Source organism: Bradyrhizobium sp. Leo170 (assembly GCF_004296405.1).
Taxonomy (GTDB): Bacteria; Pseudomonadota; Alphaproteobacteria; order Rhizobiales; family Xanthobacteraceae; genus Bradyrhizobium.
This window is the reverse complement of sequence record NZ_PSRR01000032.1, coordinates 1-42100: the sequence shown is the minus strand read 5'-3', so window position 1 is coordinate 42100 and position 42100 is coordinate 1. Positions and strand designations below refer to the sequence as shown.

The following is a 42100-nucleotide window of genomic DNA, read 5'->3' as shown; positions in this document are numbered from 1 at the left end:
CCGCGGAGAGCTGTTTGAAATTTGAATCTGAAATCCACCCCACGTCGTCCCGAGCTTGACCCGGGACCCATAATCACAGGCCTCTCTAGTGCGCTCCGCTGCAACCACTTGCCCCGCCACAACACCTGCCTGTGGTTATGGGTCCCGTCTTTCGACGGGACGACAGTAGGATGGGTAGAGGGCAGCGAAACCCATCATTCGCGCGGCTTGCTCGATCGCGATGGGTTTCGTTGCCCTCTACCCATCCTACAGGGCATCAGAAGCGAGCGGACGGCACTACTCCTACCCCGCCAGCCGCTCCGCATATTCGATCGCTTCGATCAGGCTGACACCCGGGCGAAGCGCGTCGTCGTAGCGCCCCGACCGCGCCTCGATGCCCTGCCCGCGAAGCTGGTCGAGGATGCTCTCGCCGACCGGCTGAAAGCTCCCGTCCGGCCCCTTCGCGAACTGGCGGCCGGCGCGGGTGCAGCGTCCCTGGTGAGGAAACGCCGGCGCCACGATGCAGGCGTCCCAGAAGCCGGAGCGCAGGCAAGCATTGAGCTCCGCCGCCCAGGGACCGCGCATCAGGCTGTCGATCTTCTTGTAGGCCATGCCGGCGCCCCGAAGCAGCGGCGCCAGTTCCCGCGCGATGGCAAACGCCTGCTCGGCCCCGAGCTCCCGCGTGCCGCTGTCGATGGCGAAACTGCCGTGCCGGTCCGTGATCGAGTCCGCGCGCCAGGCCACGTCCAGCGGGTCCAGCGCGCCCACAAATTCAGCAGACGTCTCGAGCGAGCCGGTGAGATCGTCGGCCAGAAGCCTTAATTGCTGCATGATGCTGTGCCGGAAATGGTGTGCACGTTCTAGGCATCTGCCTCGCTGGATGCAATCCAACAATGGCGGTACGCCTTGGCTTTACGCTAGAATGTACCTTGCTCCAATGCGGGAGGTGTGGCGATGCCGAGAAAGGGAATCACCGGCCACGACGAATGGGTCATCACCGAGGCGCTGGCGACGGCGCTCGTCGCCCTCGAGCAGCTTCCGCCCAAACACCAGCCGCGACCGCACATGGAAGACATCCGAAAGCTGCTTGCCGCTGGCTGCGATCGCGGAACCGTCACCCTGCATCTGGCGCAAGCAAAGTGCCGGCTGTTTCCCGACGCCGATCCGCTGGCGATCTACGAGGAATACGGGCTCAGCGACGGGCAAGGCTGAGACGTTAAAGCATGATCCGGAAAAGTGGGCACCGGTTTTCCGAAAAAGATCATGCTCAAACAAAGCGCTAAAGCGGGATGACGATTCGAAGAAAAGTCATCACGCTTTAACGGCTGATCCGCCAGATCGTGCCGTTGGCGTCCTCGGTTATGAGCAGCGCGCCGTCGCGTGCCACGGCGACGCCGACCGGGCGTCCCCAGACTTCGGAATCGTTGATGACGAAGCCGGTCGCGAAGTCCTCGTATTCGCCCGTCGGCACGCCGTCCCGCAACCGGATGCGGATCACCTTGTAGCCCGTGCGCTTCGATCGGTTCCACGAGCCGTGCAGGGCCGCGAAGATGTCGCCGCGATACTCGGCGGGAAAATTCTGGCCATCATAGAACGTGAGGCCAAGCGAAGCCGAATGCGCCTGCAGCAGCACGTCGGGGACCGTGACCTTGTCCTTCAGCTCAGGCCGCGCGCCGGCGTGCCGCGGATCCTGATTGGCACCGATGTAGAACCACGGCCAGCCATAGAACGCGTTCTCGCGGACGCGGGTCACATAGTCGGGCACGAGGTTGTCGCCGAGACCATCGCGCTCATTGGTCGAGCACCAGGGCACGCCCGTTTGCGGCTGGATCGCAAGCCCGACGCAGTTCCGGATACCGGTGGCAAAGGTGCGCTGGTTCTTGCCGTCAGGATCGAAGGCAAGCACCGCCGCGCGGTCGGTCTCGTTGCCCCAGGCGGCGCCGAGCGGGCGCTCGCGCTTCCAGGCTTCCAAGCCACCCGGTGGGGTACCCATGCCCTCCCCCGAATTGCCTGCCGAGCCGACCGAGACCAGCATCCGCTTATTGTCGGGCGTAAAGACAATGTCGCGAGTCGAATGGCCCCAGCCGTGCGGCAGCTTGGCGACGACTGTCTCCGGCTTTCCGGAAGCCTTGAGGTCGCCATTGCGATAGGCAAAGCGGACCACGCTTCCGGTGTTGGCGACATAGAGCCATTGCGGGTTGTCGCCACTCGGAAAGAAGGCGATGCCGAACGGACGATCGAGGCCGGTGGCGTAGACTTCGTTGATCGTGGGTTTGGTCGCTCCATCGGCGGCACGCAACAGACGGATGCGCCCGGCGCGCGTCTCGGCGACGAAGATGTCGCCGTTCGGCGCGGTCTTGATGATGCGCGGCCCGTTCAAGCCGTCGGCGAACAGGTCGGCCTTGAACCCCGGCGGCACTTGGGGAATTGCCGAGGCCGTTCGCGGCGCGACCCGCGACATGTTCGCGCTCGATGGCGTCGCGCCAGGTTTGGGCAGATCCTGCGGCGTGATCAGACGCAAGGTGCCGGGCTTGTCGCGCCGCCAATCGCCAAAGGCTTCCTGTCCCTTCAGTACAGCCGGCTGTGCGCTTGCAGCAGCCGGCATCATCGATACAAGCAAGCCCGCAATCGTGACGCTTGCTGCAACTGGCTTCCAGGGCATTTCACATCCTCACGCGAGACGACGATCTCGCGAACACGCATCCATAGCGTGGAACCTTTGCAGGCTCATTTCACAATCGCGTCTGTGGTTGCGACGATTTGGCCATCAATGCCCTCTTGCCGGCGCGTTGAGCTCGATCGAGCGCATGCTCAGCGCGAGCGGGATCATCAGGGCGCCGATGACCGCGAGCGTCCAGAACACATCGATATAGGCGAGGAAGTCGATCTGGCGCTGCAACGTCTGGCCGACCCAGGCGATCGCCTGCGAGGCCGCGTCGGTGGCATTGGAGCCCTGCGCCTGGAAATAGCGCGTCATCGCATCGATGGTCTGCTGGTAACCGATGTCGGACGGCGCGGCGTGTTCGACCAGCCGGCTCTGATGGAATTGCTGGCGCTGCGCCAGCACCGTCTGCGCCAGCGCTACTCCCATGGAACCGCCGATGTTGCGTGCGACGTTGATCAGCGCCGAGGCTTGATTGGTCTTCTCCGGCGGCACGCCATCGTAGGATGCGGTCGTCACGGGCAGGAACAGGAACGGCAGGCCCATGCCGAGAAAGATGCGCGACCAGGCCGCGTAGCCATAGGTCATGTCCTCGGTGAGCCCCGTAAGATGCCACATCGAGAGCATCACGATCGTCGCGCCAACCATGATCAGGTATTTCGGCTGCACGATGCTCACGAGCCTGCCGACGATCGGCATCATCAGCAGGGTGAAGATGCCACCCGGGGAGAGCACGAGGCCGGCGAGCATCGCGGTATAGTCCAGCTCGGCCTGCAGCAGTTGCGGCAGGATCTGGGTGGTCGAAATCAAGACCGCGCCGGTGCCGAGCATCACCAGGAAGCAGGCGGCGAACTGCCGGCGGCCAAGCAGGCGAAGATCGACGATCGGGTCCTTGCGCGTCAGCTCCCAGGGGATCAGCGCCAGCAGGCAGAAGGCCGAAATCAGTGCGAAGCCAAGGATCATGTTCGATCCGAACCAGTCGTTGCGCTGGCCTTCGTCGAGCACGAATTCGAGCGAGCCGAGTCCGACCGCGACCAGCGCGAAGCCGACATAATCGACGCGGATGCCATTGCGGAGCAGTTCGCGCCGCTCTTCCTCAGCGCCCGACGGTTCGCTGACCAGCGATCCCACCAGGAACAGCGAGAGCAATCCCATCGGCACGTTGATCAGAAACACCCAGTGCCAGGAATAGGTATCGGTGATCCAGCCGCCGAGGGTCGGCCCGATCACCGGCGCCACCACTACGGCGACGCCGTAGATCGCAAAGGCCTGCCCGCGCTTGGCCGGCGGAAAGGAGTCGGCGAGGATCGCCTGCTCGGAGGTCGCCATGCCTCCTCCACCGAGTCCTTGCAGGATACGGAACAGCACCAGGGATTCCAGGCTCCAGGCAAATCCACACAGCAGCGAGGCCACGCTGAAGGTGGCCACGCAGATCATATAGAAGCGCTTGCGCCCGATCACGGTGGCGAGCCAGCCCGAAATCGACAGCACGATCGCGTTGGCGACAAGATAGCTGGTGATGACGTAGGTGCTCTCGTCGATCCCGACGGCCAGCCCGCCCGCGATGTGGCGCAGCGCGACGTTGGCGATCGTCGTGTCCAGCACCTCCATGAAGGTCGCGATCGAGACGACGAAGGCGATCAGGTAAGGATTGTTCCCGCCGGCCGCCGAGCGCTCCGGCGACCAGCCGCCGGTCTGGGTCGTGTCCGTCATTGTACTTTCGTCCAGGGCACGACCGACATGCCGGGGCCGACGGGGACGTCGGCGGGCCAATGATCAACCACGATCTTCACCGGCACGCGCTGCACGACCTTGACGTAGTTGCCGGTGGCGTTCTCTGCCGGCAGCAGGCTGAACGCCGTGCCCGAGCCCGGCTGCACCGAGTCGACGTGTCCGGTCAGCTTGCGATCCGGATAGGCGTCGATCCTGAACTCGACGGGTTGGCCCGGACGCATATAGCGAAGCTGGGTCTCCTTGTAGTTCGCCACGATCCAGACCTCGTCGGGCACGAACATCATGATGCTCTGCCCAGCCGTCGCATACGTCCCCTTGGCGCCGCTCAGCTTGACGACGCGTCCGGACTGGGCAGCTGTGACATTGGTGTATTGGAGATTGAGCCTGGCCTGATCGCGCTGCGCCTCCGCCTGCTGCAGCGAGGCCTTGGCGCTCTCGCGTTGGGCCTGCAGCGGCTTGATCCCAAGCTCTGCGACGGTTACCGCCGTCCTCGCACGGGTAGTATTGGCCTGCTGCGCTTCGAGATCGGACTTGGTCTGTTGCTCGCGTTGCAACGTGCCGGCGCCTTTCTGCAGGAGATCCTCGGCGCGTGCGGCTTCCTGCTGCGCGAATTGCAGTTGCGCTTCGGCCTGCGAGAGCTGCGCTCTCGCCTGATCGATCTGGGCCTGCTGGCTGGCGGTCTGGGCCTCGATGTTGGTAATATTGGCCCGCGCTGCGGCAACCTGCCCCTCGGCCTGGTCGAGCGCGATCCTGTAGTCGCGATCGTCGATACGGGCGAGCAGATCGCCCGCATTGACGTGTTGGTTATCCGTGACGGGCACGTCGACAAGGTAGCCGCCGACCTTCGGAGCAACCGAGAAGCTGCGGGCGGCGACAAAAGCATCGTCGGTCGATTCGTAATCACGGACCTCGAGCCAATAGACGCCGCCGCCAATCAGCGCAGCCAGGAGAACGCAGGCGCCCGCGATCGCCAACAGCCAGTGCTCGCGGAACCGATCGAGCATCGATGGCTTGTCGGGCGCCGTTGGCGGACTGTCCCGCGTTTCGCTGACGTCCCTGAGTTCAGGCTTCTGCTCGGGGGAGCGTTCCGGAGGCCGTGTTTCTTCCGCGGACGGCCTACGCTCTCGGGTCGTGGCATCCACGGCAGCACCTCAAGCGAAGATGATTGGCAATCGATCTGGCTAACCGCGCGGTCAGAGCATGGTTCCCAGCAAGCCGTTCATCGGGCACCGTTGCCTGTTGGAACCCTCTCGCGGACCAACTGTTTTCAGTGGTTCGTTGCGCTCCCCTGGAGAGCGTCTTGCCGGGAAAGAAGTGACGGTTCGCTGGGACACAATGGCGCGCATTCTGATCGGGACATCCGGCTGGCATTACGAATCTTGGCGCGGGCCGTTCTTCCCGAAGGGCCTGCCGCTCAAGAATCAGCTTCGCTACTACGCAAGCCAATTTCCGACCACAGAATTGAACGGCGTGTTCTATCGCACGCCGACGCCGGAGGCGGTGAAGGGCTGGCGCGAGCAGACGGATCAGGATTTTGTCTTCGCCTGGAAGGCGTCCAAGTTCATCACGCATTGGAAGCGTCTGTCGGAGAATTCCGTGAACAGCCTCGAGTTGCTCGAAGATCGCCTGTCGCTACTGGGCAACAAGGTCGGTCCCATCCTGTTTCAACTGCCGCCGCAGTTTGAGGCCAAGCCGGATCGCCTCGCCTCCTTCCTCAAGCTGCTGTCGAGGAAGCGCCGCTACAGCTTCGAATTCCGGCACCCGAGCTGGTACGCCCCGAATGTCATGCGGCTGCTGGCCGATGCGAACATCTCGCTCTGCATTTCGGACCATCATGACGCGCCAGCGCCGTGGAAGCGCACCGCCGATTTCGTCTACGTCAGAGGCCACGGCCCTGGCGGCCGATACAAGGGTCATTATCGCAGCGCGACCTTGGCCGAGTGGGCCAAGCGCATCCGCTCCTGGAAGAAGCAGGGCTGCGACGTCTACGTCTATTTCGACAACGACCAGAAGAGCGCCGCGCCCGCCGACGCAGCTACGCTGCGACAATTGATCGAAGGGAGAAAGTAGGAACCACGCCAACCGCGTAGAGCCCCGGCTGAGAAAAAATGCCGGCTCATGGCCGGCATTTTCTTCATCGCATCGATCTAATATTGGCCGCCCGATTGCTTGCCCTTGTTGCCGCTGGTGCCGGGACCTTGGCTGGAAGGATGGGCCGCGCGGCTCGAGCCGCCGCCAGCGCCGGTCGTCATGCCTTTCTTGCTGGGGTGCGTACTCGTATGCGGCGTCGCGCCAGGCCCGACATTGCCCTGGCTGGACGCACCCGGCGCGGGCTGCGCCTGCTGCGCGAGTGCGCCGCCGGCAGACAATGCCAGAACGCATGCAGAGGCCAGAATGATCTTCTTCATCGGTATCTCCTTGGATTGACTTGTCGGCTCAACCCGGCGCCGCCCGAACCGGTTCCTACCGCCGTGGACGCAAGTTCGTGCGTTTCGCCATCCATGTTCAATAGATCGCGAGAAGACTTAGGAACCAAACACGCCAAACCGGGTTCCCCAGGAAGATTCGAGGAACCGACATGTCGGCATGGTTCAAGGACGAGTCCTTCCCCGTGCTGCTGGAGAGCGCGGTACAGATCGCGTGGGACTATCTCAGGCGGGCTGGCGAAATCGATGATCCGGTGGAAGCACACCACTTCCTGATCGAGAAAGTCGCCTTCATGATCAGCCAGGGCCAGCACAACAGGCTTGTGCTGTCGAATCGCGCCATTTCCGCCTTTCAGCAATACAAGCGCGCACGCACCATCGAGTTGTCGTTGATCTCGCGATGAGGTCGGTCATAGGCGCGGCGCGCCTTACCTAGTGGATGATGTCCAGCGGCAATCGGCAAATCTCGTCGCCGTCTTCGTTGGTGACGAGGATCGAGTAGTGCCGGTTCTTCAGGTTCGGGTGTTCGCCGAGCAGGCGCCGCGCGATGTTGTCGGCCGAATCCATCGCGGCGATATCGTCAGCGAGTTCCGCGCCGCCTTGATCGGCAACCGTCTTGGTGTTGACGAGATCGAAATGGTAGAGCGGCATTTTTCGCTCCCGCCTGGCATCGTCTCACCCGAGACTACGCACGACAACCCGACTTGGTTCCCGGTCGTAGCCGCCGTCCCGTCGCGCCTTGAAAATCCTGCGGCCCGAAGGAACGCCGGTCCGCAACATCGGTTAGGCGGTAAACGACGACAGCGAGGTCTGCCATGAGAGTTTGCGATGCGATGACCCCCGACGTTCAGCTCTGTACTCCCGAAGACAGCTTGAAGGATGCGGCAGAGGCAATGGGCGCGCTTGGCGTCGGACTGCTGCCGGTCACCGAGAATGACCGCCTCGTCGGCATGGTGTCCGACCGCGATATCGCTGTTCGCGGCGTCGGCATGGGCCGCGGACCGGAGGCGCGGATCCGGGACGTCATGACTGCCGAGGTGAAGTACTGCTTCGAAGATCAGGATCTCGACGAGGTCATGGCAACTATGGGCGAGATTCAGGTCCGTCGCATGCCCGTACTCAATCGCGAAAAGCGGTTGGTCGGCATTATTGCGCTCGGCGATATTGCGCAGGCCAAGGACGGTCACAGCGCGGGCGTGGCGCTGAGCGAGATTTCTCGTCCCAGCGCCCAACATGCACAGCTATAGCGATGCACGAGCATCAACACGACAAAGTCAGCCTCAACCTTGACCTGCTTTGCGCGACATTGGCGATCGTCAGCGCGGCGCTGCTCACGGGGATGCTGAGATATCTGTTGGGATGAAGAGCCCCAATCATGTGCGGCGGACCGCCGACCGCGTCCCTGTGCTTGCCGGGTTTCCTGAGCGCCGCTGGCGCCAGCACCTGTTCGCGAATGGCTTATATTGAATTCGCGATCCGGGAGACGGCTCCGTCTGCCGTGACCTGCTCGTCGTTCGTCTCGAAAGTCATCGAGAGGCCGCCCGTTGGACCGATGGCTCGCTCAAGCCATTTGATCGACTCTTCGATCCAGTGATCGCTATTCGCTGGATCGGCTTGCGCCCTCGCCCGGCAGGCATCGGCCTGCGCCAGACAGGCAGCCTTGCGATCCATCGTCATCTCAGCGCGGCGATTGCAGGCCGGGCGAGGTCAGCCACTCGTTCAGATGAGCGGCGGTTTCCGCTTGCCTTGCCTTCTTCAGCAGTGCGTCACGCGCTTCACCTTGCGGCAACTGCTCGGCTGCCGCGCGTGCCTCGTCTGCCGCTCTCTGGAGCCGCTCGTCGAACGGCACGCTGTTCTTTCTTCGATTGCGCTTTGCCGTCATGGAAGTCTCCCGCTTCGCAAGTGAGTATAGAATCGCGCTTCCAACAACCTATCGTCGCTAACTCAGGTTACTTCGCGCGAACAAAATAAGCGGCTAGGCAGGAACGAATCACTCGAAAAACAGCCCCAACGGCCTCTCTTGGCAACCCGTCGCTCCTCCGCAGCTAAGGCTTGGACTGCATGGCGGCTTCGCCCTGCTCCCGCGCCGGCACGCTCACATGCACTTCATGGCCCTGCCGAATCGCCAAAGATGCAGCAGCGACGGCCGATTCGAACGCGGATTCCTTGGTCGCATATTCACCGTTCACAACGCCGTCGTGCAGCACTCCCCATTGGTCGCGAATTGGCACGATGGCGTATTGCGCAAGTCCCATCTTCCTCTCCGCTGCAAACGTCTTCGTGATTACTTCTTGTCGGGATCGTTCGGGCGAACGGTCATGTTGCTCTCGGGCATTTTGTCCTTGCCCGCGTCGCCATTGTCGTCCCGCCCGCCTGAAGTCGATGTCCCGCTACCGCTCCGGCTCGGTCTCGTTGCACTGCCGATTGTCGCCGCAGAGCCTGGCGTGGCGGAGCTCGCGGCCGGGTCTCCCGTGGTCGATCCGCGCCCGCTCGGTGCGCCGTCCGTTTGCGCCAGTGCGAGCGCGGAGCACAGCGTGAATCCAAAAGCCAATGCAATGCGTGTCAGTTTCATCGCAAGCCATCCTTAAGATGTCGATGAAACTAATCGGCCAGTGACGAGAACGTTCCTAATCGCGGTTTCCGACGCCTGATCCGTCGTGGCTATGCGGTGCGCGAACTGAGCGCCGGCTCCGGTCCTGGCGCATTCATATCTCGATATGGAGCGGCCTCCGTGCGCGGCTTTCCCTGCAGCGGCACCGTTAGGCGACAGACCAGGCCTTCAGGGCGCCAATCGAAATCGGCATTGCCGCCAAGCTGGGTCTCGATGCTGGCGATCACGCTCCTCGTGCCGAATCCCTTGGAGGTCGGCTTTGTTACTCGCGGTCCGCCTGTTTCAACCCACGCCAGGATCAGCCTGTCGCTCTGCACTTCCCAGGTGATGGCGAGTCGGCCCGACAGCGAGGAGAGGCTGCCATACTTCGCGGAGTTGGTGACGAGCTCGTGCAGCGCCAGCGCCAGCGTTTGCGCCGTGGCAGGCTCGAGCTGGACCTCCGCACCCTCATACTGGATTTGTCCGGCTTCCGAATACGGCGCTACTTCTTCGGCCACCAGTCGCCGGATTTCCGCGCCCTGCCAGCTCGACAGCGACAGCACAGTGTGAACCCGCGCGAGCGCCGTGATCCGGCCCTCGACCGCCTGCACATAGGCGTTGACATTCTGCGCGCGCGTCAACCGTACGATCGACTGCGCCAGCGCGAGAGCGTTCTTGGCGCGATGATCGACTTCTCGCGTGAGCAGGCTCTGCCGTTCTTCGGCGCGCTTGCGGTCGGTGATGTCGACGGTGACGCCGCTGACCCGCACGACCCGGCCGTTCTTGTCGGTCGTCGCTGCCGCCGTGCCGACGCACCAGCGCACCTCCCCGTCGGGGCGGACGACGCGGAATTCAGCCTCGTATGATTTCACGCCCTTCGCGAATTCGGTCCAGGCCTCGCGCAAGCCGTTGAAATCCTCGGGATGAAACAGCGCTTGAATGTTGGCGGAAGTCAGCTCGAAGCTCTTGGCATCAACGCCGAAGATCTTGTACTGGCCATCGTCCCACATCCAGTCACCGTTGACCCAATCCCAGTCCCAGGAGCCCATCTTGCCGGCGGCAATCGCCATGCTGCGGCGCTGTTCGCTTTCGACCAGCCGCGCGGTTGATTGCTCGAGCTCCGCGGTGCGCGCGCGGACGCGGTCCTCAAGTTCGGAATTGAGCCGCTCCAACTGCCGGGTCTTGCGGTAGAGCTCGGCGAAGACGCGGATCTTCGCGCGCAGCACTTCCGGCACCACCGGCACCGGAACGTAGTCGACTGCGCCCATCTCGTAGCCGCGCAGCCGATCGATATCGCTGACCTGGATCGCCGAGATGAAAATCATTGCGGTCTTCTGGAAGCGCGGATGCTCGCGGATCATGGCCGCGAGCTCGAAACCATCGAGCTCGGGCATGCAGACGTCGACCAGGATGACCGCGACTTCGTTCTTGAGCAGAAACTCGAGCGCTTCCCGCCCCGACGCGGCCACCACCAGATTCTCGCCGAGCTCCTTCAGGATCACTTCATAGGCCAGCAGCTTCGCCGGCTGGTCATCCACCAGAAGAATGTTTACCTTTTCATGGTCCATCATCTTCATGCCGCTTCAGCGATGTAGCCACATGCGGATGGCGAGCAGCAATTGCTCGGTATTCACCGGCTTGGCCAGATAATCCGACGCGCCCGCTTCCAGGCATTTCTCGCGGTCGCCCTTCATCGCCTTCGCGGTCAGTGCGATGATGGGAAGACGGGCAAGCGCCGCATTCTGCCTGATCACACCGATGGTCTGATAGCCGTCCATCTGCGGCATCATGATGTCCATCAGGACGATGGCAATCTTGGGATTGGATTCGACCAGCGCGATCGCCTCGTGGCCCGTTGTAGCCGTCAGTACCCTCATACCGCGCCGTTCGAGCACGCTGGAAAGCGCGAAGATGTTCCGCGCGTCGTCGTCGACGAGAAGCGCCGTCTTGCCAATCAGATCCTCATCGGAACTGTTAAGTTTCTCTAGCATCCTTTGCTTTTCAATCGGCAATTCCGTGATGACACGGTGCAAGAACAGTGACGTTTCGTCGAGCAGACGCTCCGGTGATTCGACGCCTTTTACGACAATGCTGCGCGCCATCGTATGAAGTTCGGCATCCTCCTCGGCCGAGAGTTCCCGTCCGGTGAAGACCACGATCGGAACATTGGACAGGTTCTCGTCCTTGCGGATTTCGTCGAGCACCTCAAAGCCGCTCATATCAGGCAGCCGCAGATCGAGTACGACGCAGTCGCAAGGGATGCTTCGCAAGGTAGCGAGCGCCCCGGCTCCGGTACCGGTGGTGACGATCTCGACGTCCTTGTGATCCAACAGTTCTTTGATGCTGAGCCGTTCGGCCGGATTGTCTTCCACGATCAGGAGCCGCTTGCGTCGCGGCCTTGCATATTCCTTGATCTGGGCGAGCGCCGCGCTGACGCCCTCGGTCGTCGTGGGCTTGTTGACGAAGGAGAAGGCGCCGCGCGCCAGCGCATGCTGCCGGTCCTCGTCGAGCGTGATGACCTGCACCGGAATGTGCCGGGTCAGCGGATTGTGCTTGAGCTGGCTCAGCACGGTCCAGCCGAGCATGTCGGGCAGGAACACATCGAGCGAAACCGCGGTCGGCTGGAACTGCTTGGCGAGGTCCAATGCCTCGGCGCCGCGGTTAGCGACCAGGACCTTGAAACCCTTGTCCCGTGCGAGATCGACCAGGACCCGCGCGTAATGCGGGTCGTCTTCGACGATCAGGAGGATTCTGTCTCCAGGCTCGAGATTAAGCCGGTCATCCGGCACTTCCGCCACGCGCTCCTGCGCTGCGGGCGCTTGCAATGCCGGCGCACCGCCCTGCGATAAGGGCAGCGCGGGCGGCACGCGAAGCGCAACGCTCGGGCCGGAATATTTCAGCGGCAGATAGAGCGTGAAGGTACTGCCTCTGCCGGGCGCACTTCGCAGATGGATCTCGCCGCCGAGCAGGCTCGCAAGTTCGCGGCTGATCGCAAGGCCGAGGCCGGTGCCGCCATATTTGCGGCTGGTGCCTGCGTCCGCCTGCTGGAACGCTTCGAAGATCAGCTTCTGCTTGTCCAGGGGGATGCCGATGCCGGTATCGCTCACCTCGAAGGCGACGACTGCGGGTGCGGTGTTGAGAATTGGATGCTCGGCGCTCCAGCCGCCGACCGCGGCCGAGACGGTCAGCTTGACGCCGCCCTCAGCGGTGAACTTGAAGGCGTTGGACAACAGGTTCTTCAGCACCTGCTGCAGGCGCTTGGAGTCGGTGACCATGCTACGGGAAAGCGTCTCGTCGACCTCGATGCGAAACGACAGATGACGGTTTTCCGCCTCGTGGCGGAACGGCCGGCCGACGGTTTCGAGCAGGCTCGATGTCAGGATTTCCTCGGCGTCCACGGTCACGGTACCGGACTCGATCTTCGAGAGGTCGAGGATGTCGCTGATCAGGTTGAGCAGGTCGGTGCCGGCGCCGTGGATGGTGCGGGCGAATTCAACCTGTTTGGGCGCAAGATTGCCTTCGGGATTATCTGAGAGCTGCTGGCCGAGGATCAGGATGCTGTTCAACGGTGTGCGCAGCTCGTGCGACATGTTGGCCAGGAATTCCGACTTGTATTTCGAGGTCAGCGCAAGCTCGCTCGCCTTTTCTTCCAGCGCGCGGCGTGCCTGCTCGATTTCCTGGTTCTTGCGTTCGACCTCGACGTTGCGTTCGGCGAGCTGTTGCGCCTTCAGTTCGAGCTGCTCATTGGTCTGCTGCAATTCCCGCTGCTGGGCCTGAAGCTCGCCCGCGAGCTGTTGCGACTGCTTCAGCAGGCCTTCGGTCTGCATCGTTGCCTCGATGCTGTTGAGCAGGATGCCGACGCTGTCGGTCAATTGCTCCACAAAGGTGATCTGCGAGGCGGTGAACGACGCGAGCGAGGACAGCTCGATCACGGCCTTGACCTGGTTCTCGAACAGGACCGGGAATACCACCACGTTCTTCGGCAGCACGCGCATTAGCGCCGAATTGACCGGCACCAGGTCGGCCGGAATGTCCGAAAGCAGCCGCTGCCGCTTGTCCAGTGCGCATTGGCCAATTAGCCCCTCGCCCATGCGCACGAATGATGGATGCGGATTGGCGCCGTCGTCGGCATAGGCGGACAACAGGCGCAGTTGCGGAATCTCGGCGCTCTCGACCTGGTAGATCACGCCCATATGCGCGTTGATCACGGGCGCCAATTCGGCCAGCAGCAGCCGCCCCACGGTCGACAGATCGCGCTGGCCCTGCAGCATGTTGGTGAATCTGGCGAGATTGGTCTTCAGCCAGTCCTGCTCGGTGTTCCGATCCGTGGTCAGACGGAGGTTGCCTATCATGGTGTTGATGTTGTCCTTGAGTTCGGCCACCTCGCCGCGGACATCGACCTGAATGGTGCGGGTCAGGTCGCCTTTTGTCACCGCGGTCGCGACCTCCGCGATAGCGCGGACCTGCGAAGTCAGGTTGGCGGCCAGCAGGTTGACGTTGCCGGTCAGATCCTTCCACGTGCCGGCGGCGCCGGGCACATTGGCCTGGCCGCCGAGCCGGCCCTCGACGCCGACTTCGCGCGCCACGGTCGTGACCTGATCGGCGAATGTGGCCAGGGTCTCGGTCATGTTGTTGATGGTGTCGGCGAGCGCGGCCACCTCGCCTTTCGACTTCACGGTCAGGTTCTGCTTCAGATCGCCATTGGCCACCGCGGTCACGACCTTGACGATGCCGCGCACCTGCTCGGTCAGGTTGGCGGCCATCACGTTCACGGTATCGGTCAGATCCTTCCAGGTGCCGGCGACGCCGCGCACCTCGGCCTGGCCGCCGAGCTTCCCCTCGGTGCCGACCTCGCGCGCCACGCGCGTCACTTCGCCCGCAAACGCATTGAGCTGGTCCACCATGGTGTTGATGGTGTTCTTCAGCTCGAGGATTTCGCCCTTCACGTCGACGGTGATCTTGCGCGACAGGTCGCCGCGCGCCACCGCGGTCGTGACTTCCGCGATGTTGCGCACCTGCGTGGTGAGGTTGGCCGCCAGCAGGTTGACGTTATCGGTGAGGTCCTTCCAGGTGCCGGCCACGCCGGGCACCACGGCCTGGCCGCCCAGCCTGCCCTCGGTGCCGACCTCGCGCGCCACGCGCGTCACTTCCGCCGCGAAGGAGCGGAGCTGCTCGACCATCGTGTTCAGCGTTTCCTTGAGCAGCAGAATCTCGCCGCGGACGTCCACGGTGATCTTCTTCGACAAGTCGCCGCCGGCGATCGCGGTCGCGACTTCCGCGATGTTGCGTACCTGGGCCGTCAGGTTCGACGCCATGAAGTTGACGTTGTCGGTCAAGTCCTTCCAGGTGCCGGCGACCTCGGGCACTTCGGCCTGGCCGCCGAGCTTGCCTTCGGTGCCGACCTCACGCGCCACGCGCGTCACTTCGGAGGCGAAGGCGTTGAGCTGGTCCACCATCGTGTTGATGGTGTTCTTCAGCTCCAGGATTTCGCCCTTCACGTCGACCGTGATCTTGCGCGACAGGTCGCCGCGCGCCACGGCGGTCGTGACTTCCGCGATGTTGCGGACCTGGGCGGTCAAATTGCCGGCCATCGAGTTGACGCTGTCGGTGAGGTCCTTCCAGGTGCCGGCAACGCCGGGCACGTTTGCCTGGCCGCCGAGACGCCCTTCGGTGCCGACCTCGCGGGCCACGCGCGTCACCTCGCCCGCAAAGCGGTTGAGCTGATCGACCATCGTGTTCAGCGTTTCCTTGAGCTGCAGGATCTCGCCGCGCACGTCCACCGTGATCTTGCGCGACAGGTCACCGCCGGCGATCGCGGTCGCGACCTCGGCGATGTTGCGCACCTGGGCGGTCAGATTGCCCGCCATCGAGTTCACGGAGTCGGTCAGATCCTTCCAGGTGCCGGCGACGCCGGGCACTTCCGCCTGGCCGCCGAGCTTGCCGTCGGTGCCAACCTCCCGCGCAACGCGCGTCACTTCACCCGCGAAGGCGTTGAGCTGGTCCACCATGGTGTTCAGCGTCTCCTTCAATTGAAGGATTTCGCCTGACACGTTCACGGTGATCTTCTTCGACAGGTCGCCCTTCGCCACCGCGGTTGCGACTTCCGCGATGTTGCGAACCTGGCCCGTCAGGTTCGATGCCATCGAGTTGACGCTGTCGGTCAGATCCTTCCAGGTGCCGGCGACGCCGCGCACCAGCGCCTGGCCGCCGAGCTTGCCTTCGGTACCGACCTCGCGCGCCACGCGCGTGACTTCGCCGGCGAAGGCGTTGAGCTGGTCAACCATCGTGTTGATGGTGTCCTTCAGCTCCAGGATTTCGCCGCGCACGTCGACCGTGATCTTCTTCGAGAGGTCGCCATTGGCCACGGCCGTCGTCACTTCCGCGATGTTGCGGACCTGGGCGGTCAGGTTGGACGCCATGAAGTTCACGTTATCAGTCAGGTCCTTCCAGGTGCCGGCAACGCCGAGCACGTTAGCCTGGCCGCCGAGCTTGCCTTCGGTGCCCACTTCGCGCGCCACGCGCGTGACTTCGGACGCGAAGGCGTTGAGCTGGTCCACCATGGTGTTCAGCGTCTCCTTCAATTGAAGGATCTCGCCTGACACATTCACCGTGATCTTCTTGGAAAGGTCGCCGCCGGCGATCGCGGTGGCGACATCGGCGATGTTGCGGACCTGGGCCGTCAGGTTGGACGCCATGAAGTTGACGTTATCAGTCAGGTCCTTCCAGATGCCGCCGACGCCGGGCACCTGGGCCTGGCCGCCGAGCTTGCCTTCGGTGCCGACCTCGCGCGCAACGCGCGTCACTTCGCCCGCGAAGGCGTTGAGCTGGTCCACCATGGTGTTGATGGTGTCCTTCAGCTCCAGGATTTCGCCGCGCACGTCGACGGTGATTTTACGCGACAGGTCGCCGCGCGCGACCGCGGTCGTCACGTTGGCGATATTGCGCACCTGCGCGGTCAAATTGCCGCACATCGCGTTGACGGAATCGGTCAGGTCCTTCCAGGTACCGGCCACGCCGGGCACGATCGCCTGGCCGCCAAGCTTGCCGTCGGTACCCACCTCGCGCGCGACGCGCGTCACTTCGGACGCGAACGAGCGCAATTGGTCGACCATGGTGTTGATCGCTTCCTTCAACTGCAAGATCTCGCCGCGGACGTCGACCGTGATCTTTTTCGACAGGTCGCCATTGGCGACCGCGATCGTCACCTCCGCGATGTTGCGAACCTGACCGGTCAGGTTGTTGGCCATCGAGTTGACGCTCTCCGTCAGGTCTTTCCAGACACCGGTCACCTCCGGCACCTGGGCCTGCCCGCCAAGCCGGCCCTCGACGCCGACTTCACGCGCCACGCGTGTCACTTCCGATGTGAACACGCCGAGCTGCTTGATCATCGTGTTGACGATGTTCGCCGACTGCAGGAATTCGCCGCGCAGCGGCCGCCCCTCGACGTCAAGCTGCACGGTCTGCAGCAGGTCGCCCTGTGCGACCGCCGCAACCGCGCGCGTCACTTCCCGGGTCGGCCACAAGAGGTCGTCGATCAGCGTGTTGATCGAGCCTTCCATGTCCGCCCAAGAACCACTTGAAAGGCCGAGATTCACGCGTTGGCGGGTCTGTCCCTCCCGGCCAACGACCTGGCCGACGCGCTCGAGCTGCTGGGCCATGCGCTCGTTCGCTGCGGCGATCTCGTTGAAGGCGTCCGCGATCTTGCCGTCGATCCCGAGATAATCGCCGCGCATCCGCACGGTGAAGTCACCGGCCCGCATCGCCTGGAGCGACTGCAACAGGTCCTGGGCGGGATCGCTCTTGCCGTTTTGTTTATTACGGCGGGGTTCGCCACGACCACGAGGAGCGGGACCAAAATCGCTCATAAAATTCCCCCTGCACGCTGGCCGGCTTTAGATTTTCGAAGTTCCGGACCATCGGACGCATAAGACGGATAGGTTGCGATCTAATCAAGACAGAAAAAATGAGCGGTAACTATTGGGACCGGCCGAATGTTACCAATAAGGGATCTGATGGAAGGTTCCCGGCCGTCGGGAACTTTTTTGCGACCGATCAGCGAGCCTGTTAGACTTAAGCGTAAAGCGGGAACGAAAATCTCACCTTGGCGTTGGCGTCCGCGGGGCAGGATTTCAGATGGCCAAGAAGACCAAACAGCTCGAAAGGGACTACTTCGAGAGCGAGCGAAATTTCCGTCTTTTGGTCAAGGGCGTCACCGACTACGCGCTCTATATGCTGAGCCCACAGGGCATCGTCGCGAACTGGAATGCCGGCGGCGAGCGAATCAAGGGCTATGCGCCCGAGGAAATCATCGGCCAGCACTTCTCGCGCTTTTATACCCCCGAAGATCGGGCGGCGGGCAAGCCGGCGCGGGCCTTGAAGATCGCCGAGGAGACCAGTCACTACGAGGAAGAAGGCTGGCGCGTCCGCAAGGATGGCTCGTTCTTCTGGGCGAGCGTTGTGATCGACCCGATTCGCGATCCCTCCGGCCGCCTGATCGGCTTTGCCAAGATCACCCGCGACATCACGGAGCGACGCGAAGCGCAGCTCAAGCTGGAGCAGATACAGCGGCAGCTTGCGGAATCCCAGAAGATGGACGCGCTCGGCCAACTGACCGGCGGTGTCGCGCACGACTTCAACAATCTCTTGATGATCGTCTCGGGCAATCTGCACAAGATCAAGAAGGAGCTAACGAGCGCGAAGGCCCTGCGTGCGCTGAGTGCGATCGAGACCGCTACCCAACGTGCCGCGTCCCTCACCAGCCAGCTCCTCAGCTTCGCCCGACGACAGAGTGTCAATCCGCGGACCATCGACGTCGATCGCCAGATCACGTCCGTGCGTGAGGTGTTGGCGAGTGCGCTCGGCAGCATGGTGACGTTACAGATCGATATCCAGCCCGACGTCTGGCCGGTCTTCATCGATCCCACCGAGTTCGAAACCGCCCTCCTCAACCTTGTCATCAACGCCCGCGATGCGATGCCGGAAGGCGGCACCGTCACCGTGTCGGCGCACAATGACTTGGACAAGGATCAGGTTCTGATCTCAGTTGAGGATAGCGGCGCGGGCATTCCACAAGATGTGCTCAGCAAGGTGTTCGATCCCTTTTTCACCACCAAGCCCATCGGCAAGGGAACCGGCCTCGGCCTCTCCCAAGTGCATGGCTTCGTCCACCAGGCCGGCGGGACGATCGAGATCGAGAGCGCACTTGGCAAGGGCACCACGGTCCATCTCCGCCTGCCCCGCAGCAGCGCGGCCGAGCATTACGAACAGGAGAGCGTGAATAAGCAAGCCTCGGCAACCGTCCTGCTGGTCGAGGACAACCCCGCTGTGGCCGACGCGAGCGCCGGGCTGCTCGAGCAACTCGGCTACACCGTCCGCTGGGTGCCTAACGCCGAAACGGCGCTGCAAGAGATCGAGGCTGACGATGTCGACCTCGTGTTCAGCGACATCATCATGCCCGGCAAGATGGACGGACTGAAGCTGGCGCGCGCGATCAGGGAACGAAACCCGACGCTGCCGGTCCTGCTCACGACCGGTTATTCCGATTCCGCCAAGCACGCCAGGATGGATTTTCCAGTCCTCCGCAAGCCCTACCAGCTTCACGAGCTCAGCCGCGAGTTATCCAAGCTGACCGGGCACGACTGACCCCGCGGCGCGGGTCGCCATTTCTTGCCGCCCGCAGGAACCTGCCCGCCTCCAGATCTGTTGTTGCGACAGCCATGGGAAATGCCGCTGGAGCATCGATGGCCAATGACGACCCGCAGGAGACCGCCGAAACGCAGCAAGCTCGCGCACCCAAGCTCGCGCACCGGAGGGATTTGGCGGCATGTCGTCCGCTCGTGCTCGACGATTCCAGCTCCGATGAATTGCTGGACGATTGGATGGTCGCCTATCCGGGCACCGAGTTGGTCGCGTCGGCGGCCTGAGCCTGACGAGCTGAAGCCAATTAGCGACCTCGTCAACCAGTCTGGCTCGTGGACGGCCAGCTTCCCCGGACGAGCCGGACCCGTTCGATGCGCCCGCATTCCTCGCAGCGATATTGAATGACGTCCTTGCCATCCTCGCCCGGCGTGCTCCGCTCGAGCCGCATCGTCTTCCTGCAGATGACGCAGGAGATCAGTGTGAGCAGCGGGTTGCGATCGTCATTCATCGTTCCCGTCCGACACAAAACTCTCCGAAGTTAACCTATGTGACGGTTGCGGCGGCCGAAATGGGCCATCTTGTCACCATTCGATGTAGTTATTATTGATGGCCGCCGGGGGCTGAGCTTATGGAACGTAGGCGATCTCCATTGGAGCGACAGGCGGCCGACGCGCTGCGCCGCGCACGCAGGCTCCCCGTCGGCGCCGACCGCAACGATCTTCGCCAGCTTGCAGTCGGACTGCTATGGTTGCACCGCCGTGGCATGGACGCCCTGATCGAAGGTCGCCTCCAGGGTTTTTCCCGGCTGAACCGGCCTCTTTCCGAAACAATCGTCGATTGACGTTCCAAGAATTGACGTTCCAAGAGCGGGAGCATCGTGCGACGCGGCGCAAGACCCTTGCCGCGTTATTGCAAACTCCTCCGCCTACGGCCGATCGGTGCGAGCCATACGGCCGAAAAAAAGTCCGGCGGAAGCTGGCTCCGCCGGATAGTTCTAGGGAGGAGCCTCCACGTGACTCCGGTACACCCTCGCTCATGGCAGTGGTTGCATCCGTGTCAGCCGGCGCCGGTTGGCAACCGTGCATTCACGTCGCCGGCTCAAGCTCCCGCCCGACCCGAAAGCACGGGTCCGCTGGCGAGGCTGGTTGTTGCGCTCAATCCTTCTTCGGTCGCACAACCGGCTGCCGTTTCAGGTGCTCTCTGACGTCGGGCAGCCGTTCGCTGCCGCCGGCAGCTTTCCACTGACCGATCAGCTCAGTCATCTCCGAACGCATCGCAAGCAGCCGGCGCGCCGCTTCCGTGCAATCGTGATCGTGATTGATCTGATCACGGACCACGCCCTCGGCGACGATCATCTCGTCCCGTAACACACTGATCTTACGACGGATTTCATTAATTCTATTATCCATGCCTTGTTAGAACAAAAATAGAACATAAAGTCAAGTCACGGATTTGAGACCATGAGGCAGACCCATGAGGACACCGGTGGCGAAATATGGCGGGGTACGCGAGCGCGCCAGTGCTCAAATGACCCGCGCCCAGGCATTGCGATTGAAGGGCCTTGCGGAGGAGGCCTACCAGCCCAGGCAATACGCGGGGGATCTGAGCTTTGAAGAAGCCGAGCGGCGCATTCAGGCGCTCGAGGCGGAAATTGCGCTGGCGGATTCGTTCTAAAGCATGATCCGGAAGAGTGGACGCCGGTTTTCCGAAAAGATCATGCTCAAACGAAGAGCTAAAGCGGGATGACGATTCGAAGAAAAGTCATCGCGACTTAGCCTGACAGCCCCTCGCCTCCTGTTAACAAATGATATAGCCGGGTGACTTAAGCGTTGGTTGGTCGTTGCCCGGAGCGTCTCTTGCTGGATATCGAAAGGAATTCGCCGCTCCCGTTCCCGCTTGCGTTGACGGACGGGCGGACGATCGCGACCGTTGGCGACGTGGCGGATTTCTTTTCATCGCTCACTGAGGATCAGCGCGAACGCGTTCACTGGCGAACGGCGATCCTGATGCTGAACAATGCGATGAAGGAATCGCGCTATCTGAAGATCGCCACCATCAACCTGCGCTCCGCGCTTGCCTATGACCGCTTGCTGGTGGAGGACGCGTCGTGACCGTGTTCGTACGGTCATGGCCGAATCACGGCCTATTGCGTAAGCAAAGCCTGTTATGGCCGCAAACAAGGTAACGGCGGTACAACAGGGCGGCCCGGGCTGAATTCGCCGCGGCTGCAATCCGGAGGCTGCCTTGGGGGCCAGGCGGCCCGTTTCCTTTCAAAGAAGTTTTGCGCGCACGAATAGCGCGCGCAGCGCATTGGTCGCGGGGATCGCCAGCATCGCGTTGTCGGCGGCTTTCTCCAGCGCGCTGACCGCCTCATCGTGCAGCGTGCGGAATTCCATCCACTCCACCGAGTTCAGATTGGTGATGAAGCGATAGGCCTGGCCGACGGTCGCAATGGTGACCGTCTCGCCGTTCAGCTTGATCTTGAACGTCGCCTTCAGCGGTGTGTCGGAACTCGATACGTCACCCATGACGCGGTTGTGCAACGGGCGTAGCCAAAGTCAATCTAATTCTGTCTCCCGCCCTGGACGTTCATCACCACAGGCCCGATCTCTGTTAGCTTTCTCCGGGGTGATTCGTGCTCGCGGACAGCAAAGACACATATCTGGATACGCTCAATCCTGCGCAACGGCGCGCCGTCGAGCACGGCGTCGGGCCGGAGGGAACCATTGGCGCGCCGCTTCTGGTGATCGCCGGCGCCGGATCAGGCAAGACCAACACGCTGGCCCACCGCGTCGCGCATCTGATCGTCAGCGGTGCTGACCCACGCCGCATCCTCCTGATGACCTTCTCGCGCCGCGCGGCGGCGGAAATGACCAAGCGCGTCGAACGGATCGCCCGCCGCGTGCTTGGCGACAACGCCGGCGTCATGACCGATGCTCTCGCCTGGTCCGGCACATTTCACGGCATCGGCGCACGGTTGTTGCGGGAATATTCCGAGCGGATCGGGCTCGATCCTGCCTTCACCATCCATGACCGCGAGGATTCCGCCGATCTCATCAACCTTGTCAGGCACGACCTCGGCTTCTCCAAAACCGAGAGTCGTTTCCCGACCAAGGGAACATGCCTTGCGATCTATTCCCGCTGCGTCAATTCCGAGACGCCGATCGAGGGCGTGCTCGGCGCGTTCTATCCCTGGTGCTCCGGCTGGGCGGATGAACTGAAGCGCCTGTTCGCCGCCTACGTCGACGCCAAGCAGCAGCAGAACGTGCTCGATTATGATGACCTCCTGCTCTATTGGGCGCAGATGGTGACCGACGCTGCGCTTGCCGACGAGATCGGCGGCCGCTTCGACCATGTCATGGTCGACGAGTACCAAGACACTAACCGCCTGCAATCATCGATCCTGCTCGCGCTGAAACCCCGAGGGAACGGACTTACAGTCGTGGGCGATGACGCGCAGTCGATATATTCGTTCCGCGCCGCCACGGTCCGCAACATCCTCGACTTTCCGGACCAGTTTGCGCCGAGGGCGGAGCTCATCACGCTCGATCGCAACTATCGCTCGACCGAGCCGATCCTGTCGGCCGCAAACGGCGTGATCGCACTGGCCAAGGAGCGCTTCACCAAGAATCTGTGGACCGAGCGGACATCGTCGCGCAAGCCGCAGCTCGTCGCCGTCCGCGACGAGGCCGATCAGGCGCGTTACATCGTCGAGCAGGTCCTGGCCAACCGCGAGGAAGGCGCGTTGCTCAAGCAGCAGGCGGTCTTGTTTCGCACTTCCTCGCATAGCGGTCCGCTGGAAGTCGAACTTACCCGCCGCAACATTCCCTTCGTGAAGTTCGGCGGGCTGAAATTCCTCGACGCCGCCCATGTCAAGGACATGCTGGCGTTGTTGCGCTTCGTGGAGAACCCGCGCGACCGCGTCGCCGGTTTTCGCATCCTGCATCTGCTGCCGGGCGTCGGGCCAAGCTCGGCGCAGCGGGTGCTCGACCGCATGGCCGAGGCTGCCGATCCGATTGCCGCACTCTGCACCCTGCCCTCGCCGCCGCGCGCCGGTGAAGACTGGAAGGGATTTGTCCGCGCGATCGAGAACCTCCGGTATTCCGAGTGGCCCGTCGATATCGAGCGGGCACGGCTGTGGTACGAGCCGCATCTCGACCGCATCCATGAGGACGCCGAGGTCCGCCGCGCGGATTTGATCCAGCTCGAACAGATCGCAAGCGGCTATCCGTCGCGCGAGCGCTTCCTGACCGAGCTCACGCTCGACCCGCCGGATGCGACGAGCGACCAGGCCGGGCCGCCCCTGCTTGACGAGGACTATCTGATCCTGTCGACAATCCATTCCGCCAAGGGACAGGAGTGGAAGTCGGTCTTCGTGCTCAACGTCGTCGACGGCTGCATGCCATCGGATCTCGGCGCCGGGACCAGCGCCGAGCTGGAAGAGGAACGGCGCCTGCTCTACGTCGCCATGACCCGCGCCAAGGATGATCTGCACCTGATCTTGCCACAGCGCTTCTTCGTGCACGGCCAGAGCGCCAAGGGCGACCGGCACATGTACGCCTCACGCACGCGTTTCATCCCGGAAAGGCTGGTGCCGCTGTTCGAGCGCACCACTTGGCCGATCGCGCGCCCGGCGACCGCCGCGCTGGCAGATCGTGCAGCGCCGGTCGACATCGGCGCCAAGATGCGCGGGATGTGGCGCTAGCGGAGACGGCGATCGGGAACGATCCCTGCGGCGTCACGTTGATGCCAAGTGCAAAACTTTTGCGATGGCTCCCGTGGCGGATGATGAAGCCGCGTCAGAGCCGTCGCCCGATGAGCAGTCGTGAAAACCTTCCCGTGTGCCGTGCTGTTACTTTCTCGAGAAGACCTGCTTGAGGTAGCAGAGTCCATCGTAAGTCAGCCGCGTCTCGCGGGTCTCGCCCTTCGCTACTTCGCCTTCCAGGAACGTCTCGAGCTCCGGAAGCGCGCGCTCGAACTTCTCCGTGATGCCCATCATCACGCAGGTTTCCTTGATGCGTTCGATCGGTTTTTCAAGAACGTCGATTTGAACCATCGCCTTCAAATTCATGATCCCGCGCTTTGTTCCGACCGCCTCGACGGAAGGCCGCCGCCGGTCTCGGAGAATCATCTGGTGATCACTTAACTAGCCACGAGTCTACTTGCCATGCGTGTCAGCAAGAAGAATGAGCGATCAGACAAGGCGGCGCGGCTGTGGCCTCTGCTCGCTCTGAACTTCTTCATGGCCGACATGCAGTCCGGCATCGGGCCATTCGTCGGCGTCTTCCTGCAGGCGCATGGCTGGGCGAGCGGCTGGATCGGGACCGCGATGACGATAGGCAACGTCGCGGGCATGCTGATCACGACGCCGATCGGCGGCTTCATCGATGCAAGCAGGCACAAGCGCGCCTGGGTGATCGTGCCGGGCGTCGCCGTTGTCATCGCCTCGGCCCTCATTCTCCTCTCGCAGAACTTCTGGGCCGTCGCTGCATCGCAAATCGCGACCTCGCTTGCCGGCGCGGCCATCGTTCCCGCCGTCACCGGCATCACGCTTGGCATCGTCAGGCAGAAGGGCTTCAACCGGCAGAACGGCCGCAACCAAGCCTTCAACCATGCCGGCAACATGGTCGGGGCGGCCGCATCGGGCTATCTCGGCTGGAAATACGGCTACACGGCCGTGTTCCTGCTGGCGGCGCTCTTCGGCGCCATTGCGATCGCCTGCGTCCTCTTGATCCCACCAAAGGCCATCGACAACAACGCCGCGCGCGGCACCAAGGAGGATGACCCGGAGAGCCAGCCAAGCGGCTTCACCGTGCTGGCAAGGCACAAGCCGCTGCTCGTTCTCGCATTGGCGCTCGCCGCCTTCCATCTCGGCAATGCCGCGATCATTCCGCTTTATGGATTAGCCGCGGTTGCCGACGGCCACGCCAAGGGCCCGGATTTCGTGGCGACCACGATCGTGATCGCGCAGGCCGTCATGATCGTGACCTCGATCGTGGGCATGCGCGCGGCGGAAAGCCGCAGCTATTGGCCGGTGCTGCTCGCGTCCTTCCTGGTGTTGCCGGTGCGCGGCATCCTGGCGTTCTTCCTGACCGGCTGGTGGGGCGTGCTGCCCGTGCAAATTCTTGACGGCATCGGGACCGGCCTGCAGAGCGTCGCGGTCCCCGGAATGGTCGCCCGCTCGCTGAACGGGACCGGCCGCATCAATCTCGGGCAGGGCGCGGTGATCACCGTTCAAGGCGTCGGCGCTTCGCTCAGCCCCGCGCTCGGCGGCTGGATCGCGCAATGGATCGGCTATCCGCCGACATTTGTCCTGCTCGGCGCACTCGGCCTGGTCTCGGTCGCGCTGTGGGTCGGCTTCGCCTCCGAGATGAAGAAATATTGATGCCCTCTGGCCCGCTCTGGTTCCGGCGGACCGGAATGCTTAGATCGAGATGACCACCCCTCCGCCGATGTCCCTCTGTGAAGAAATCCGTGGTCCTCCTTGTCCTGCTGATTGTCGTTCCGCTTGACTTTTCGACGGTCACCTATTTGCTCGGAGACCGGCGCGTCAGTTGGCAGACGGCTGACCGCTCGAGCGCCGGCCTCTTGCCCAAAGCCTCCGAACATCCTGACGCCGTCATCCGCGTCTATGCTGCGCGCACCGTGCGGTGGCGCGGGATTTTTGCGGTCCACACCTGGATCGTGGTTAAGGAACGAGACGCGCCGCGCTACAGCCGCTACGACTACACGGCGTGGGGTGCACCGATCCGGATCGACGGATTCGTGGCCGACGGCCGATGGTTCGGCGCCGTGCCGGAAGCAATCGTGAGCGTGGACGGCGGGAAAGCCGAGGCGCTGATTCCGAAGATCCGTGCGGTCGTCGAGAACTATAGATTTCGCGACTATGGCGATTACAGCGCCTGGCCGGGTCCGAACTCGAACACATTTGTTCAGGCGGCGCTCGACGCCGTCCCTGAGCTGCAAGCGGTGCTGCCGCCGACGGCGATCGGAAAGGACTATCCTTACCGGGGCGAGTGGTATGGCATCACTGCGTCACGCACCGGTGTCTTCGCCACATTGGGCGGCTATCTCGGTCTGACGATGGGCTGGATCGAAGGGATCGAGCTGAACTTGTTTGGCGGAGTTCTTGGCATCGATATCCGTCGCCCTGCCCTGAAGTTCCCGGGCATCGGCCGACTCGGCCTGCCGCTGGCTCAGCGATAGCTGGCTGCATGGTTGTTGTCGGAAAGAACGTTCATTCGCGGAGTATTTTCCTTGCCTCTTCTCAATCGTACGACCAGCGCTGCCTTGGGATTCATTATCCTGCTTGCGCTACTTGCTCCGCCGATAGATCGGGAGGCGAAGGCACAAAGCGCGACCGCTGCCGCCCTCGCCAAGCCCGTATCATTACCCGACATCGCAATCGGCTCGCCAAAGGCGCCGGTGACGATCATCGAATATGCCTCGATGAGCTGTCCGCATTGCGCAGCGTTCGGCGAAAACGTCTTTCCGATGCTGCGTTCGAAATATATCGACACCGGCAAGGTCCGGTTCGTGTTTCGCGAATTCCCGCTCGACATCAAGGCCGCAGCCGCCTCGATGCTGGTGCGTTGCATCGGCAAGGACGATCCGGAAAAGCACTTGGCCGTCATCGAGACGCTGTTCAAGCAGCAGGCCCGCCTGATGGATCAAACAAAGGAAACGCTGTTCCTGGTCGGCAAGCTCAACGGGATGAGCGAGCAGGAAGTCGAAACCTGCGAGACCGACCAGGCGCTGCTCGATAAGATCGCCGCCGACCAGCGCTACGCAATGGAGACGCTTAAGGTCGACGCGACGCCAACCTTCTTCGTCAATGGCGAACAATGGAAGGGCGCGATGTCATACGAAGAGCTGGACGCGAAGCTCAAGACCCTGCTCAAGCGCTAGGCCTTTTCGCTCTCGCACATGCGATTGTGCAGAGCGGGATACATCGCCTCATTGTCACAACGCAGACGTGCTCCGCGTGCTGGTGGGCTTGTCGTTCGCCGCAGCCCAAGGATAGCTTCGTCGTCCACAGGCGGGGCGATGGGCGCGACGCCCGCTTGAATCAAATGAACAGGCGCCATGGGGAAACGCCATGTTCGAGATTCTCGATCGCCGGAGGAGTCTGACCGGCAACCAGATCAAGATCCTTTCGGCTGCTATCATCGGCGACGCGCTGGAATTCTTCGATTATTTCCTGATCGGCTTCGTGCTCGCCTTCCTGATCGGGCCGTGGAAGCTCACTTTCGGACAGTCGGCGACGGTGCTGATGAGCTCCGGCATCGGCGCCATCATCGGAGCCTATGTCTGGGGATGGCTCGCCGACCGGGTCGGGCGCCGCATCGTGTTCATCGGCACCGTGCTCAACTTCTCCATCGCCACCGGCCTTCTGTACTTTACCCCCGATAACGGCTGGATCTATCTCGCGGTCCTGCGCTTCTTCGTCGGCACCGGCGTCGGCGGGCTTTATTGCGTGGACCTGCCGCTCGTGCAGGAGTTCGTGCCCTCGCACAAGCGCGGCTGGGTCGGCGGCCTCGTCACCTGCGTGATCCCGCTCGGCGTCGGGCTCGGCGCCGTCCTTGGGGCGTTCATGGGCTCCGACCAGTGGCGGCTGATGTTTGCGATCGGCGTGCTGCCGTCCCTGCTCGTGCTGCTGGTCCGGCTCTGGGTTCCGGAGAGCCCGCGCTGGCTGTGCCGCCAGGGCCGCTACGAGGAAGCGCGCAAGTCGCTCGCCTGGGCGCTGCAAGTGGAGCCGTCCTCCCTCCCGCTGCCGACAGCGGCCGATGCCGGCCCGGTGATCAAGACGAGCTGGCTCGATCTCTTCAAATATCCGCGCAGCCTGATCGTCTCCTGGCTCGGCAATGCCGGCGCCCAGACCGGCGTTTACGGCATCACCCTGTGGGCGCCGGCGCTGTTCGTGCTGATCCTGAAGGTGACGCCGCAGGAAGCCGCCAAGATGATGATCCTGCTCAGCGTGTCCGGCTTCCTCGGCCGCATCTCCTTCTCCTATCTCTCGGAGCTCCTGGGACGGCGGACCTCCGGCGGCCTGCTCGGCTTCGGCGCCGGCGCGCTGACGATCATCGCGGGCTATCATTACGACGCAACGATGTTCGGCGTCTCCGCGTTCTGGCTGCTCTTGACCCTGGCGTTCTTCTTCGCCGATGGCGGCTTTGCCATTGTCGGGCCCTATGCGGCGGAGGTCTGGCCCTCGCATCTGCGCACCACCGGCATGGGCTCGGCCTATGGCTTCGGCGGCATCGGCAAGATCATCGGCCCGGTCGGCCTTGCGCTGATCGTCGGCTCCAGCAACTACCTGAAGCCTGATGTGCCGCTGACGCAAATCCCGACCGCCTTTGTCTATCTCGGCTGCTGGTTCCTGATGGCCGGGCTTGTCTATTACTTCCTCGGCATCGAGACCAAGGGCAAGTCGATCGAACAGATCGATCGCGAGCTGACGGCCGGAGCCGACGTGGCCGCGACCGCGTCGGTCCGGCAGGCCTAGGAGTTTTGAGCGATGATCGCGACGTCTGCCGAACTTGCGGGCGATCCGGCTGTGCTCGCCCGCGCGAAAGCGGTGCAGCCACTGGTGGCAGCGGCCGCAAACGAGATCGAGCAAACGCGCCGGTTGCCGCCGGCGTTGCTCGACCAGCTCCATGACCACAGGCTGTTTCGCCTGTTGCTGCCGCGGTCGTCGCAGGGGATCGAGACCGATCCCCTCACCTTCTTCCATGTCATGGAGACCATCGCCCAGGCCGATGCCTCGACGGCGTGGTGCCTGAGCCAGGCCGGCGGTTGCGCGATGGCGGCCGCCTATCTCGACCTCCCGGTCGCGCATGCGGTGTTCGGCGATCCCCGCGCGGTGCTGGCCTGGGGTCCCGGCCCAAAGGTGAAGGCGGTCGAATGCGAGGGTGGCTACCGCGTCACCGGCGTCTGGTCGTTCGCCTCCGGCGGGCGACACGCCACCTGGCTCGGCGCGCATTGCCCGGTCTATGCGGCCGACGGCTCGCCGAAACGCGATGCCAATGGCGCGCCGATCGAGCGCACCATGCTGGTGCTGGCCGAGGACGTCGAATGGACCGACATCTGGAACACGGTCGGCCTGCGCGGCACCGCCAGCGACCAGTTCACGCTGAACGACTTCTTCGTCCGCGCGGACCATTCGATCACCCGCGAATTCGAGCGCGAACGCCGCGAGGACGGACCGCTCTATCGGATGGGGTCAGGCACCTGCTACCAGGTCGGCTTTGCCGGCGTCGCTTGCGGCATCGCCCGCGGTGCGCTCGACAATTTCGTCGACGTGGCGCGCAACAAGGTGCCGCGCGGCGCCAAGAGCCCGCTGCGCGACAACGCCGTGGTGCAGTCCGGCCTGGCCCTGGCCGAAGTCCATCTGCGTGCCGCGCGCGGCTTCGTGCTGCAAGCGATGGCCGACATCTGGAAAGACCTCGTCGCCGGCAACGACATCACGGTCGAGCAGCGGATCACCATCCGCATGGCCGCCACCCACGCCATCCACAAGGCGCGCGAGGCGGTCGACTTCGCCTACAATGCCGCGGGCGCAACCGCGATCTTCGAAGGCCATCCGCTCGAGCGCCGCTTCCGCGACATCCACACCGTGACCCAGCAACTGCAGGGCCGGCACAGCCATTTCGAAACCGTCGGCGCCTGGATGATGGGTGCCGACTGCGACCTGACCTTCGTCTAGTTTCCAGGGAGAACACCATGCCGCTCGGCCGACTGCAGCATTACACGATCGAACCGCAGGACCTCGAAAAGACCAAGAACTTCTATTGCGACGTGCTGGGTCTTGAGAATGGCGAGCGGCCGCCGCTCGATTTCCCCGGCTACTGGCTTTATTCCGGCGGAGTCGCCACCGTGCATCTGATGGGCACCCGCAAGCCGCGCGAGGGCATCGTGGTCCGCGGTACCGAGAAGACATACGAAGACACCGGCCGGCTCGACCACATCGCCTTTGCCGCGACCGACGTCGATGGCGTGCGCAGGCGCCTTCGGGAGCACAACATCCACTTCCGCGAAAGCATCGTGCCACGCACCGGCGACACCCAGTTCTTCTTCTACGACCCGGACGGGGTCGCCGTGGAACTGAACTTCGCCAAGGCCTAGCCAAGGTCTAGCAAAGGCTCTCCGGGCATAAGTTCCGCACCGGTTCATCGGCCAGCCCTGCGCTGGCCGAAGCCATTTTGTGGCGCCACGCCAACGGGTTCCCGACAAGACCTTCAATCAGCCATAAGTCCGGCCTGAATCAGTCGAGGTTTCTACAACTTTGCATGACGATTGGAGGGGCCGCGCCGCTGCGGCAGGATAGCCGGGTGCCGCGCCTTCAACCTACCCCAGGGCTTGGTTGCCCGGCTATTCGTGGCGGCCATCGAAGCGCGCCCCCGCTCAATCCAGCCCCCGCTCGTGGCTTAAGCGGACCATTTCGTTGATGAAGGTCTGCTTCTGCTTGTCGTCGAGGCTTGCATAAAGCGGTTCGGCGGCATCGGCCACGTTGCGCTGGTCGACCGCGCGATCGTTGAGGAACTGGGCCTCATTGCGCATCTGCTCGACGATATCGTCCGGCGGGTCGCGCTTGGCGCGGGCAATGCGCAGGTTCACGCGATCGGCGCCGTTGTGACCGAGATAGTGCATCGCACTATTGAAGCCCGCCCAATACTTCTCCTGCTCGGGCGTGAGGTTCAGCTCTTTTTTGATCCGCTCGATATTGGAGTCGCTGTTGGCGACGATCTGTTCGGCCGTGAGCTGCGGCACGTTCGCCTGGGTCAGCATCTGCGGCTGCTTGGCGGCCTTATCCTTTGCGGCCTTTGCGGCCTTGCTGCTCTTGGCCGGAGCGCCTTGCTTGTCGGCTGGCGCCGGGTTCGTGTTGGTGCCGGTGAGTACGCCGGTCACCCCCGTAACCACGCCAACCACACCTCCGATCGCGCCGCCCAAGACGCCACCGACCGGCCCGGCGGCCTTGTTGCCTTCACGGGCCCCTTGCTGGACGCCCTGAACCAACCCTTGCGCCTCCGCGCGCGGCGAGGCGTTGACGGACAGGATAGCAGCCACCGCCAGCGCGGCGCAGATCCTCAAGCGCGCACGCAGCTTCGATACCAAGCTTGGCATTATCGGAGTCTCCATGATCGATCGTGATTGCGGCTGACGCACCGCCGATTCCGGACTTTATCGTTCTCGGCGCGAACAGGTCTACCCGTCGCGTCGCTTCGGTCCAAAGGTGAACCGCGAGGGCGACCTGGACCCGCCCGCTTTGCAACGCCTCGCGTGCGCCGCAAAAAGATTTCTGCCAGCGCCCTGCGGCAGGCATAGCGCGAAGATTAACAGATCCGACTGCCTGCAATTTGCACACAACGTTAGTTCTACGAAAGCATTCACCTGATTTCTCGACAGGCGCCGACAATTCTGCTCTGATCTAAAATGAGGAAATCGCCCCGCCGCCTCGAATGCGGCGAGCCAAAAAAACAAAAACGAGATTTCGCAAGTCTTTGACGGTCGGCTCACCAGGGAGGGAACGCCATGTCACGGAAGAAGCTGTCTCGACGAGAATTTGTTGCGGCTACAGCGCTGTCATCGGCAGCGCTGGTTACGGCTCCTTACATCCGCGGCGCCTATGCCGCGGGCACGCTCTCGATTGGTTTCTGGGATCACTGGGTGCCCGGAGCCAACAAGGCTTCGACCGAGCTCGTCAATGAATGGGCGGCGAAGGAAAAGGTCGAGGTGACGATCGATTACATCCCGAGCCAAGGTAATAAGAACCTGCTGACGATCGCCGCCGAAGCCCAGGCGAAGTCCGGCCATGACATTCTGCAGATGCCCACCTGGTGGCCGCAGGCGCACGCCGAACTGCTCGAGCCCGTCAACGACATCATGGACCAGCTCGTCAATCAGAACGGCAAGGTCAACGGAACGGTCAATTATCTAGGGCAAGCCAACGGCAAGTGGCTCGGCGTTCCCGCCAGCGTTGGCAGCCAGATCAAGGGCCCCTGCTCGCGCATCGATCTGATGAAGAAACATGCCGGCATCGATGTGCAGGAAATGTATCCGGCGGGCGCGCCGCCGAAAGACGAGAACTGGACATTGGACACGTTCCTGAAGGCGGCCGAAGCCTGCCACAAGGCCGGTGTTCCCTTCGGCATCGGCCTCGGCGAGACCAGCGACAACGTCGACACCGCGGGCGCGATCTTCCAGTCGTACGGCGCCGAACTCGTCGATGCCAAGGGCAATCTGACCGTCAAGACCGATGCGGTGCGGCAGTCGCTCGAGTTCTACAAGAAGCTGATCGCGTTCCTGCCGCCGGATGTGTCGGCATGGGACGACGCTTCCAACAACAAGTGGCTGGTCTCGGGCAAAGGGGCGATGATCATGAATCCGCCCAGCGCCTGGGCCGTCGCCAAACGCGATGCGCCGCAGATCGCCGAACAGTGCTGGACGCACGGCTTCCCGGCCGGACCGAAAGGCCGCTTTGCGCCCTATCTGCCTTTCTTCTGGAACATCTGGGCGTTCTCGAAGAACAAGGCAGCCGCCAAGAGCCTCTTGGTCCACCTGTCGCAGCCGGCATCGGTCGAGAAGATGGTGGTGGCGAGCGGCGGCTATGACCTGCCCGCCTATGAGAATCTGACGAAGCTGAAGGTTTGGGAGGAGGAAGGGCCCCCGAAGGGCACTCTCTTCAGCTATCCGGACCCCTACCATAGGCAAACGCTGTCGATCGCGGCCTCGCCGGCGCCGCCCAAGATCGCGCAGCAAATCTATGCGCAGGCAACGCTGACGAAAATGTGCCTGCGCTATGCCCAGGGCGAAGCGATGGAAAAGACGCTCGCCTGGGCCGAAGGCGAGTGTGAAGGCTTCATGCGGAGCTGAGAACGAACGTGTCGTCGCGGTGACCCGAATCGGCCGCCGCGACACGGACCGTCGCCGCTGTTGGCGGCATCAGGTCCGACGTTCCGGATTCTCCGTTGAAATAACTCTCGCGAGGAAGATCGATCATGGCCGATGTCGCCCTTCACCCGAACCGTGTCCAGGCAACAAAAGCCACACGGAGGCGCAACGGTTTACACAATGCGCTGAGGCGCAAGTCGACGGTCGCGTTCCTGATGACGTTACCGCTGATCCTCCTCGTCGCGGCGTTCGTCATCTATCCCGCGTTCTACTCCCTGCATCTGGCGACGCTGAACAAGTCGATGACGAAATTCATCGGCCTCGGCAATTTCGAGTTCCTGTTCAAGCGCGACACGTTCTGGCTGGTGGTGAAGCAGTCCTGCATCTTCGCGATTTCGGCCGTGATCTTCAAAGCGTTGATCGGCTTCATCGTCGCGCATTTCGTGCACAACGTTCCTGCCAACAAGCAGCGCAGATGGCGCGGCATGTTGCTGGTGCCCTGGGTGATCCCACCGGCGATGAGCACGCTCGCCTGGCTGTGGCTGTTTGACCCCTCCTACAGCGCCTTCAACTACACGCTGTCCTTCTTCGGCATCGGGCCGATCCCATGGACCGGCGATGCGAACTGGGCGCGTTTCTCCGTCATCCTCGTCAACGTCTGGTATGGCGCGCCCTTCTTCATGATCATGTACCTGGCGGCGCTGAAATCGGTGCCCGAACAGCTCTATGAGGCGGCCGCCATCGATGGCGCCAATTGGTGGCAGCGCATCTGGTATGTGACGCTGCCGATGATGCGCAACATCATCGCGATCACGACATTGTTCTCTTTGATCGTCACCTTCGCGAATTTCGATATCGTGCGGATCCTCACCGCCGGCGGCCCGCTCGACCACACCCACATCTTCGCGACGTGGGCGTTCCGCATCGGCATCGAAGGCAGCGATATCCCGCTCGGCGCGAGCGTCTCGTTGTTCATGGTGCCGATCCTCGCGGTCGCGGCGATCTTCATCCTGCGCGATATCTCCAAGCGAGGGAACGAAGCCTGATGAGCGCAATCACGATCGACAAGGCCGGACCGAGCCGCAAGGTCAAATATGGCAGCATCAGCCGCGACCGCGCCTGGGCGCTGCGCTGGTCGTATTTCTTCCTGGTGCTGTTCGCGATCTTCTCGCTGACGCCGCCGCTCTACATGCTGATCACCTCGCTGAAGAGCAGCGCCGAGATCTCGGCGGCGACCAACCCGTGGTGGGTGTATCATCCGACGCTCGAGAACTATATCGGGCTGCTGACATCGAACCAGTTCCTGCGCTTCTTCTGGAATTCGGCCTGGGTCTCGATCTTTGTGGTCACCATCACCATGCTGATCAGCGTGCCGGCGGCCTTTGCGCTGGCACGGATGAAGTTCTGGGGCTCGGCAACGCTCGCGACCGGCGTGTTCCTGACCTACCTCATTCCGGACACGCTGCTCTTCATCCCGCTGTTCAAGATGTTCGTCCTGATCGGCGACTGGACCGGCATCCAGCTCATCAACCGCTGGTACGTGCTGCTGTTCATCTATCCGACGCTGACGGTGCCGTTCTGCACCTGGATCATGATCGGCTATTTCGCCTCGATCCCGAAGGAGCTCGACGAGGCCGCGATCATCGACGGCGCATCCTGGTTCCAGACGTTGACGCGGATCTTCATTCCGGTCGCACTGCCCGGCCTGATCGCGGCGACGATCTTCGCCTTCACGGTCTCCTGGGCCCAGTTCCTCTATCCCCTGGTGTTCACGACCTCGACCGACCAGCTCGTGCTGCCGGTCGGCATCATCACCACCCTGATCAAGGGCGACGTGTTCAACTGGGGACAGATCATGACCGGGGCGCTGCTCGGTGCCGCGCCGCCGCTGATCATTTATGCCTTCCTGATGGACTATTACATTGCCGGCCTGACCGCCGGCGCGACAAAGGGTTGAACTCATGGCCGAAGTTTCGCTGCGGAAAGTCGTGAAGCGTTATGACGAAGTCGAAGCGGTGCGCGGCATCGATCTCGACATCGCCGACCATGAGTTCGTGGTGCTGGTCGGTCCATCCGGCTGCGGCAAGTCGACCACGCTGCGGATGATCGCAGGGCTGGAAGACATCTCGGACGGCGACATCACGATCGGCGGCGACATCGTCAACGACGTGCCGCCGAAGGACCGCGACATCGCGATGGTGTTCCAGAACTACGCGCTCTACCCGCATATGACGGTGGCCGAGAACATGTCCTTCGGGCTGCGGCTGAAGCACTATCCCAAGGCCGAGATCAAGAGCCGGGTGACGGAAGCGGCGCGCATGCTCGACATCACCGACCTGATCGACCGCAAGCCGAAGCAGCTCTCCGGCGGCCAACGCCAGCGCGTCGCCATGGGCCGCGCCATCGTGCGTAATCCCAAGGTGTTCCTGTTCGACGAACCCTTGTCCAACCTCGATGCCAAATTGCGCGTGCAGATGCGGATCGAGATCAAGAAGGTGCACCAGAAGGTCCGCACCACCACCGTCTATGTGACCCACGACCAGGTGGAGGCGATGACGCTCGCCGACCGCGTGGTAGTGATGAATCATGGCCGCATCGAGCAGATCGGTGCGCCGAACGAGCTCTACCACAAGCCGGCGACCCGTTTCGTCGCCAGCTTCATCGGCTCGCCCGCGATGAACTTCGTGCCCTGCCGACTCGAGGATGTCGGCGGGCGGCTGCATGTGCGCCTGACCGACCGCCTCGCCTTCCCGTTACCGCCCGCACGTGCGGCCCGCTACCAGGCCGTGCCCCGCACCGACAAGCTTCTGCTCGGAATCAGGCCGGAACACATCGCCGAGGCCCGGCCGCATCTGCACCCGGGAGTCGAGCCGTTCGACGCCGTGCTCGACGTCACGGAGCCAATGGGCATGGAGACCCTGGTCTATTTCACCCTCGAGGGCGCCCAGATCTGCGGCCGGGTCAATCCGAATGCCGGCGCGCAGGATGGTGCCCCGCTCCGCTTGGCTGTGGACCTCAACAACATGCATTTGCTAAACGAGGTGACGGGCGTCGTTCTCTAGAGCATGGCCCGGAAAAGTGGAAACCGGTTTTCCGAAAAGGCCATGCTCAAATAAAGAGATAGGATCATGGTCCGATTCCATGGAATCGGACCATGATTTGACGACGCAAGACGTAACAGCCAAGGGCAGGAAATGACGACCAACAAGAAGAAGATTTTTGTCACACAAACTTTCTCACCGGGGGCGCGGGCTCTCCTCAACGAACGGGACGACATCGAACTCGTCGAATTCCCCAACCTGATCTCCGCCAGGGATTTCGAGGTCTTGCTGAAGCAGCATGCCCCGGTCCATGGTGTCGCGCTTGGCGCCACCCGTTTCGGCGAGCCGGAGCTCGAAGCGTCCGGAGATATGAAGGTGGTGACGCGGATCGGCGTCGGTTACGACGCGGTCGACGTCCCGGCGCTCTCGCGCCGCAAGGTGCCGCTGATGGTGGCGGGCACGGCGAACTCGCCGTCAGTGGCCGAACACGCCCTGTTCATGATGCTGACGCTGGCCAAGCGCGCGCAGGAAATGCATGCTGTCGTCAAGGATGGCGCCTGGGCGAACCGGCTCGGCGTGCTGCCCTTCGATCTCTACGGCAAGACGGTGTTGATCGTCGGATTCGGCCGCATCGGCACCCGCACGGCCAAACGGTGCCTCGCGATGGAAATGCAGGTGCTGGTTTACGATCCCTACAAGCCGGTGAGCGAAATCGCGGCCGCGGGCTGCGAGGCGGTGCCGGATCTCGACGCGGCGCTGCCACGTGCTGATTTCGTCACCATCCATTGCCCGAAGACGCCGGAAACGATCGGCATGTTCAACGCGGCGCGCTTCAAGCTGATGAAGCCGACCGCCTATCTCATCAACACCGCCCGCGGCGGCATCGTCGATGAGAAGGCGCTGCACGACGCGCTGGTATCGGGCAGGCTTGCCGGCGCCGGCCTTGACGTGTTCGAGCAGGAGCCGCCGCCGGTCGGCCAGCCCCTCCACAGCCTGCCGAACGTGATCATGGCGCCACACGTTGCCGGCGTCACGGTCGAAGCCGTCGACCGGATGAGCGAGCAGACCGCACGCAACATCCTGAGCGTCCTTGACGGCGCGCCGCTGCGGCAGAACGTGATCAACCAGGACGTGCTAAACTAATCGGATAAAACCGTCTATCTTCGGACGGGCCGACAACGATCGGCCCGTCATCAGCGCATGGCCTGTGGATACCGCTGCTTCCGAAAGGTCATGCTCCAGCAAGAGGGATAGAGACGAATGCGCGTCGTTCGCTCTAGGTGTGGAATATGGCTTTCAAGGAATTCGGCAATTACGACGCGGTGGGCCTCGCCGAGCTGGTCCGCAACAAGCAGGTCAGCCCGCGCGAACTGCTAGACGAAGCGATCGCCCGCACGGCCAAGGTTGATCCGGAGATCAATGCCGTCGTCGTCAAGCACTACAATTATGCCGAGCAGCAGATCGACAAAGGGTTGCCGGACGGACCCTTCACGGGCGTGCCGTTCCTTCTGAAGGACCTCGACCTCCTGCAGGGAACGCGCACGACCTCCGGCGCCAGCGTTAACAGGGATTTCGTCGCGGACCACAGCAGCACCCTCACCCAGCGCTTCCTCGACACCGGCGTGACCATCTTCGGCAAGACCGCGAGCCCCGAATTCGGGCTGATGCCGACCACGGAGACGCGCCTGTTCGGGCCGACCCGCAATCCCTGGAATCTCGCGCATTCCTCCGGCGGCTCCTCAGGCGGCGCCGCCGCCGTTGTCGCCGCACGCATCCTGCCCGTGGCGCACGCCAGCGATGGCGGCGGCTCGATCCGCATCCCGGCTTCTGCCTGCGGCGTGTTCGGCATGAAGCCGAGCCGGGCCCGCAATCCGGTCGGTCCCGATCGTGGCGAGGGCTGGGGCGGCTTTTCGACCTCGCATGTCGTCAGCATCAGCGTGCGCGACAGCGCCGTGATGATGGACGCGATCCACGGTCCGGAGCCATGGAGCCTCTATGTCGCGCCGCCCCCGGCGCGTCCGTTCTCGCAGGAAGTCAGCCGCGATCCCGGCCAGCTTCGCATCTCCTTCACGGACAAATCGCCCTATGGGGAGGCGATCGACCCGGAGGTCGCCGCAGCCGTCCGCGACACCGCAAAACTGCTCGCCGACCTCGGCCATCATGTCGAGGAGCGCGCCCCCACCCTTCCCGCCGATCCATCCACGGTGATGACGACGATTGTCAGCGGCAACACTGCGGTCAGCGTGCGAGCAATCGAGCAGCGCATCGGCCGCACGGTGACGGGAGACGATCTGGAAGTCCTGTCGCTGGCAAGCGCCCACAACGGACAAAATATCACGTCGGCGGACTACATCGCCGCGCAGCTCGCGGCGTTCCAGATCTCGCGCAGCCTCGCGATCTTCTTCGAGGGCTGCGACGTGTTCCTCAGTCCGACGCTGTGCACGCCGCCGATCCGGCTCGGCGAGATCAACACCATGTCGGACGACCTGGCACAGATCGGTCCGCTCCTGCGGCGCTACATGCCGGGTACCTCGATGTTCAACATGTCCGGCCAGCCTGCGATGTCGGTGCCGCTGGCCTGGAGCAAGGACGGCCTGCCGCTCGGCATGATGTTCGCCGCCAAGCTTGGCGACGAAGCAAGGCTGTTCCGCCTCGCTGGCCAGCTCGAGCAGGTGCGGCCCTGGAAGGACAAGCGTCCGCCGGTATGTGCGTAAGGGAAAAGCTGCCGCAGGGCCAAAACTCAGCCTCATTCCGGGGTTGAGTAGACGGGAAGTGTCGGCAACCATCTTTGCCGACCAACCCCAGGGAAAGAGATTTTGAGCCAGAGCGATCCTACCGATAATGCGCTTGCCGCCATCGCCAGCATTTTGGACGAGCAGCACGCGCCCCCGCCGATCGAGAAGCCGCAGGCCGAGCCGGCGGCGGTCGAAGAGGAGCCCGCGAGCCCGCCACCGCTGGAAGCCCATGGCTATTCCAAAGTCGGCCCCGGCCCGATGGCCGCCCTCCGCTTCAAATGGACGGTGCGCGAGCAGGATGGCCAGTATTATGTCGACGAGACCATCGGCGAGAATTCGAAGCCCTTGGTGAGCGGCCCGATGGATCGCGAGGCCGCGATCAGGTTCGTGGATGACCGCGAGGTCGACGCACATCATCGCTTTGAGGTTTTGAAGCAGGAAATGGCCAGCCGCGCCGCCGTCGCCAGCCTGGTCCGCGAGGAAGGCTGCGAGATATAGAGCGTTTTCGAGCGAAGTGGATACCGGTTCGCGTAGCAATCAAGTTTACGCAGATTGCGTAGACTTATCTGCGCAGAAAACGCGTCGAAACAAGAATTTAGAGCTTCGGTTCTGATTCAATCAGAACCGAAGCTCCCCCCAGCTACGCCGGTCTTGGCGGCCCCAGGAAATCCTTCTTGACGAGATCGACGCCGGCGTGACGCAGGATGTCGTAGGCGGTCGTGACGTGAAAGAAAAACTGCGGCACGCTGAAGCCAAGCAGCAGCGACCGCCCGGTGAAGGTGCGCTGCGCGCCGCTCTTGAAGGTGAACACCACCTCCTTGTCGCCGGCCTCGTCGATCGCAGCACGCGGCAGGCTTTGGACGAAATCGATCGTGGCTGCGATCCTGAGCTTGAGCTCATCAAGATCAGGCTCGATGCCGCCGAACCTGAGCGGCTCGTGCCCGGCCAGCAGCGCGCAACAGGCGATCGCATGGCGATTGGCTTCGCCCACCTGCTGCCTGAGACTGTACATGTTCGGATAGAGCCGCATGCCGAGCAGCACGGCAGGATCGATGTTTCGTGTCCTTGCGTAGGCGGACGCGTGATCGAGCAGCCCGGAAAGATTGCGAAGATATGGCACGAATACGCCGACCGATGCTTCGTAAACTGAGATTGTCACGATTTGACTTCCTTTGACTGGCTCGACGGGCACATTCCATCTAAAGCCGTCGCAACAGACTATCATCGAGGCAATCGATGGAGGAACTTTGATGTTGCGCGCATTCGTCGGCCTTGTGGCCGCCATGCTGATGATGGCTTCCGCCCACGCCCAGCCGGCAGCGTCGCCTTCCCGGCTCGACGACATCATCCGGCGCGGCACGCTGCGGGTTGGCATGACCGGGGACTATGCGCCGTTCAGCTTTGTCGACAGGACGACGCCCGGCTTCAGGGGATTCGATGTCGACATGGCGGAAGCGCTCGGCAAGGCGCTCGGCGTCAAGGTCGAATATGTCAAAACGGGTTGGCCGCAGATGACGAACGATTTGGAAGCCGACCGCTTCGACATTGCGATGAGCGGCATCTCGATCACGCTGGAGCGCCAGAAGAAAGGCTTCTTCTCAATCCCGATCGTGCGCGAAGGCAAGACGCCGATCACCCGCTGCGCGGATGTCAACAAATACCAGACGCTTGCCGAAATCGACCGTGCCGGCACGCGCGTCATCGTCAATCCCGGCGGCACCAACGAGCGCTTTGCGCGGGCGCATGTGAAGAACGCCGAGATCAAGGTCTTCGACGACAATACCAGGATCTTCGACGAGATCGCCAAGGGCGATACCGACCTGATGATGACGGATGCGTCCGAGACGCGCTACCAGCAGAAACTGCATCCCGGCGTGCTCTGCGCGGTGCATCCCGATCAACCGTTCGACTTTGCGGAAAAGGCCTACTGGCTGCAGCGCGACGTCCCGCTGAAGTTCTTCGTGGATCAATGGCTGGACATCGCAATGAAGGACGGCACGTTCAAGCGCATCTATGCCGCCTGGTTCGAATGATCCATGCAGCAGCATCAGCCGCGTTCGACTGGAAAATTGACCACTTTATGAGCGCTAACTAGACTGGTGACCAGCCGTTTGAACCAAAGCCGCTAGCACACGACTTACGTTTTGAAAGTGATCTAGGTCACGTTGCATCAGGTTGCTGATGTGTAGCTTCGCTGACCGGGGATTCCCGTTCTGGAGGTCATCATGAAGAAGCTTCTGGCTATCGCTGCGCTTTTGCTCGCAAGCACCGCAGCGCAGGCCCAGTACACCTTCGAATATGGTGGCCACACCATCCGCATCGACCCCGATCGCGGCACCGTCCAGATCCCCGGCGTCTACGACAATACCGGCCGCAAATCCAAGCGCGCCAAGAGCGAGGAAGGCACTCGCAAGCAGAAATCGCAGGAAGCGAAAACCGATTCGCAATCCGCGCCAGCTCCGGCGGCTCCCGCTCAGTCCGGGCAAGCCGCAGCACCGGCCGCCCCGCCGCCCGTTCCTGCTGCGCCGCCTCCGGCTGCGGCCTCCACCGAACCCTCGACCGCGACAGCAGCCGTTGCGCCGAACGCACCGGCACCGCAGACCCAGCAGACCGCGGTGCCCGCTGCGCCTCCGGCCCCGGCTCCGACGGTCGCCACAGCCACTCCAGCGCCGGTCGCGAAGCCCGTGACACCAGCGGCGGCAGCGCAAGCCAATTCGCCGATCGGCGTGTGGCTGACGGAGGAGAAGGAAGGCAAGGTCCGCATCGAGCAGTGCGGCGCCAACCTCTGCGGCTATGCCGTCGACGAGCAGTCGAACCAGAACGGCGAGCAGGTCCTGCTCAACATGAAGCCCAGCAAGGACAAATGGAGCGGCCGCATCCTCGATCCGAACAGCGGCAGTACCTATGACTCGACAATCGCGCTCAAGGGCTCCGACACCCTGCGTGTGCAGGGCTGCGCCTTCGGCGGCATGTTCTGCGGCGGCCAGACCTGGACTCGGGTGAACTGATCGTTCGCGGCGAACCGTAGCCCGGGTGAAGCGCAGCGTAACCCGGGGACCTCGCACGCGGCTCGACCGGACCCGGGTTTCGCTGGCGCTCCACCCGGGCTACGAAGCTCCCGCGTCCTTGGGAAAACTAGCCGACCTTCGCGTTGTACTGCTCGTCGGTGACATGCTCCATCCAGTTCGAATAGACGCCGTCGAGCGCTTCCTGCATCGCGATGTGTGTCATGGCGTTGGTTGGCGAAGCGCCATGCCAATGCTTCTCGTTCGGCGGAATCCAGACCACGTCGCCCGGCTTGATCTCCCTGATCGGGCCGCCCTCGGCCTGGACCCGGCCGATGCCGGAGATCACATAGAGCGTCTGCCCGAGCGGATGGGTGTGCCAGGCCGTGCGCGCACCCG

General features: G+C 62.9%; 43 protein-coding genes. 25 read left to right on the top strand and 18 right to left on the bottom strand.

What is annotated here, in order from left to right; all coding sequences use genetic code 11:
* Positions 1-282: 282 nt before the first annotated feature.
* Positions 283-810: a four-carbon acid sugar kinase family protein gene (locus CWO89_RS08785; protein WP_130578232.1), complete on the bottom strand. Its 528-nt coding sequence runs from the start codon at positions 808-810 to the stop codon at positions 283-285.
* A 123-nt stretch (positions 811-933) separates the two neighbouring features.
* Between CWO89_RS08785 and CWO89_RS08780 the strand changes: the two genes are divergently transcribed.
* Positions 934-1191 carry a hypothetical protein gene (locus CWO89_RS08780; RefSeq protein ID WP_130231366.1) on the top strand — a complete coding sequence of 86 codons (258 nt, stop codon included), beginning with the start codon at positions 934-936 and terminating at the stop codon, positions 1189-1191.
* Between the two features lie 106 nt (positions 1192-1297).
* Here CWO89_RS08780 and CWO89_RS08775 read toward each other — a convergent pair whose 3' ends face one another.
* From CWO89_RS08775 to CWO89_RS08765, 3 genes are all read right to left on the bottom strand, one after another.
* Complete coding sequence (locus tag CWO89_RS08775) at positions 1298-2587, bottom strand: PQQ-dependent sugar dehydrogenase (RefSeq protein WP_463702428.1); 1290 nt, start codon at positions 2585-2587, stop codon at positions 1298-1300.
* Between the two features lie 159 nt (positions 2588-2746).
* Positions 2747-4354: a DHA2 family efflux MFS transporter permease subunit gene (locus CWO89_RS08770; protein WP_130578230.1), complete on the bottom strand. Its 1608-nt coding sequence runs from the start codon at positions 4352-4354 to the stop codon at positions 2747-2749.
* Positions 4351-5517 carry an HlyD family secretion protein gene (locus CWO89_RS08765; protein WP_130578229.1) on the bottom strand — a complete coding sequence of 389 codons (1167 nt, stop codon included), beginning with the start codon at positions 5515-5517 and terminating at the stop codon, positions 4351-4353. Before CWO89_RS08765 ends, CWO89_RS08770 begins: the two co-directional genes overlap by 4 nt.
* Before the next feature lie 193 nt (positions 5518-5710).
* Between CWO89_RS08765 and CWO89_RS08760 the strand changes: the two genes are divergently transcribed.
* Positions 5711-6445 (top strand): DUF72 domain-containing protein, encoded by a 735-nt coding sequence (locus CWO89_RS08760; protein WP_130578228.1) that lies wholly within the window; start codon positions 5711-5713, stop codon positions 6443-6445.
* A gap of 77 nt (positions 6446-6522) precedes the next feature.
* On the opposite strand, the gene CWO89_RS08755 is transcribed toward CWO89_RS08760, so the two are convergent.
* Positions 6523-6783 carry a hypothetical protein gene (locus CWO89_RS08755; protein ID WP_130578227.1) on the bottom strand — a complete coding sequence of 87 codons (261 nt, stop codon included), beginning with the start codon at positions 6781-6783 and terminating at the stop codon, positions 6523-6525.
* A 170-nt stretch (positions 6784-6953) separates the two neighbouring features.
* On the opposite strand from CWO89_RS08755, the gene CWO89_RS08750 reads away from it, so the two are divergent.
* Positions 6954-7205 (top strand): hypothetical protein, encoded by a 252-nt coding sequence (locus CWO89_RS08750; protein WP_035691250.1) that lies wholly within the window; start codon positions 6954-6956, stop codon positions 7203-7205.
* A gap of 28 nt (positions 7206-7233) precedes the next feature.
* Here CWO89_RS08750 and CWO89_RS08745 read toward each other — a convergent pair whose 3' ends face one another.
* Positions 7234-7452 carry a DUF6894 family protein gene (locus CWO89_RS08745; protein ID WP_130578226.1) on the bottom strand — a complete coding sequence of 73 codons (219 nt, stop codon included), beginning with the start codon at positions 7450-7452 and terminating at the stop codon, positions 7234-7236.
* Positions 7453-7616: 164 nt separating this feature from the next.
* Between CWO89_RS08745 and CWO89_RS08740 the strand changes: the two genes are divergently transcribed.
* Positions 7617-8048 carry a CBS domain-containing protein gene (locus CWO89_RS08740; RefSeq protein ID WP_130578225.1) on the top strand — a complete coding sequence of 144 codons (432 nt, stop codon included), beginning with the start codon at positions 7617-7619 and terminating at the stop codon, positions 8046-8048.
* A 431-nt stretch (positions 8049-8479) separates the two neighbouring features.
* Here CWO89_RS08740 and CWO89_RS08735 read toward each other — a convergent pair whose 3' ends face one another.
* The 5 genes from CWO89_RS08735 to CWO89_RS08715 form a co-directional block, all read right to left on the bottom strand.
* Entirely contained in the window at positions 8480-8683 is a 204-nt protein-coding gene (locus CWO89_RS08735) for a hypothetical protein (RefSeq protein ID WP_028166426.1), read from the bottom strand.
* A 163-nt stretch (positions 8684-8846) separates the two neighbouring features.
* Positions 8847-9056 carry a hypothetical protein gene (locus CWO89_RS08730; protein WP_028166427.1) on the bottom strand — a complete coding sequence of 70 codons (210 nt, stop codon included), beginning with the start codon at positions 9054-9056 and terminating at the stop codon, positions 8847-8849.
* 29 nt (positions 9057-9085) lie between these two features.
* Positions 9086-9373: a hypothetical protein gene (locus CWO89_RS08725; RefSeq protein ID WP_130578224.1), complete on the bottom strand. Its 288-nt coding sequence runs from the start codon at positions 9371-9373 to the stop codon at positions 9086-9088.
* A gap of 89 nt (positions 9374-9462) precedes the next feature.
* Entirely contained in the window at positions 9463-10959 is a 1497-nt protein-coding gene (locus tag CWO89_RS08720; protein WP_130578234.1) for a sensor histidine kinase, read from the bottom strand.
* A gap of 15 nt (positions 10960-10974) precedes the next feature.
* Positions 10975-17256 carry a HAMP domain-containing protein gene (locus CWO89_RS08715; protein ID WP_130578223.1) on the bottom strand — a complete coding sequence of 2094 codons (6282 nt, stop codon included), beginning with the start codon at positions 17254-17256 and terminating at the stop codon, positions 10975-10977.
* A gap of 268 nt (positions 17257-17524) precedes the next feature.
* On the opposite strand from CWO89_RS08715, the gene CWO89_RS08710 reads away from it, so the two are divergent.
* Positions 17525-19033, top strand: a complete 1509-nt coding sequence (locus CWO89_RS08710; protein WP_130578222.1) for a PAS domain-containing hybrid sensor histidine kinase/response regulator family protein — start codon at positions 17525-17527, stop codon at positions 19031-19033.
* A gap of 98 nt (positions 19034-19131) precedes the next feature.
* Positions 19132-19314, top strand: coding sequence for a hypothetical protein (locus CWO89_RS08705; RefSeq protein ID WP_130578221.1), 183 nt, complete (start codon positions 19132-19134; stop codon positions 19312-19314).
* Positions 19315-19346: 32 nt separating this feature from the next.
* Here CWO89_RS08705 and CWO89_RS08700 read toward each other — a convergent pair whose 3' ends face one another.
* Complete coding sequence (locus CWO89_RS08700) at positions 19347-19538, bottom strand: hypothetical protein (RefSeq protein WP_130578220.1); 192 nt, start codon at positions 19536-19538, stop codon at positions 19347-19349.
* Between the two features lie 141 nt (positions 19539-19679).
* On the opposite strand from CWO89_RS08700, the gene CWO89_RS08695 reads away from it, so the two are divergent.
* A complete protein-coding gene (locus CWO89_RS08695) occupies positions 19680-19871 on the top strand; it encodes a hypothetical protein (RefSeq protein ID WP_130578219.1) in 192 nt (63 codons plus the stop codon).
* Between the two features lie 313 nt (positions 19872-20184).
* Here CWO89_RS08695 and CWO89_RS08690 read toward each other — a convergent pair whose 3' ends face one another.
* Positions 20185-20385, bottom strand: coding sequence for a hypothetical protein (locus CWO89_RS08690; protein WP_130578218.1), 201 nt, complete (start codon positions 20383-20385; stop codon positions 20185-20187).
* A gap of 130 nt (positions 20386-20515) precedes the next feature.
* Between CWO89_RS08690 and CWO89_RS08685 the strand changes: the two genes are divergently transcribed.
* Together CWO89_RS08685 and CWO89_RS08680 are read left to right on the top strand one after the other, a co-directional pair.
* Entirely contained in the window at positions 20516-20704 is a 189-nt protein-coding gene (locus CWO89_RS08685; protein ID WP_245475833.1) for a DUF3072 domain-containing protein, read from the top strand.
* Between the two features lie 182 nt (positions 20705-20886).
* Positions 20887-21141, top strand: coding sequence for a hypothetical protein (locus CWO89_RS08680; RefSeq protein WP_130578217.1), 255 nt, complete (start codon positions 20887-20889; stop codon positions 21139-21141).
* Between the two features lie 159 nt (positions 21142-21300).
* Here the strand turns inward: CWO89_RS08680 and CWO89_RS08675 are convergent, their stop codons facing one another.
* Positions 21301-21558: a hypothetical protein gene (locus CWO89_RS08675; protein WP_028166438.1), complete on the bottom strand. Its 258-nt coding sequence runs from the start codon at positions 21556-21558 to the stop codon at positions 21301-21303.
* Between the two features lie 107 nt (positions 21559-21665).
* Here CWO89_RS08675 and CWO89_RS08670 point away from each other — a divergent pair, with 107 nt between their 5' ends.
* Positions 21666-23735, top strand: a complete 2070-nt coding sequence (locus CWO89_RS08670) for an ATP-dependent helicase (RefSeq protein WP_130578216.1) — start codon at positions 21666-21668, stop codon at positions 23733-23735.
* A 147-nt stretch (positions 23736-23882) separates the two neighbouring features.
* On the opposite strand, the gene CWO89_RS08665 is transcribed toward CWO89_RS08670, so the two are convergent.
* Positions 23883-24161 (bottom strand): hypothetical protein, encoded by a 279-nt coding sequence (locus CWO89_RS08665; protein WP_130578215.1) that lies wholly within the window; start codon positions 24159-24161, stop codon positions 23883-23885.
* Between the two features lie 36 nt (positions 24162-24197).
* Between CWO89_RS08665 and CWO89_RS08660 the strand changes: the two genes are divergently transcribed.
* The 6 genes from CWO89_RS08660 to CWO89_RS08635 all read left to right on the top strand — a co-directional run bounded on the left by CWO89_RS08660 (position 24198) and on the right by CWO89_RS08635 (position 30154).
* Positions 24198-25415, top strand: a complete 1218-nt coding sequence (locus tag CWO89_RS08660) for an MFS transporter (RefSeq protein WP_130578214.1) — start codon at positions 24198-24200, stop codon at positions 25413-25415.
* Between the two features lie 89 nt (positions 25416-25504).
* Positions 25505-26236 carry a DUF3750 domain-containing protein gene (locus tag CWO89_RS08655; RefSeq protein ID WP_130578213.1) on the top strand — a complete coding sequence of 244 codons (732 nt, stop codon included), beginning with the start codon at positions 25505-25507 and terminating at the stop codon, positions 26234-26236.
* A gap of 84 nt (positions 26237-26320) precedes the next feature.
* Positions 26321-26938: a DsbA family protein gene (locus tag CWO89_RS08650; protein ID WP_245475832.1), complete on the top strand. Its 618-nt coding sequence runs from the start codon at positions 26321-26323 to the stop codon at positions 26936-26938.
* A gap of 190 nt (positions 26939-27128) precedes the next feature.
* Positions 27129-28535, top strand: coding sequence for an MFS transporter (locus CWO89_RS08645; RefSeq protein ID WP_130578211.1), 1407 nt, complete (start codon positions 27129-27131; stop codon positions 28533-28535).
* A gap of 12 nt (positions 28536-28547) precedes the next feature.
* Positions 28548-29735: an acyl-CoA dehydrogenase family protein gene (locus CWO89_RS08640; protein WP_130578210.1), complete on the top strand. Its 1188-nt coding sequence runs from the start codon at positions 28548-28550 to the stop codon at positions 29733-29735.
* Between the two features lie 17 nt (positions 29736-29752).
* Positions 29753-30154 (top strand): VOC family protein, encoded by a 402-nt coding sequence (locus CWO89_RS08635; protein WP_130578209.1) that lies wholly within the window; start codon positions 29753-29755, stop codon positions 30152-30154.
* A gap of 279 nt (positions 30155-30433) precedes the next feature.
* On the opposite strand, the gene CWO89_RS08630 is transcribed toward CWO89_RS08635, so the two are convergent.
* Positions 30434-31153, bottom strand: coding sequence for a Spy/CpxP family protein refolding chaperone (locus tag CWO89_RS08630; protein WP_165421063.1), 720 nt, complete (start codon positions 31151-31153; stop codon positions 30434-30436).
* Positions 31154-31561: 408 nt separating this feature from the next.
* Here CWO89_RS08630 and CWO89_RS08625 point away from each other — a divergent pair, with 408 nt between their 5' ends.
* The 7 genes from CWO89_RS08625 (at position 31562) to CWO89_RS08595 (ending at position 39194) form a co-directional block, all read left to right on the top strand.
* Positions 31562-32902 carry an ABC transporter substrate-binding protein gene (locus tag CWO89_RS08625; protein ID WP_130578207.1) on the top strand — a complete coding sequence of 447 codons (1341 nt, stop codon included), beginning with the start codon at positions 31562-31564 and terminating at the stop codon, positions 32900-32902.
* A gap of 125 nt (positions 32903-33027) precedes the next feature.
* Positions 33028-33966 (top strand): carbohydrate ABC transporter permease, encoded by a 939-nt coding sequence (locus tag CWO89_RS08620; RefSeq protein ID WP_130578206.1) that lies wholly within the window; start codon positions 33028-33030, stop codon positions 33964-33966.
* Positions 33966-34877 (top strand): carbohydrate ABC transporter permease, encoded by a 912-nt coding sequence (locus CWO89_RS08615; RefSeq protein ID WP_130578205.1) that lies wholly within the window; start codon positions 33966-33968, stop codon positions 34875-34877. The genes CWO89_RS08620 and CWO89_RS08615 overlap by 1 nt, the downstream gene beginning before the upstream one ends.
* A gap of 4 nt (positions 34878-34881) precedes the next feature.
* Positions 34882-35982 carry an ABC transporter ATP-binding protein gene (locus CWO89_RS08610; RefSeq protein WP_130578204.1) on the top strand — a complete coding sequence of 367 codons (1101 nt, stop codon included), beginning with the start codon at positions 34882-34884 and terminating at the stop codon, positions 35980-35982.
* Between the two features lie 132 nt (positions 35983-36114).
* Positions 36115-37104 (top strand): hydroxyacid dehydrogenase, encoded by a 990-nt coding sequence (locus tag CWO89_RS08605; RefSeq protein ID WP_130578203.1) that lies wholly within the window; start codon positions 36115-36117, stop codon positions 37102-37104.
* A 146-nt stretch (positions 37105-37250) separates the two neighbouring features.
* Positions 37251-38675 (top strand): amidase, encoded by a 1425-nt coding sequence (locus CWO89_RS08600; RefSeq protein WP_130578202.1) that lies wholly within the window; start codon positions 37251-37253, stop codon positions 38673-38675.
* Between the two features lie 102 nt (positions 38676-38777).
* Complete coding sequence (locus CWO89_RS08595; protein ID WP_130578201.1) at positions 38778-39194, top strand: hypothetical protein; 417 nt, start codon at positions 38778-38780, stop codon at positions 39192-39194.
* Positions 39195-39336: 142 nt separating this feature from the next.
* Here the strand turns inward: CWO89_RS08595 and CWO89_RS08590 are convergent, their stop codons facing one another.
* Positions 39337-39855 (bottom strand): DUF1993 domain-containing protein, encoded by a 519-nt coding sequence (locus CWO89_RS08590; RefSeq protein ID WP_245475831.1) that lies wholly within the window; start codon positions 39853-39855, stop codon positions 39337-39339.
* A 91-nt stretch (positions 39856-39946) separates the two neighbouring features.
* Here CWO89_RS08590 and CWO89_RS08585 point away from each other — a divergent pair, with 91 nt between their 5' ends.
* Both CWO89_RS08585 and CWO89_RS08580 read left to right on the top strand, forming a co-directional pair.
* On the top strand, positions 39947-40729 hold the full coding sequence (locus CWO89_RS08585) for a transporter substrate-binding domain-containing protein (protein WP_130578199.1): 783 nt from the start codon (positions 39947-39949) through the stop codon (positions 40727-40729).
* 192 nt (positions 40730-40921) lie between these two features.
* Positions 40922-41704, top strand: coding sequence for a DUF2147 domain-containing protein (locus tag CWO89_RS08580; protein WP_130578198.1), 783 nt, complete (start codon positions 40922-40924; stop codon positions 41702-41704).
* A 127-nt stretch (positions 41705-41831) separates the two neighbouring features.
* Here CWO89_RS08580 and CWO89_RS08575 read toward each other — a convergent pair.
* Positions 41832-42100, bottom strand: a 269-nt coding sequence (locus CWO89_RS08575; protein WP_130578197.1) for a (R)-mandelonitrile lyase, incomplete at its 5' end; no start/stop codon positions are given.

Coding starts and splice junctions, on each gene's coding strand:
- CWO89_RS08785 (WP_130578232.1), bottom strand. CDS start 810: ATGCAGCAATTAAGGCTTCTGGCCGACGATCTCACCGGCTCGCTCGAG.
- CWO89_RS08780 (WP_130231366.1), top strand. CDS start 934: ATGCCGAGAAAGGGAATCACCGGCCACGACGAATGGGTCATCACCGAG.
- CWO89_RS08775 (WP_463702428.1), bottom strand. CDS start 2,587: ATGATGCCGGCTGCTGCAAGCGCACAGCCGGCTGTACTGAAGGGACAG.
- CWO89_RS08770 (WP_130578230.1), bottom strand. CDS start 4,354: ATGACGGACACGACCCAGACCGGCGGCTGGTCGCCGGAGCGCTCGGCG.
- CWO89_RS08760 (WP_130578228.1), top strand. CDS start 5,711: ATGGCGCGCATTCTGATCGGGACATCCGGCTGGCATTACGAATCTTGG.
- CWO89_RS08755 (WP_130578227.1), bottom strand. CDS start 6,783: ATGAAGAAGATCATTCTGGCCTCTGCATGCGTTCTGGCATTGTCTGCC.
- CWO89_RS08750 (WP_035691250.1), top strand. CDS start 6,954: ATGTCGGCATGGTTCAAGGACGAGTCCTTCCCCGTGCTGCTGGAGAGC.
- CWO89_RS08745 (WP_130578226.1), bottom strand. CDS start 7,452: ATGCCGCTCTACCATTTCGATCTCGTCAACACCAAGACGGTTGCCGAT.
- CWO89_RS08740 (WP_130578225.1), top strand. CDS start 7,617: ATGAGAGTTTGCGATGCGATGACCCCCGACGTTCAGCTCTGTACTCCC.
- CWO89_RS08735 (WP_028166426.1), bottom strand. CDS start 8,683: ATGACGGCAAAGCGCAATCGAAGAAAGAACAGCGTGCCGTTCGACGAG.
- CWO89_RS08730 (WP_028166427.1), bottom strand. CDS start 9,056: ATGGGACTTGCGCAATACGCCATCGTGCCAATTCGCGACCAATGGGGA.
- CWO89_RS08725 (WP_130578224.1), bottom strand. CDS start 9,373: ATGAAACTGACACGCATTGCATTGGCTTTTGGATTCACGCTGTGCTCC.
- CWO89_RS08720 (WP_130578234.1), bottom strand. CDS start 10,959: ATGGACCATGAAAAGGTAAACATTCTTCTGGTGGATGACCAGCCGGCG.
- CWO89_RS08715 (WP_130578223.1), bottom strand. CDS start 17,256: ATGAGCGATTTTGGTCCCGCTCCTCGTGGTCGTGGCGAACCCCGCCGT.
- CWO89_RS08710 (WP_130578222.1), top strand. CDS start 17,525: ATGGCCAAGAAGACCAAACAGCTCGAAAGGGACTACTTCGAGAGCGAG.
- CWO89_RS08705 (WP_130578221.1), top strand. CDS start 19,132: ATGGCCAATGACGACCCGCAGGAGACCGCCGAAACGCAGCAAGCTCGC.
- CWO89_RS08700 (WP_130578220.1), bottom strand. CDS start 19,538: ATGAATGACGATCGCAACCCGCTGCTCACACTGATCTCCTGCGTCATC.
- CWO89_RS08690 (WP_130578218.1), bottom strand. CDS start 20,385: ATGATCGTCGCCGAGGGCGTGGTCCGTGATCAGATCAATCACGATCAC.
- CWO89_RS08675 (WP_028166438.1), bottom strand. CDS start 21,558: ATGGGTGACGTATCGAGTTCCGACACACCGCTGAAGGCGACGTTCAAG.
- CWO89_RS08665 (WP_130578215.1), bottom strand. CDS start 24,161: ATGATTCTCCGAGACCGGCGGCGGCCTTCCGTCGAGGCGGTCGGAACA.
- CWO89_RS08660 (WP_130578214.1), top strand. CDS start 24,198: ATGCGTGTCAGCAAGAAGAATGAGCGATCAGACAAGGCGGCGCGGCTG.
- CWO89_RS08645 (WP_130578211.1), top strand. CDS start 27,129: ATGTTCGAGATTCTCGATCGCCGGAGGAGTCTGACCGGCAACCAGATC.
- CWO89_RS08640 (WP_130578210.1), top strand. CDS start 28,548: ATGATCGCGACGTCTGCCGAACTTGCGGGCGATCCGGCTGTGCTCGCC.
- CWO89_RS08635 (WP_130578209.1), top strand. CDS start 29,753: ATGCCGCTCGGCCGACTGCAGCATTACACGATCGAACCGCAGGACCTC.
- CWO89_RS08630 (WP_165421063.1), bottom strand. CDS start 31,153: ATGCCAAGCTTGGTATCGAAGCTGCGTGCGCGCTTGAGGATCTGCGCC.
- CWO89_RS08625 (WP_130578207.1), top strand. CDS start 31,562: ATGTCACGGAAGAAGCTGTCTCGACGAGAATTTGTTGCGGCTACAGCG.
- CWO89_RS08620 (WP_130578206.1), top strand. CDS start 33,028: ATGGCCGATGTCGCCCTTCACCCGAACCGTGTCCAGGCAACAAAAGCC.
- CWO89_RS08615 (WP_130578205.1), top strand. CDS start 33,966: ATGAGCGCAATCACGATCGACAAGGCCGGACCGAGCCGCAAGGTCAAA.
- CWO89_RS08610 (WP_130578204.1), top strand. CDS start 34,882: ATGGCCGAAGTTTCGCTGCGGAAAGTCGTGAAGCGTTATGACGAAGTC.
- CWO89_RS08605 (WP_130578203.1), top strand. CDS start 36,115: ATGACGACCAACAAGAAGAAGATTTTTGTCACACAAACTTTCTCACCG.
- CWO89_RS08600 (WP_130578202.1), top strand. CDS start 37,251: ATGGCTTTCAAGGAATTCGGCAATTACGACGCGGTGGGCCTCGCCGAG.
- CWO89_RS08585 (WP_130578199.1), top strand. CDS start 39,947: ATGTTGCGCGCATTCGTCGGCCTTGTGGCCGCCATGCTGATGATGGCT.
- CWO89_RS08580 (WP_130578198.1), top strand. CDS start 40,922: ATGAAGAAGCTTCTGGCTATCGCTGCGCTTTTGCTCGCAAGCACCGCA.